At 70.2% G+C, this 41,974-nt stretch carries 39 protein-coding genes and 1 tRNA gene; 28 read left to right on the top strand and 12 right to left on the bottom strand.

Annotated elements, in window-relative coordinates; translation table 11 throughout:
• Positions 1-644: hypothetical protein (locus IE231_RS17340; RefSeq protein ID WP_201896885.1), on the bottom strand; the 644-nt coding region annotated here is incomplete at its 3' end.
• A gap of 57 nt (positions 645-701) precedes the next feature.
• Between IE231_RS17340 and IE231_RS17335 the strand changes: the two genes are divergently transcribed.
• The 10 genes from IE231_RS17335 to IE231_RS17290 all read left to right on the top strand — a co-directional run bounded on the left by IE231_RS17335 (position 702) and on the right by IE231_RS17290 (position 10,391).
• Positions 702-1,487 (top strand): hypothetical protein, encoded by a 786-nt coding sequence (locus IE231_RS17335; protein WP_194576512.1) that lies wholly within the window; start codon positions 702-704, stop codon positions 1,485-1,487.
• A 1-nt stretch (position 1,488) separates the two neighbouring features.
• Positions 1,489-2,469, top strand: coding sequence for an HAD-IIA family hydrolase (locus IE231_RS17330; RefSeq protein WP_189695244.1), 981 nt, complete (start codon positions 1,489-1,491; stop codon positions 2,467-2,469).
• 31 nt (positions 2,470-2,500) lie between these two features.
• Positions 2,501-2,656 (top strand): hypothetical protein, encoded by a 156-nt coding sequence (locus IE231_RS17325; RefSeq protein ID WP_189695243.1) that lies wholly within the window; start codon positions 2,501-2,503, stop codon positions 2,654-2,656.
• A gap of 1 nt (position 2,657) precedes the next feature.
• Positions 2,658-3,491 (top strand): TlyA family RNA methyltransferase, encoded by an 834-nt coding sequence (locus IE231_RS17320; protein WP_304944931.1) that lies wholly within the window; start codon positions 2,658-2,660, stop codon positions 3,489-3,491.
• Positions 3,488-4,519 (top strand): NAD kinase, encoded by a 1,032-nt coding sequence (locus IE231_RS17315; protein ID WP_189695242.1) that lies wholly within the window; start codon positions 3,488-3,490, stop codon positions 4,517-4,519. The genes IE231_RS17320 and IE231_RS17315 overlap by 4 nt, the downstream gene beginning before the upstream one ends.
• Positions 4,516-6,264 (top strand): DNA repair protein RecN, encoded by a 1,749-nt coding sequence (gene recN / locus IE231_RS17310; RefSeq protein WP_189695241.1) that lies wholly within the window; start codon positions 4,516-4,518, stop codon positions 6,262-6,264. The genes IE231_RS17315 and recN overlap by 4 nt, the downstream gene beginning before the upstream one ends.
• Before the next feature lie 124 nt (positions 6,265-6,388).
• Positions 6,389-8,179, top strand: a complete 1,791-nt coding sequence (gene pyrG / locus IE231_RS17305; protein WP_229867369.1) for a CTP synthase — start codon at positions 6,389-6,391, stop codon at positions 8,177-8,179.
• 50 nt (positions 8,180-8,229) lie between these two features.
• Positions 8,230-8,874 (top strand): NUDIX domain-containing protein, encoded by a 645-nt coding sequence (locus IE231_RS17300; protein ID WP_189695252.1) that lies wholly within the window; start codon positions 8,230-8,232, stop codon positions 8,872-8,874.
• Positions 8,847-9,881 (top strand): site-specific tyrosine recombinase XerD, encoded by a 1,035-nt coding sequence (gene xerD / locus IE231_RS17295; RefSeq protein ID WP_374189471.1) that lies wholly within the window; start codon positions 8,847-8,849, stop codon positions 9,879-9,881. Before IE231_RS17300 ends, xerD begins: the two co-directional genes overlap by 28 nt.
• Before the next feature lie 27 nt (positions 9,882-9,908).
• Positions 9,909-10,391 carry an 8-oxo-dGTP diphosphatase gene (locus tag IE231_RS17290; RefSeq protein WP_189695250.1) on the top strand — a complete coding sequence of 161 codons (483 nt, stop codon included), beginning with the start codon at positions 9,909-9,911 and terminating at the stop codon, positions 10,389-10,391.
• A 51-nt stretch (positions 10,392-10,442) separates the two neighbouring features.
• Here the strand turns inward: IE231_RS17290 and IE231_RS17285 are convergent, their stop codons facing one another.
• The 4 genes from IE231_RS17285 to IE231_RS17270 are packed head-to-tail and all read right to left on the bottom strand — an operon-like array spanning position 10,443 to position 14,754.
• On the bottom strand, positions 10,443-11,606 hold the full coding sequence (locus tag IE231_RS17285) for a bifunctional 2-methylcitrate synthase/citrate synthase (protein ID WP_189695240.1): 1,164 nt from the start codon (positions 11,604-11,606) through the stop codon (positions 10,443-10,445).
• Between the two features lie 33 nt (positions 11,607-11,639).
• Positions 11,640-12,557: a methylisocitrate lyase gene (gene prpB, locus IE231_RS17280; RefSeq protein ID WP_189695239.1), complete on the bottom strand. Its 918-nt coding sequence runs from the start codon at positions 12,555-12,557 to the stop codon at positions 11,640-11,642.
• Positions 12,557-14,077 carry an MmgE/PrpD family protein gene (locus IE231_RS17275; protein ID WP_189695238.1) on the bottom strand — a complete coding sequence of 507 codons (1,521 nt, stop codon included), beginning with the start codon at positions 14,075-14,077 and terminating at the stop codon, positions 12,557-12,559. The genes prpB and IE231_RS17275 overlap by 1 nt, the downstream gene beginning before the upstream one ends.
• A gap of 2 nt (positions 14,078-14,079) precedes the next feature.
• On the bottom strand, positions 14,080-14,754 hold the full coding sequence (locus tag IE231_RS17270; protein ID WP_189695237.1) for a GntR family transcriptional regulator: 675 nt from the start codon (positions 14,752-14,754) through the stop codon (positions 14,080-14,082).
• Between the two features lie 203 nt (positions 14,755-14,957).
• Between IE231_RS17270 and IE231_RS17265 the strand changes: the two genes are divergently transcribed.
• The 3 genes from IE231_RS17265 (at position 14,958) to IE231_RS17255 (ending at position 19,394) form a co-directional block, all read left to right on the top strand.
• On the top strand, positions 14,958-16,853 hold the full coding sequence (locus IE231_RS17265) for an AMP-binding protein (protein ID WP_189695249.1): 1,896 nt from the start codon (positions 14,958-14,960) through the stop codon (positions 16,851-16,853).
• Between the two features lie 56 nt (positions 16,854-16,909).
• On the top strand, positions 16,910-17,452 hold the full coding sequence (locus IE231_RS17260; RefSeq protein WP_189695236.1) for an acyl-CoA thioesterase: 543 nt from the start codon (positions 16,910-16,912) through the stop codon (positions 17,450-17,452).
• A 112-nt stretch (positions 17,453-17,564) separates the two neighbouring features.
• Positions 17,565-19,394 (top strand): gamma-glutamyltransferase family protein, encoded by a 1,830-nt coding sequence (locus tag IE231_RS17255; RefSeq protein ID WP_189695235.1) that lies wholly within the window; start codon positions 17,565-17,567, stop codon positions 19,392-19,394.
• A 39-nt stretch (positions 19,395-19,433) separates the two neighbouring features.
• Here the strand turns inward: IE231_RS17255 and IE231_RS17250 are convergent, their stop codons facing one another.
• Together IE231_RS17250 and IE231_RS17245 are read right to left on the bottom strand one after the other, a co-directional pair.
• Entirely contained in the window at positions 19,434-20,849 is a 1,416-nt protein-coding gene (locus IE231_RS17250; protein ID WP_189695234.1) for a DUF1731 domain-containing protein, read from the bottom strand.
• 51 nt (positions 20,850-20,900) lie between these two features.
• The gene (locus IE231_RS17245; protein WP_229867355.1) at positions 20,901-21,443 is read right to left on the bottom strand and encodes a MarR family winged helix-turn-helix transcriptional regulator; all 543 of its coding nucleotides are present in this window, start codon (positions 21,441-21,443) and stop codon (positions 20,901-20,903) included.
• A gap of 103 nt (positions 21,444-21,546) precedes the next feature.
• On the opposite strand from IE231_RS17245, the gene IE231_RS17240 reads away from it, so the two are divergent.
• Together IE231_RS17240 and IE231_RS17235 are read left to right on the top strand one after the other, a co-directional pair.
• Positions 21,547-22,122 carry an NADPH-dependent FMN reductase gene (locus IE231_RS17240; RefSeq protein ID WP_189695233.1) on the top strand — a complete coding sequence of 192 codons (576 nt, stop codon included), beginning with the start codon at positions 21,547-21,549 and terminating at the stop codon, positions 22,120-22,122.
• Between the two features lie 132 nt (positions 22,123-22,254).
• Complete coding sequence (locus IE231_RS17235; protein WP_189695232.1) at positions 22,255-23,100, top strand: NAD-dependent epimerase/dehydratase family protein; 846 nt, start codon at positions 22,255-22,257, stop codon at positions 23,098-23,100.
• Between the two features lie 61 nt (positions 23,101-23,161).
• On the opposite strand, the gene IE231_RS17230 is transcribed toward IE231_RS17235, so the two are convergent.
• From IE231_RS17230 to IE231_RS17210, 5 genes are all read right to left on the bottom strand, one after another.
• Positions 23,162-23,818, bottom strand: a complete 657-nt coding sequence (locus tag IE231_RS17230) for an SGNH/GDSL hydrolase family protein (protein ID WP_189695231.1) — start codon at positions 23,816-23,818, stop codon at positions 23,162-23,164.
• Between the two features lie 200 nt (positions 23,819-24,018).
• Complete coding sequence (locus IE231_RS17225; RefSeq protein WP_189695230.1) at positions 24,019-24,222, bottom strand: cold-shock protein; 204 nt, start codon at positions 24,220-24,222, stop codon at positions 24,019-24,021.
• A gap of 228 nt (positions 24,223-24,450) precedes the next feature.
• Positions 24,451-24,651, bottom strand: a complete 201-nt coding sequence (locus tag IE231_RS17220; protein ID WP_189695229.1) for a hypothetical protein — start codon at positions 24,649-24,651, stop codon at positions 24,451-24,453.
• 79 nt (positions 24,652-24,730) lie between these two features.
• A complete protein-coding gene (locus IE231_RS17215; protein ID WP_189695228.1) occupies positions 24,731-25,447 on the bottom strand; it encodes a response regulator in 717 nt (238 codons plus the stop codon).
• On the bottom strand, positions 25,444-27,090 hold the full coding sequence (locus IE231_RS17210; RefSeq protein WP_189695227.1) for a sensor histidine kinase: 1,647 nt from the start codon (positions 27,088-27,090) through the stop codon (positions 25,444-25,446). Before IE231_RS17210 ends, IE231_RS17215 begins: the two co-directional genes overlap by 4 nt.
• Positions 27,091-27,251: 161 nt before the next feature.
• Here IE231_RS17210 and IE231_RS17205 point away from each other — a divergent pair, with 161 nt between their 5' ends.
• The 13 genes from IE231_RS17205 to IE231_RS17145 all read left to right on the top strand — a co-directional run bounded on the left by IE231_RS17205 (position 27,252) and on the right by IE231_RS17145 (position 41,220).
• Complete coding sequence (locus tag IE231_RS17205) at positions 27,252-28,649, top strand: cation:dicarboxylate symporter family transporter (protein ID WP_189695247.1); 1,398 nt, start codon at positions 27,252-27,254, stop codon at positions 28,647-28,649.
• Between the two features lie 343 nt (positions 28,650-28,992).
• Complete coding sequence (locus IE231_RS17200; protein WP_189695226.1) at positions 28,993-29,889, top strand: ParA family protein; 897 nt, start codon at positions 28,993-28,995, stop codon at positions 29,887-29,889.
• The gene (locus IE231_RS17195; RefSeq protein ID WP_189695225.1) at positions 29,876-30,862 is read left to right on the top strand and encodes a segregation and condensation protein A; all 987 of its coding nucleotides are present in this window, start codon (positions 29,876-29,878) and stop codon (positions 30,860-30,862) included. The genes IE231_RS17200 and IE231_RS17195 overlap by 14 nt, the downstream gene beginning before the upstream one ends.
• Complete coding sequence (gene scpB, locus IE231_RS17190) at positions 30,852-31,493, top strand: SMC-Scp complex subunit ScpB (RefSeq protein ID WP_189695224.1); 642 nt, start codon at positions 30,852-30,854, stop codon at positions 31,491-31,493. The genes IE231_RS17195 and scpB overlap by 11 nt, the downstream gene beginning before the upstream one ends.
• A gap of 198 nt (positions 31,494-31,691) precedes the next feature.
• Positions 31,692-32,186, top strand: coding sequence for a VanZ family protein (locus IE231_RS17185; protein WP_189695223.1), 495 nt, complete (start codon positions 31,692-31,694; stop codon positions 32,184-32,186).
• 168 nt (positions 32,187-32,354) lie between these two features.
• Positions 32,355-33,389 carry a pseudouridine synthase gene (locus IE231_RS17180; RefSeq protein WP_189695222.1) on the top strand — a complete coding sequence of 345 codons (1,035 nt, stop codon included), beginning with the start codon at positions 32,355-32,357 and terminating at the stop codon, positions 33,387-33,389.
• Between the two features lie 13 nt (positions 33,390-33,402).
• Positions 33,403-34,503, top strand: a complete 1,101-nt coding sequence (locus IE231_RS17175; RefSeq protein WP_189695221.1) for a prephenate dehydrogenase — start codon at positions 33,403-33,405, stop codon at positions 34,501-34,503.
• Positions 34,485-35,276 (top strand): (d)CMP kinase, encoded by a 792-nt coding sequence (cmk, locus tag IE231_RS17170; RefSeq protein WP_229867352.1) that lies wholly within the window; start codon positions 34,485-34,487, stop codon positions 35,274-35,276. Before IE231_RS17175 ends, cmk begins: the two co-directional genes overlap by 19 nt.
• A gap of 31 nt (positions 35,277-35,307) precedes the next feature.
• Positions 35,308-36,867: a ribosome biogenesis GTPase Der gene (gene der / locus IE231_RS17165; RefSeq protein WP_189695220.1), complete on the top strand. Its 1,560-nt coding sequence runs from the start codon at positions 35,308-35,310 to the stop codon at positions 36,865-36,867.
• Between the two features lie 228 nt (positions 36,868-37,095).
• Positions 37,096-39,345, top strand: a complete 2,250-nt coding sequence (betT, locus tag IE231_RS17160) for a choline BCCT transporter BetT (RefSeq protein ID WP_189695219.1) — start codon at positions 37,096-37,098, stop codon at positions 39,343-39,345.
• 193 nt (positions 39,346-39,538) lie between these two features.
• A tRNA-Pro gene (locus IE231_RS17155) sits at positions 39,539-39,615 on the top strand.
• Between the two features lie 179 nt (positions 39,616-39,794).
• A complete protein-coding gene (locus IE231_RS17150; protein ID WP_189695218.1) occupies positions 39,795-40,034 on the top strand; it encodes a helix-turn-helix domain-containing protein in 240 nt (79 codons plus the stop codon).
• A 4-nt stretch (positions 40,035-40,038) separates the two neighbouring features.
• Positions 40,039-41,220 carry a tyrosine-type recombinase/integrase gene (locus IE231_RS17145; RefSeq protein ID WP_189695217.1) on the top strand — a complete coding sequence of 394 codons (1,182 nt, stop codon included), beginning with the start codon at positions 40,039-40,041 and terminating at the stop codon, positions 41,218-41,220.
• Positions 41,221-41,974: the final 754 nt, after the last annotated feature.

The following is a 41,974-nucleotide window of genomic DNA, read 5'->3' as shown; positions in this document are numbered from 1 at the left end:
ACCGTGATGACCGTGGTGAGCGGCGTCCGTACGGTGATCGTCCGCAGCGGGATGACCGTGGCCCCCGCCGCTTCGACCGTGATGACCGTGGTGAGCGTCGCCCGTACGGTGACCGTCCGCAGCGGGACGACCGCGGGCCGCGAGGCTTTGACCGGGACGCTCGCGGGCCCCGCCGCTTCGACCGTGATGACCGTGGCGAGCGTCGCCCGTACGGTGATCGTCCGCAGCGTGACGACCGTGGCCCCCGCGGGTTCCAGCGTGACGACCGTGGCGAGCGGCGCCCGTACGGCGACCGTCCGCAGCGTGACGACCGCGGCCCCCGCGGGTTCCAGCGCGATGACCGTGGTGAGCGTCGCCCGTACGGCGACCGTCCCCAGCGTGACGACCGCGGCCCCCGCCGCTTCGACCGCGACGACCAGGGCCACCGGCCCACGCAGCACAATGCGGCAGACCTCCGGGTCTCCAACAGGCCCGATCGTGAGCGGTCGCCGGAGATCGATCCCGATGTGACCGGTCGCGAACTCGATAGGGGTACGCTCGGCCAGCTGCGCACTCTGGAAGGCAACAACAGCGACTGGGTCGCCAAGCATCTCGTGATGGCCGGCCGCCTGATCGACCTTGACCCCGAGGCTGCGTATCAGCATGCCCTGGCGGCGAGCCGCCGGGGTGGGCGCATCGGGGCCGTGCGGGAGGCTGTAGGCATGACCGCGTACGCTGCTGGCCGCTACGACGACGCGCTCCGGGAGTTCCGGACCTTCCGGCGGATCACCGGCTCCAGCATCCACATTGCCCACATGGCCGACTGCGAGCGTGGCCTGGGGCGGCCTGAGAAGGCTCTGGAGCTCGCCCACTCGGAAGACCGGAGCATGCTGGACAACGCCGGCAAGGCGGAGCTCGCCATTGTCGCCTCCGGCGCCCGCGCCGACATGGGTGACTACGCGGGAGCCGTCGAGGAGCTCGAGATCCCGCAGCTGGACATCAACCGTGCCTTCTCCTTCAGCCCGCGGCTCTTCGAGGCCTACGCCGATGCGCTCTCTGCAGCCGGCCGGGCCCCGGAGGCCGCGAGATGGTACCGCCAGATCGGTGTGGCGGAGGAGGCTCTGGGTGTCGGGGAGTACGAGGATCCGGACATCGTCGATCTCGGCTGGGATGAGGAGGAAGAGCGCCGCGAGGAGGAAGAGCGCCGTGCTCGCGCCGCGGCTGCCGCACCCGCCGAGCCGGTCGGGGTCGGCTCCGAGCAGCCCCTGAGCGACGCGGAGGTCTCCGGGAACGGGGAACCCGTTGGCCTTGCCGAGGACGAGATCGGCATCCACGAGACCACCCCTGCCGCCGAGGACCATGCCTTCGAACCAGAGGTGTCAGCCGCCGAGGCAGACGAGGCCGCAGCACCGGATGACGATCTCACCCAGGACGGCAGCACTCATGAGCGCGGTCCCCGGGACCCCGGCGCTCTGAACCGTGCGGAGTCCCCGGAGGAGCAGGCGTAGCGTGGCCGACCTTATCGAGGCGTTCGATGCTGTCCTGTCCGATCTCGATGGGGTGGTCTATGCCGGTCCGAGTGCCATTCCCGGCGCGGTCGAGGCGCTCCGGCGCCTCGAGCCGCGGGGGGTCCGCCTCGGCTACGTGACCAACAACGCCTCGCGCACCCCTGCCGAGGTCGCGGCACACCTGCGTGACCTCGGTGCCCCGGCGGAGGACGACGACGTCGTGAGCTCAGCCCAGGCGGGTGCCGAGCTGCTGGCGAAGAAGGTCCCTGCCGGGGCGCGCGTGCTCGTCACGGGCAGCGTCGCGCTCGCCCGGGAAGTCGAGCACCGGGGCCTGCACGCGGTCCGCTCCGCCAAGGAGGTCCCCGACGCGGTGATCCAGGGCTTCAGCCCGGACTTGGGCTGGACGGATCTCGCCGAGGCCGCCTACGCCGTGGCCGGGGGTGCGCTCTGGATCGCGACCAACACCGACATGTCGATCCCCCAGGCGCGCGGGATCGCGCCCGGCAACGGCACCCTTGTGGCCGCGGTGCGTGCCGCGACCGGACGTGAACCCCTCGTGGCGGGCAAGCCGGAGGCGCCTCTCTTCCTCGCGGCTGCCGAGCGGCTGGGGTCGAGGAACCCGGTCGTCGTCGGAGACCGGCTGGACACGGACATCCTCGGCGGCAATCGTGCGGGGTTCGCCACCGCGGCCGTGCTCACCGGTGTGGACACCAAGGAGTCCGTCCTCGCCGCCCGCGCTGCCGAGCGGCCGAGGTACCTCCTGGCCACCCTCGACGACTTCTTCCGCCCGTACCCCGAGGCGGCGGCGGAGGACGGCGCGTGGCGGGTCGGCTCCTCGTCCGCGCGTGCGGCGGGGGACCGGCTCGACATCGCGGGAGACTCCGAGGACCTCGATTCATGGCGTGCCGCGTGTGCCGCGTGGTGGGACGCCAATCCGGAATCGGACCGCGCGGCAGCGCCCCGCATCACCTGGGTCCACTGACACGCGGCAGCGCCTCGATAAGCTGGAGCCCATGAGCGAGGACCCACAGCTGCTGCAGCCGGAGGCGGAGGCCGCACTCGCGCAGCTCGACGCCGCAGACGGGCTGCCGCTCGAGGACCGGGCAGCGGCCTTCGAGGCGTTCCACGATGCCCTCACCACGATCCTCGATGCGGAGCCGGCGGAGTAGCGTGGCACGCTTGGACACCGAACTCGTGCGCCGTGGCCTGGCCCGCTCCCGCACCCAGGCGGCGAAGCTCATCGCGGACGGTGCGGTGAGCGTGGACGGCGCCTCCGTGACGAGGCCGTCCCACGCCGTCGTGGACGAGGCGGCCATCGAGGTCGCGGCAACGGACCTCGGCCGCTACGCGAGCCGCGCCGGCCACAAGCTCGCGGGCGCCCTGCAGGCCTTCCCCGCCATCGACCCGCACGGCGCGCGCTGCCTGGATGCCGGCGCCTCCACCGGCGGATTCACCGACGTGCTCCTCCAAGCAGGCGCTGCTGAGGTCGTGGCGGTGGACGTCGGGCATGGCCAATTGGTGGAGCCGCTCCGGCGCGACGTGCGAGTCCAGGTCCACGAGGGGCTCAACGTGCGGGACATGACGCCCGCCGATATCGGCGGCCCTGCCGCGCTGACGGTCGCGGACCTGTCCTTCATCTCACTCACCCTCGTCCTCGCTCCGCTCGCGGCGTGCACCGAGCGCGGCGGAGACCTGCTGGTCATGGTGAAGCCGCAGTTCGAGGTGGGCAGGGAGCGGCTGGCGCGCACCGGCGTCGTAGGCTCAGACAGCGAACGACGCCGTGCGGTCACCTCGGTGGCCGAGGCCGCCGTCGCCGCGGGCCTCGCCCTGTGCGGGCTCGCCGCGAGCCCGCTGCCCGGGCAGGACGGGAATGTCGAGTACTTCCTGTGGCTGCGCCGCGCGGAGGAAGGCACGGATGCGGGGGGTCCAGAGCACGCGCCCGACCCCGCGGCATGGGTCGCGGCGGAATGGCCCACCACCCACACCGAGGAGGCACCAGCGTGACGCGTCGCATCCTGCTCCTGGCCCACATGGGCCGCGAGGACTCGATGCTCGCCGCAAGGGAGGCGGCGGCCCAGCTGTACGGCTCCGGGCTCTCACCGGTCATGCCGGCGGGCCAGCAGGCGCAGCTCGACGAGCGGTTCAACGGACTCGACCACCCCACGGAAGTGCTCGGGCGGGACGCCGAGCTCGAGGACGTCGAGCTCGTCATGGTCCTCGGCGGCGACGGCACGATCCTCCGCGCGGCCGAGCTCGTGCGCCACGTGGACGTCCCGCTCCTCGGGGTGAACCTCGGCCACGTGGGCTTCCTCGCCGAGAGTGAGCGGGCCGACCTCGCCCAGACCGTCCAGGGGATCGCATCGCGCAGCTACTCGGTCGAGGAGCGCATGACCATCGACGTCACCGTCTGGCACCGAGGTGCGATGGTCGCGCACACATGGGCGCTCAACGAGGCGGCGATCGAGAAGGCCAGCCGGGAACGCATGATCGAGGTGGTCACCGAGGTGGACGGCAAGCCCCTGACCTCCTTCGGGTGCGACGGGATCGTCCTGGCCACTCCGACCGGCAGCACCGCCTACGCCTTCTCGGCCGGCGGCCCCATTGTGTGGCCCGAGGTCGAGGCGCTGCTCATCGCCCCCATCAGCGCGCATGCGCTGTTCGCCAAGCCCCTCGTCGTCTCACCGCGCTCGACCCTCGCGGTCGAGATCCTGGGCCGCACCGACGCGCACGGGGTCCTGTGGTGCGACGGGCGGCGGTCTGTGGATCTCCCGCCCGGCGCGCGGGTCGAGGTCACCAAGTCGGAAGTGCCGGTGCGTCTCGCTCGGATCAGCACGACGCCGTTCTCGGCCCGGCTCGTGCGCAAGTTCGAGCTGCCCATCCACGGCTGGCGTGGGCCCGTGCCCGCGGGGCAGCTCGGGACACCGGGGCCCATGGTGCCCGAGGTGCCGCCGATCGCGTGGTCGCAGGGCACCGAGGACGGAGGCCATCACCGTGGCACGGAGTCCCACGAACCGAACCAGGAGCACACATGATCGAGGAACTGCGGATCCGCGATCTGGGCGTCATCACCGACGCCTCGCTGCCGCTGGGCCCGGGGCTCAGCGTCGTGACCGGCGAGACGGGCGCAGGCAAGACCATGGTGGTCACCGCCCTCGGGCTGCTGCTCGGCGGCCGCTCGGACGCCGGTGCAGTGCGGACGGGCGCGAAGTCCGCCGTCGCCGAGGCGACGGTGAGGCTCGAACCGGACCACCCCGCCGTCGTGCGCGCCCAGGAGGCGGGCGCGGACGTCGAGGAGCACGACGGCGGCGCGGAGCTCCTGCTGGCCCGCACCGTGGGCGCCGACGGGCGCAGCCGGGCTCATCTGGGCGGGCGCTCGGCGCCCGTCGGTGCGCTGGCCGAGGTCGGCGGTCACCTCGTGGTGATCCACGGCCAGTCGGAGCAGCTGCGCCTCAAGAGCCCGGCGGCCCAGCGGCACGCGCTCGACACCTTCGCGGGGGAGGAGTTCGCCCGGCTCCGCCGGGACTACGGGGACCTCTACGCGTCGTGGACCGATGCCCGCCGCGAGCTGGACGAGCTGACGTCCTCGTCGCGTGAGCGGATCCGCGAGGCCGAGTCGCTCGAGGCGGCCCTCGCTGAGATCGCCGAAGTAGACCCGCAGCCGGGGGAGGACGAGGCCCTCAAATCCGAGGCCGCGCGGCTCGCCCATGCGGAGGCCCTGCGGATGGCGGCGCAGCAGGCCCACGAGGCGCTCGTCGCGGAGGACTTCGGTGAGGCCGCCGACGCGACGACGCTCGTCGATGGGGCCCGCCGCACCCTCGAGCACGTGGCTGAGCATGACGTCGCACTGGGCGCGTCGGCGGAGCGGCTCGCCGAGGTCGGCTACATCCTCGCGGACGTGGCGCAGGAACTCGCCGGCTACGCCGCTTCGCTCGACACGGAGGCGGCCGGCCGGCTCGCGGAAGTCGAGGAACGACGCGCTGCCCTCGGTGGCCTCACGCGCAAGTACGCCCCGACGCTCGACGAGGTGATCGCGTGGGCGGATGAGAGCCAGCGGCGTCTGCTTGAGCTGCAGGACGACGACGGGAGGATCGAGTCGCTCAGCGAGCAGATCGGCCGCGACGAGGCGCGCCTCCATGAGCTCTCGGCCGAAATGACGGAACGCCGGCGGGAGGCCGCGGCCGAGCTCGCGGAGCGGGTGAGCGACGAGCTCACAGCCCTTGCGATGCCCGATGCCATGCTGCGGGTCGAGGTGGAGGAGACCGGCCACCTCGGACCCGACGGAGCCGACACGGTCGCGATCCTGCTTCAGCCGCATGCGGGCGCGGCAGCGAGGCCGCTCGGCAAGGGCGCATCCGGCGGCGAGCTCTCCCGCGTCATGCTCGCGATCGAGGTGGTCCTGGCCGCCGTCGACCCGGTGCCGACGTTCGTGTTCGACGAGGTCGATTCCGGCGTGGGGGGACGCGCGGCGGTGGAGATCGGCCGCCGCCTGGCCATGCTCGCCCGGCACGTGCAGGTCCTCGTGGTGACCCACTTGCCGCAGGTGGCCGCGTTCGCCGACCGCCACATCACCGTGATCAAGACCTCCGTCGCATCGTCGCGCGGCGCGGGGCGGGTCGACGGCGTCACGTCCAGCGATGTCCGCCTGCTTGACGACGACGAGCGCGTGGTCGAGCTCGCCCGCATGCTCGCAGGCCAGGAGGACTCGGCCAGTGCCCGCGCGCACGCCCTCGAGCTCCTCGAGGACGCCCAGTCCGCCCGCGCTGGCGCCGCCCGCTGATTCCGGCCGAGAGCCCGACCCAGCGCAACGCCAGCCGCCGGGTTCGGCACTGTCCGCTGCGGGGGACACACCCATCCGGGGTGCCGGGCCATTGCGATCTCCCGGGCTGTTATGCTGGTATTCCGTGGTGCAGCGAACTCATTCCCGTTTCTCAGACTCCGCCAAGACGACCAAGCAGATCTTCGTCACCGGCGGCGTGGCCTCTTCGCTCGGGAAGGGCTTGACGGCTTCCAGCCTCGGCCACCTGCTGCGTGGACGCGGCCTTTCCGTCACGATGCAGAAGCTCGATCCCTACCTCAACGTCGATCCCGGGACGATGAACCCGTTCCAGCACGGCGAGGTCTTCGTGACCGAGGACGGCGCCGAGACCGACCTCGACATCGGCCACTACGAGCGGTTCCTCGACGAATCCCTCGACGGCTCGGCGAACGTGACCACCGGGCAGGTCTACTCGACGGTGATCGCCAAGGAGCGCCGAGGCGAGTACCTCGGCGATACCGTCCAGGTCATCCCCCACATCACCGATGAGATCAAGCGCCGGATGCGCCTGCCCGCGGAGGGCGAGAACGCTCCGGATGTCATCATCACCGAGATCGGCGGAACGGTAGGCGACATCGAGTCGCAGCCCTTCCTCGAGGCGGCACGCCAGGTGCGCCAGGACGTGGGTCGCGGGAACGTGTTCTTCGTCCACGTCTCCCTCGTGCCGTATATCGGCCCGTCCCAGGAGCTCAAGACCAAGCCGACCCAGCACTCCGTCGCCGCGCTGCGTTCCATCGGCATCCAGCCGGACGCGATCGTCGTCCGGTCGGACCGCGAGATCCCGGATGCCATGCGGGACAAGATCGGCCGCATGTGCGACGTCGACACCGATGCAGTGATCAGCTGCCCGGATGCGCCGAGCATCTACGACATCCCCAAGGTGCTGCACGCCCAGGGTCTCGACTCCTACATCGTGCGGGCCCTCGACCTGCCCTTCAAGGACGTCGACTGGACCAAGTGGGACCGCCTCCTCGAGGCCGTGCACCACCCCAAGCACGAGGTCGAGATCGCCCTCGTCGGCAAGTACATCGACCTGCCGGATGCGTACCTCTCCGTCACCGAGGCACTGCGCGCAGGCGGGTTCGCGAACGACACGAAGGTCAAGATCCGCTGGGTCGCCTCCGACGAGTGCCAGACCCCGGCCGGAGCGAAGAAGGCCCTCGCCGGCGTGGACGCGATCCTCGTTCCCGGCGGCTTCGGCATCCGCGGGCTCGAGGGCAAGCTCGGTGCGCTCAAGCTCGCCCGCGAGGGCAAGCTCCCCACGTTGGGCCTGTGCCTCGGCCTGCAGTGCATGGTCATCGAGTACTCGCGGAACGTCGTGGGACTCGAGGATGCCTCCTCCAGCGAATTCGAGCCGGACTCGAAGCATCCTGTGATCGCCACCATGGCCGAGCAGCTCGACATCGTCGAGGGCAAGGGCGACATGGGCGGCACGATGCGGCTGGGTCTTTACGATGCGGTCCTCGCCGAGGGTTCTGTCGTTGCGGAGACCTATGGCGCCACGAAGGTCTCCGAGCGCCACCGCCACCGCTACGAGGTGAACAACGCCTACCGCGAGCAGATTGCGGCGAAGGGCCTGGTCTTCTCGGGGACCTCGCCGGACGGGAAGCTGGTCGAGTTCGCCGAGCTCCCGAAGGACGTGCACCCCTACTACGTCTCGACCCAGGCCCATCCCGAGCTCGGCTCCCGCCCCACGCGTCCGCACCCGCTGTTCGTGGGACTCGTGAAGGCCGCCCTCGAGCACCAGGACGCCGGCAAGGCTGCTGAGGGGGCCGCTGAGGCCACCGGTGCCGGGAGTGCCGGGAACGGGAAGCCCTCGGGCCAGGGAGAGGCTGCCGCCGCGCACGCACCTGCTGCCGCGGCCAAGGGCAAGTAGGCACTGTGGACACGCATGAGCCCGACACGGGCCTAGGCCGCGTGGGCCACGTGCCGGAGCGGGCGCAGGACGTCGCGGACGCCCCGAACCCGCGGCACGTCCTCTCCTCGGAGACGGTCTACAAGGGGCGGATCTGGGACGTCCGCAGCGACGCCTTCGAGCTGTCCGAGGGCTCGGGCGTCCTGCATCGCGACTACATCGAGCATCCGGGGGCCGTCGCGATCCTGCCGATGGACAGCGAGGGCCGCATCCTCATGCTTCGCCAGTACCGGCATCCGGTGGGCATGGACCTGTGGGAGATCCCGGCCGGGCTCCTCGACGTGGACGGGGAATCGAACCTCGACGCGGCGGCCCGGGAGCTCGCCGAGGAGGCCGACCTCACCGCCTCGGAGTGGCACGTCCTCGCGGACTTCTTCACCTCTCCCGGGTCCTCGAGCGAGGCGCTGCGGATCTACGTGGCCCGTGGCCTCAGCGAGATCCCGCACGGTGACCGGCACGAGCGCACGGACGAGGAAGCCGAGATCGAGTTCGCCTGGGTGGACCTCGACGAGGCCGTCCGCGGCGTGCTCGACGGGCGCCTCCACAATCCGAGCGCCATTGTGGCGATCCTCGCGGCGGACGCCGCGCGCCGAGAGGGATTCGCCACGCTCAGGCCTGGTGATGCTCCGTGGCCGGCCCACCCGGGCCAGCGCTGAGCGCTCCCGTGCCGGCCGCCGATCCCGTCCTCCCTGCCGCCCCGGCCGCAGCCCCGACGCAGTCCGAGCTCCCGCCAGCACTGCGCCGAGGCATCGAGGACTACCTCCGACACCTCGCAGTCGAGCGCGGGCTCGCAGCCAACACCCTCTCCGCCTACCGACGGGATCTGGTCAGGTACGGAGCGCATCTCGCGCGCGAGGGCGTCGACACGCCGTCGGCGGTCGAGCGCCGGCACGTCGGCGGCTTCGCCCAGGCGCTGAGGGACGGGGCGGACGGCGGCAGCCCCCTCACGGCCCGGTCTGCGGCCCGGACGGTGGTCGCCGTCCGCGGCCTGCACCGGTTCTGGGCACTCGAGGGCACGACGGCGGACGATCCGGCCGCGGACGTTCACCCGCCGCTCGCGGGGCAGCGGCTGCCCAAGGCCATCACGATCCACGAGGTGACCCGGATCCTCGAGACGGCCGGAGCGGACACGCCCGCCGGGCTGCGGGACCGGGCGCTCCTGGAGTTCCTCTACGCGACTGGCGCGCGCATCAGCGAGGCCGTGGGTCTCGACGTCGACGACCTCCGGTTGGAGGCGGCTGACGGGGGTCCGGCGGTCGTGCGGCTCTTCGGCAAGGGGTCGAAGGAGCGGCTCGTGCCGATCGGCTCCTATGCCGCACGCGCGCTGGATGCGTACATCGTCCGTGCCCGGCCGGCCCTCGTTTCCAAGGGCGCCGGGACGCCCGCCCTGTTCCTCAACGCGCGCGGCGGCCGGCTCAGCCGCCAGAGCGCGTGGACCATCCTGAAGGATGTTGCCGAGAAGGCGCAGATCAACCGCGACGTCTCCCCGCACACCCTGCGCCACTCGTTCGCCACCCACCTGCTCGAGGGCGGCGCCGACGTGCGCGTGGTCCAGGAGCTCCTCGGCCACGCGTCCGTCACGACCACTCAGGTATACACGCTCGTCACGGCGGACACCCTGCGCGAGGTCTACGCGGCAGCGCACCCGAGGGCCAGAGGGTGACGGGGCGAGAAGAGTGAGGGGGGCCCGCTGATGGGATCACCGGTGGCACTGTGCTTCCTCCTGCGAGAAGGACCGGGCGGGCGCGAGGTCCTGCTCGGGCAGAAGAAGCGCGGTTTCGGGCGGGGGAAGATCGTGGGCCTCGGCGGTCATGTCGAGGCAGGGGAGACCCCGGCGGAAGCCGCCGTCCGCGAACTTGCCGAGGAGGCCGGCGTCGTGCTCGACGCCGCGCTGCTCACCCCCGCCGGCACCGTGGACTTCCGCTTCCCCGTGCGTCCCGAGTGGGACATGGAGTGCACCATGTTCACGTCCTCCGTATGGACGGGGGAGATCGGGGAGAGCGAAGAGATCGCGCCAGCGTGGTACCCGGTGGACAGGCTGCCGGTGGACGGCATGTGGCAGGACGCGGACCACTGGCTGCCCGTCGTGCTCTCGGGCAGGGTCTCGGACTTCTATGTGGAAATGGCCGAGGACAACGAGACGGTTGCCCGTTTCGTCGTCCTCGGCCCCTGACCCCCCAGCGGCGGGTCAGTCCAGTCAGCCGGCGGTCCAGTCAGCCGGCGGTCAGTCCAGGTGCCGCTCGTCCGGCCCGTTGTAGGCCGAGAGCGGGCGGATGAGGGAGTTGCTCTCGAGCTGCTCCATGATGTGCGCGGTCCAGCCCACGATCCGGCTTGCGACGAACAGCGGGGTGAACGTCGGGATGTCGAAGCCCATGAGGTGGTAGGCGGGCCCGGTCGGGTAGTCCAGGTTCGGCTTGATGCCCTTGGCCTCGTCCATGGACTGCTCGAGTCCGTCATAGAGGCCGAGGACCTCGGGGCGGCCGTAGAAGGCGATGAGGTCGTCGAGCGCCGCCTTCATGGTCGGCACCCGGGAGTCGCCGTGCTTGTACACGCGGTGACCGAAACCCATGACCTTCTTCTTCGCCGCGAGCGCCTCATCCATCCACGCCTTGGCGCGGACCTTGGCCTGCTCGTGCGTCTCGTCGTCCCGGATCCCGATCTCCTCGAACGTCTCCATGACGGCTTCGTTCGCGCCGCCGTGGAGCGGTCCCTTCAGCGCGCCGATCGCGCCCGTCACGGCGGAGTGCAGGTCGGACAGCGTCGAGGTGATGACGCGGGCGGTGAACGTGGAGGCGTTGAACGAGTGCTCTGCGTACAGGATCATCGAGACCTCGAACGCCCGGACCACCTCGGGCGCGGGCTCCTCGCCGAAGGTCATCCAGAGGAAGTTCGCCGAATAGCCGAGGTCCTCGCGCGGCTCGATGGGGTCCTGGCCCCGGCGCCGGCGCTGGTCGTAGGCCACCACGGCGGGCATGGCTGCGAACAGTTCAAGCGCCTTGGCGAGGTTGGCCTCACGGGACGAATCCGCGGCCTTCGGGTTGCGCGCGCCGTGGACGCTCGCCGCGGTACGGCAGACGTCCATGGGGTGGCAGGTGTCAGGCAGCTGGTCGATCACCTGCTTCAGGACCGGATCGAGCGTCCGGCCCGCGCGCTCGCGCGCCTCGAACTCCGACAGCTGGTCGGGGGTGGGCAGCTCGCCGTACCAGAGCAGATAGGCCACCTCTTCGAAGCTGCAGCGTGCGGCCAGCTCCTGGACGGGGTAGCCGCGGTAGAGCAGCGAGTTGGTCTCGGGGTTGACCTTCGAGATGGCGGTGTAGTCCACCACCACGCCGGCAAGGCCCTTCTTGATTGCGCTGTCGCTCTGCGCGGTGCTTGGCGCCTGGGTCATCGCAGGACTCCTTAGTCAGTGGGCCACTGGCCTTCAGTATCGGCCCGGAACCTGAAAATTGAATACGCCGGTGTCGAAACGGTTGTACGCCTCGTAGTCAACCAGCTCGTAGAGGCGAGCGCGAGTGAGCATGTCCGGAACACGCGCCTCCTGGGTGCCCTCGGCCTTGATCGTCTCGAGCGTACGCTCGGCGGCGCCCATCGCCATCCGCAGGAGGGTCACCGGATAGATGATGAGGTTGACCCCGACGCCGGCGAGCTCGTCGGCGGTGAACAGCCGGCTCTTGCCGAACTCGGTCATGTTGGCCAGGACGGGGACGTCCACGGCGTCCCGGATGGCCTTGAACTCCTCGAGGGTGCCCATCGCCTCCGGGAAGATCGCGTCGGCGCCGGCGTCCACGAGTGCCTTGACGCGCTCGACGGAGGCGTCCAGTCCCGCGGCCCCTTCACCGGTGGCGCGGATGTCGGTCCTGGCCATGATGAGGAAGTTCGGATCGCGTCGCGCGTCCGCGGCGGCGCGGACGCGTTGGAGGGCCGTGTCGAGGTCGACCACCGACTTCCCGTCGAGGTGCCCGCACCGCTTGGGGTTGACCTGGTCCTCGATGTGCATGCCGGCCAGGCCTGCGTTCTCGAGCTCCTGGATGGTGCGGGCCACGTTCATCGCCTCGCCGAAGCCCGTGTCGGCGTCGACGATCGCAGGGAGGTCCGTCATGCGGGCGATCTGGCCCGCGCGCGTGGCGACCTCGGTCAGGGTCGTGAGGCCGATGTCCGGCAGGCCGAGGTCGTTGGCGAGGACCGCGCCGGAGATGTAGACACCGGGGAAGCCCTTCTCCTCGATGAGCCGTGCGGAGAGGGGATTGAACGCCCCGGGGAACTGCTGCACGGTGCCCGAGGCGAGGATGCGGCGGAGCGTGACGCGCTTCTGCTCGGGAGTGGTCTTCGAATACAGCATCAGAACAGTCCCTTCGGTGCCGAGGCGAGGTCGATCACGCCGTCCCTGGCCACGATGTTGAGCTGGTCGAGCTCGCCCGCACCCAGCTCCGGGAGGCGCTGGACGGCGGCGAGGAACCGGTCGATCTCCTCGGGCGCCACGGCATCGGCCGCGAGCGTCCGGAACTTCGCGATGTACTGCTCCCGGCCGAACGGCCGCGCGCCGAGCGGGTGCGCGTCCGCGACGGCGATCTCATCCTCGATCACCGTGCCGTCCGTGAGGGTGATGACCACGGAGCCGCCGAACGCCTTCTCGGAGATGTCGAGCGAGTGGTACCGCCGCGTCCACTCCGGGTCCTCTTCAGTGGTGACCTTGTGCCACAGCGCGACCGTGTCGGGTCGGCCGGCCCGCTCCGGCGAGTAGGAGTCGACGTGGTGCCATGCACCGTCCTGGAGGGCCACGGCGAAGATGTACGGGATCGAGTGGTCGAGGGTCTCGCGCGAGGCCTTCGGATCGTACTTCTGGGGATCGTTGGCACCCGAGCCGATCACGTAGTGGGTGTGGTGGCTCGTCTTGATGAGGATGCTCGCGACGTTGGCCGGGTCCGTGACCTCGGGGTGCTCGCGGTGCAGCTTGCGGGCCAGGTCGATCCACGCCTGGGCCTGGTACTCGGCGGAGTGCTCCTTCGTGTAGGTGTCGAGGATCGCACGCTTCGACTCGCCCTCCGCAGGCAGCGGGACCTCGTACGCGGCCTCTGGGCCGTCGAGCATCCAGGCGATGACGCCGTCCTCACCCTCGTAGATCGGCACGGGCGAGGTCTGGCCCCGCATGGCCCGGTCCACGGCCTCGACTGCCATCTTGCCCGCGAACGCCGGGGCATGTGCCTTCCACGTGGAGATCTCGCCCTTGCGGGACTGGCGGGTCGCGGTCGTCGTGTGGAGGGCCTGGCCCACCGCCTGGAAGACGGTCTCGACGTCGAGGCCGAGCAGCGCGCCGATGCCCGCGGCGGCCGAGGGACCGAGGTGCGCGACGTGGTCGATCTTGTGCTTGTGGAGGCTGATGGCCTTCACAAGGTCAACCTGGATCTCGTAGCCCGTGGCGATGCCGCGGATGAGGTCGCGCCCGGTCGAGCCGACGTGCTGGCCCACGGCGAGGATCGGGGGGATGTTGTCGCCCGGGTGGGAGTACTCTGCCGCCAGGAAGGTGTCGTGGTAGTCGAGCTCGCGCACCGCCACGCCATTGGCCCACGCGGCCCACTCGGGGGACACACGCTCGGTGACGCCGTAGACGAGCGCCCCCTTGCCTCCGGTCGACGGCGCGTGGGAGAGGGCCTGCGCCCGCGCGGCGATGATGGGGCCGCGGTTGAGCGACGCGATCGCGACCGAGGCGTTGTCGATGATGCGGTTGATGATCATCTCCGTCACCTCGTCGGTGACCTCGACGGGGTCGGTGGCGACCTTGGCGATCTTGTAGGCGAGCTGGTCCTCGCGGGGCAGGTTCTCCTCGCTCTTGTAGACGCGGACCTTGTGCATCTCGACCATTGTCAGACCTCTCGTTCGGGGCGGGTGCCGGGGTGGCCAGCAGGCGTGCCGGCCGATTTGATGTGGTTCAGGCTGTTGTTCAGGTGGACGGCGGTGGCGGCGGCAGCGAGGTGCGCGTTGCCGTCGGCGATGGCGCCGGCGATCGCGGCGTGCTCGGTCGCCGCGAGCCTCAGCCGCGCGGCGTCGTCCTTCGCGAGGCGCCGCACGCGGGTGAGGTGCACGCGCAGGCCCTCGAGCGACTGCGTGAGGTACGAGTTGCCGATGGCCTCGTCGATGGCGGCGTCCAGTTCGGCGGCGAGCGAATAGTACTCGTGCCGTTGGGGGTCGTCGTCGGTCAGCAGCTCCGGCGCAGCCGCGAAGCGGTCTCGGAGGTCCGCGAAGCGCTCCCGGTCGCCTCGCAGCGCAGCGAGCGCGGCGGCCTTGGACTCGAGGGCCTCGCGCAGTTCGAAGAGCTCGTCGATGTGGGCGAGGGAGATGTCGCTCACGACGACGCCGCGTCCCCGCTGGGCGGAGGCGAGGCCGTCCGCGGTGAGCCGCGCGAGCGCTTCGCGCAGTGGCGTCCGAGACACCCCGAGCCGCTCGGACTGCTCGACTTCGCCGAGCAGCGTGCCCGGGGGGAGGCGCCATTCGACGATGTCGTCGCGGAGCGCCGTGTAGGCGCGGTCACTGGCCTTCATGGAGCTCCTTTCCCTCATCCGCTCTTCATCTGCATTCACGGCTATGTATACATTGCCACTGCCGAGCTCGCGGCGCAAGCACTATTCAGGCCAATCCTTTGGACCAAATGTATACATGACCCCTTGTCTGCACGGCTTCGGCTGACCTACTCTGGGTGCACCACGACGAAGTGAGGAGCGCCACAGTGACACAGGGGACCGACGTGACCGAGGAGACGGGAAAATACGCCCAGGCCTATCGTGCGAGCCTGGCCGACAGGGAAGCGTTCTGGCTCGATGCGGCCAAGGCCGTCGACTGGACCGATGCTCCCTCGGCAGCTTTGGACGCCTCCGAGCCGCCGCTCTACCGGTGGTTTCCGGGGGGTACCCTCAACACCGCGTACAACGCGCTCGACCGCCATGTGGAGGCCGGCCGCGGCGAGGTCGCGGCACTCGTCTACGACTCGGCGGTCCTCGGCATCCAGCGCACCTACACCTATGCCGAGCTCACTGACCTTGTGGCGCGGTTTGCGGGCGCGCTGGCGGCGCGCGGTGTCGCCAAGGGCGACCGCGTCGTCATCTACATGCCGATGATCCCGGAGGCGGTCATTGCCATGCTCGCCTGCGCGCGGCTGGGAGCGGTCCACTCTGTGGTGTTCGGCGGGTTCGCCCCGCGCGAGCTCGCGGCGAGGATCCGGGACGCCGGGCCCAAGCTCATCGTGACGGCGAGCGGCGGCATCGAGCCGAACCGCCGCGTCGAATATCTCCCGGCGGTCGAGGAGGCCCTCGGGATCGCGGAGTTGCCTGAGCTGGGGGTCGTGGTCAAGGTCCGCGACGGATTTGCCCACGGGCTCGCCGACTACCCCGGCTGGGACGACTTCGACGCTGCCCTCGCGGCGGCCGACCCGGTGGTTCCCGTGCCCGTCGCGGCGTCCGACCCGCTGTACATCCTCTACACCTCCGGCACGACCGGGACGCCCAAGGGCGTTCAGCGCGACAACGGCGGACACGCCGTGGCGCTCGCGTGGACCCTGGAGAACCTCTATGGCGTGGGGCCGGGTGAGGTCATGTGGACCGCCTCGGATGTGGGCTGGGTGGTGGGCCACTCCTACATCGTCTACGGGCCGCTGCTGGCCGGTGCCACGACCGTGCTCTACGAGGGCAAGCCCGTGGGCACTCCAGACGCCGGGGCCTTCTGGCGCGTCGTGGCTGACCACCACGTGAAGGTGCTCTTCACCGCGCCGACCGCGCTGCGGGCGATCCGTCGGGCCGACCCCGAGGCCGCCCTCCTGGGGGACTACGACACGTCGAGCCTCGTGCGCCTGTATGCCGCGGGCGAGCGGCTCGACCCGGAGACCTACCGGTGGGCGGGGGAGAAGCTCGGCGTCCCGGTGGTGGACCACTGGTGGCAGACCGAGACGGGCTGGGCCATCTGCGGCAATCCCCGCGGCTTCGAGGAGCTTCCGCTCAAGCCCGGCTCGCCGTCGGTGCCCATGCCCGGCTACGACCTCGAGATCCTCGATGGGGCGGGAGAGCCCGTCGGACCGGGGGAGGAGGGCAATATCGTGCTGCGGCTGCCCCTGCCGCCAGGAACCCTGAGCACGCTCTGGCACAACGACGAGCGCTACATCGCCTCCTACCTCTCGGCCTTCCCCGGCTGCTACGCGACCGGCGACTCCGGGTACCGGGACGGCGATGGGTACGTGTTCGTGATGGGCCGCACCGACGACATCATCAACGTCGCCGGCCATCGCCTCTCCACCGGCGCGATCGAGGCCGTCCTGGCCGGGCACCCGGCGGTGGCGGAGTGCGCGGTGATCGGCCTGAAGGACTCCCTCAAGGGCCAGCGCGCGGTCGGGTACGTGGTGCTCAAGGCGGGCAGCTCGGTGTCCGAGGAGCAGCTCGTGCCCGAGCTGGTTGCACTCGTGAGGCAGCAGATCGGGCCCGTGGCGGACTTCAAGCAGGCCCTCGTCGTGGATGCGCTTCCCAAGACGCGCTCCGGCAAGATCCTGCGCAAAACCATGCGCCAGATCGCCGACGGTGACGAGTACACCGTGCCCTCGACCATCGAGGACCCGGGGGTCATCGAGCGGCTGATCCCGACGCTGACGGGGGAGTGACGGCCGTGCTCGAGTGGCGGGATCCGCGACCGGTTACTGATGGGTAACATAGGCCCATGCACCTGCTCCTGCGCACCCTCCTGCTCCTGATCACGTCGCGGCGGCGGCCCTCCCTGAGCATCTGGGAGGCCTCGTCCCTGAAGCTGAGAGTCCTGCCGACGGACATCGACGTCGCGATGCACGTCAACAACGGCATGTACTTCTCGCTCATGGACCTCGGACGGTTCGACCTCATGGCGCGGGCCGGCGTGTGGGACCGGATGCGGGCAAGGGGGTGGAGCCCCGTGGTGAACCTCGAGACGATCACGTTCCGCAAGTCGCTGCAGCTGTGGCAGGCCTACACGATCGAGTCCAAGATCATCGGCGTCGACGAGAAGGCCATCTTCTTCGAGCAGCGCATGGTGGCCGGCGGCGAGGTCTACGCCCGCGCGTATATTGCCACGCGCCTGGTGTCGAAGCGCGGTCCCGTGGCCAACGCGGAGATCTTCGAAGAGATCGGCCAGCCGCCTGCTGATCTCGTCCTGCCCGAGTTCCTCCACGCCTGGCGCGAGGAGAACGCCCTTCCGAGCACCCGCCGCCCGGCTCCCCACCTCTGGTAGGCATGCACCGCTCATTACTGGGCACCCCCGCCTCTGGCGGCGTTCAGCGCTCACCTCGGACACTGGACTCTGGTCAGGCGCACCGCGCCTGAGGGGGGACTAGCGTGGGGTGATGGAGTTCACGACGCGGCCCGAGCTCGCCGGCACCTTCGGCATGGTCTCGGCGACCCACTGGATCGGTGCACAGGCCGGCATGGCGATGCTCGAGCGGGGAGGCAACGCGTTCGACGCCGCTGCTGCCGCCGGCTTCGCGCTCCAGGCTGCGGAGCCGCAGCAGAACGGCCCGGGCGGCGACATGACCCTCCTCTTCGCGGTCCCGGGATCCGAGCCGCGCGTGCTCTGCGCCCAGGGGCCGGCTCCGGCCGGGGCGACCATCGGGGCCTTCCGGGCTCTGGGCCTGGACCATGTGCCGGGCACCGGCCTCCTTCCCGCCGCCATCCCCGGCTCGACGCTGGGCTGGCTGACCCTCCTTGCCGATCACGGAACCCTGCCCCTCGCCGAGGTCATGGGCCCGGCGCTCCGGGTCGTCGAGGACGGCCTTCCCGTGACGGCGGGATTGGCGGCGGTACTGGCCCGCATGGCACGGCACTTCCGCGAGCACTGGCCCACCTCAGCGGCTGTGTACGCGCCGGATGGGGAGCCCCTTCGGGAAGGCGCGCTCCTGCGCAACCCCGCGCTCGCGCGCACCTGGCGCAGACTGCTCGCCGCCGAGAGCCGGGCAGCGGAGGAAGGTGCGGCACGCGCGGAGGCGATCTCCGCCGTCGTGCGCGAGTGGACCGAGGGCTTTGTGGCCGAGGCGATCGCGGCCTTCTGCCGCCGTCCCCACCGGGACTCGAGCGGTGCGGCCCACGCGGGACTCCTCACAGTCCGGGACCTCGCGTCGTGGCGACCGCACTACGAGCCGACCGTCTCCCTCGACTTCCGCGGCTGGACGGTCCACAAGTGCGGCTTCTGGTCCCAGGGCCCGGTATTCCTGCAGCAGCTGGCACTGCTGGACGCCGTGCCAGGGTTCGGGGAGGGCGCGCTCGCGCCGGGCACGGAGGGCTACCTCCACACCGTGCTCGAGGCGGCCAAGCTCGCGCTCGCGGACCGGGACGCATGGTACGGAGACGGCCTTGATGTGCCCGCAGAGGAGCTCCTCTCGCGCGAGTACGCCGCCCAGCGGGCCCCGCTCATCGGCGGCGCCGCCTCCCACGAGCTGCGTCCCGGATCGCCCGGCGGCAGGGCGCCGCGCCTGCCGGACCTGGTGGTCCGGGGCAGCTTCGATGCGGCGGGCGTCAACGGACTGGGAGAGCCGAATGCCGTACGCGCCCTCGTGGAGGCCGGGACCATGCCCGAGCGGGACGGGAGGGCCCGGACGGACACCGTCCACATCGACGTCGTGGACCGGTGGGGCGCCATGGTCTCGGCAACCCCCAGCGGCGGCTGGCTCTCGAGCTCGCCGGTGATCCCCGAGCTCGGCTTCCCGCTCGGGACACGGCTCCAGATGGCGTGGCTCGAGGAGGGGCTCCCCAATTCCCTCGCCCCCGGCAGGCGCCCCCGGACCACCCTCTCACCGTCCCTCGCGACCCGTGGCGGAGAGGCGGTGCTCGCCTTCGGCTCGCCCGGCGGCGACCAGCAGGACCAATGGCAGCCGCACTTCTTCCTGGACGTCGCGCTCCGCGGGGCCAGCCTCCAGTCGGCCATCGATGCGCCCGGCTTCCACTCCGTCCACACTCCCTCGAGCTTCTACCCGCACGAGCACCAGCCCGGCGTTGCGCTGCTCGAGGGACGCTTCGCCCCCGAGACGGTCGAGGCACTGCGACGACGCGGGCATATCGTGGGCATCACGGGCGACTGGCAGATCGGCCGCCTCTGCGCCGTGGCGCGGGACCCGGCCACCGGCGTGCTGCGGGCCGGCGCCAACCCGCGGGGGATGGCGGGCTACGCGGTGGGGCGATGAGTCGATGAGCGCCGTGGGTGTGCGAGCCGACGAGGCGGGCTACTCAGCCATCTCCCGGAAAGCCGCGGCGAGCTGCGGGTAGAGGAACTCGAAGCCAGCGGCCTTGAGGACGCCGGGCAGGGCCCGGATGCTGTCCAGGGCCAGATCCGGATTGGTGCGGAGCGCGCCGGCGACGGCGCGCAGCAGGCCAGCCGGCGCGGGGATGCCCACCGGCACCCCGACGAACTCCCTGATATGCGCCATGAGCTCCCGGTTCTGGACCGGCTGCGGGGAGGTCGCGTTCACGACGCCGTCCGGCAGCTCGAGCGTTCCCTCTCCCGCCGAGAGCGGGAGCCCGAGCGCGGCTCTGGCGATCCGGACCCAGTCAGCGGCGTGGATCCAGCTGAACCACTGCGCTCCCGTTCCGAGGTGGCCGCCTGCGCCCAGGCGCGCCGGCGTGGTGAGGCGCGAGAGGATCGCGGCGTCCCGCTTGAGGATGACGCCGGTACGCAGCACCACGGAGCGGGTGGCGGCGGCGCCGTCGAACGCCGCCTCCCAGCTCCGGACCACGCTCGCCAATCCGGGCGCGTCGGCAGGGGGCGGAGTGGACTCGTCCATGGGTTCGGGAGAGTCTCCGTAGATGCCGACGGCGCTCTGCTGGACCCACCGCTCGACCGGCCTCGCCCAGCCCTGGCTCGCTGTCACGAGGGCCCGGGTCGGCTCGACCCGAGTCTCGCGCAGCAGTGCGAGATTCTCCTCGGTGCCCGGCCTGTCGAGGCTCAGCCCGGCGAGGTTCACGACGTTGAGCCGCTCCTGGGCGCCGAGTTCTTCGGACCAGTCGCCGTGGCTGCGGCCGTCCCAGATGATCTGCCGGAAGGGGGACGGGGTGAAGGAGCGCGTGAGGACGGCCACGTCGTAGCCCGAGCAGAGCAGGTCCGCAGCGAGCAGCGTGCCGAGGGTGCCGCTGCCCCCCGCGAGGACAGTGAGGGGCCGGTCCGACGCGGCGTCGTGCGCGGCCTCCGTACCCGCCGCCGAGTCCTGGGAGGCGAGCCGGTAGAGCCGGGCGCATTGGGACGCGAAGCCCCGCACGAGCGGCTCACCGGCGGTGAGCCCGAACTGCTGGCCGAGCGGGCCGTCGACGACGACGTGCTGGGTGAGCTGCGTCCCGCCGTCGCGTTCGTCGAGGGTCCACATGACGTCCTGGCCCCCGCCGGGCTGCGGCTGCCTCAGGGCGAGACGCCGGCCTGGCTCCACACGCGTCACGGTGAAATCCGGTGCGGTGCGCCGGTGGAGGGCGCCGACGATCCGGTTCGACGGCGCATAGCGGCCCGCGGCACCCTCGGCGAGCTCGCCGTCCAGCGATGCAGTGGCGATGGCGGGATTCCACTCGGGCCATCGGCTCAGGTCGGCGAGGACGTCCCAGAGGGCGCCTGCTGGGAGTCGGAACCATTGCGAAGAGGTGCGATGCCAGCTCACCTCAGCCAGTGTAGTGATGCGCAGGCCCGCGAGGCGGGAGCGCGCGCGCCGTCAGTGGGCGCGCGCCGACTTCGGCTCGGAGTCGGACTCGGCCTCCGCCTCCGCCGTGCAGATCGCGGCCACAATGGAGTCGCAGGCCTCGCCGAGGAGCCGCTGCTGCTCAGGAGTCAGGGGGTCGAAGACGGTGCGCCTCACGAACTCGACGTGGCCTGGTGCGGCCTCGACGATCGCGGCGCGGCCGCGTTCGGTGAGGTGGACGTCCTGCCCTCGTGCGTCGTCGGCCGAGCACGAGCGCGAGACGAGGCCCTTGGCCTCCATCCTCCGGAGGATGTGGGAGAGGCGGCTGCGTTCCCATCCCAGCTCCTGAGCCGCCGTGCCGGAGCGGAGCACGCCGTCCGGGCATTCGGAGAGCGTGGCGAGGACCGAGTATTCGGGGCCGGACAGCCCCGAGTCCCGCGTGAGCTGCCGATCGATGGCCGGGGTGAGGCCCCACATGAGGCGGCGCAGCGCAAGCCACATGTGCTTCTCATCCTCGTCGAGCCAACGCGGCTGGGCGCCGCTCTCTCCGGCCTTGCTCTCAGCGGGCGTGCTCACGGTTTCTCCTCGGGTCCCCCACGGTCTATTTGACACATCAATTATGCACGTGGTTCAGTTGATTCATCAAGTTTTGATTGATGCGTCAACGAGGAGATTCCAGATGAGCAAGATCGCCGTCATCACCGGCAGCACCCGGCCCGGCCGCAACAACGCCCAGGTCGCCGAGTGGGTCGTGGCCCGCGCCCAGAAGCGTCAGCCCGAGGTCGAGTTCGAGCTCGTGGACATCGCGGACTTCAACCTGCCGCTCCTGAACGAGGCCGTCCCCGCCGGCTACCAGCAGTACAGCAACGAGCACACGAAGGCGTTCTCGGCCCGCATCGACGAGTTCGACGGCTTCATCTTCGTGACCCCCGAGTACAACCACTCGGTGGCCCCCGCCCTGGCCAACGCGCTCTCCTACCTCAACGCCGAGTGGGCCAACAAGGCCGCCGGCATCGTCTCCTACGGCTCGGCGTTCGGCGTGCGCGCTGTGGAGCACCTGCGCGGCATCCTCTCCGAGCTCCAGATCGCGCACGTCCAGAAGACCGGCATGTTCTCGCTCTTCACGGACTTCAAGGACTTCTCCACCTTCGCCCCGACCGAGCTGCAGGCCGCCTCGGTGGATCCGATGATCGACCAGCTCGTGGTCTGGACCAAGGCGCTCGAGTCCGTCCGCGCGACCGCTGCCGTGGCCTGACCACCGCACGCGCCGGCAGCACTGCTGCACCGGTACTCACGACGGCGGCACCCAGGGAAGGCTTTCGAGCCCACCCCGGGTGCCGCCGTCGCCTGTTTACGCCGGCCGCTCCGTCCGGCAAGGATGGTGCCCATGGAGATTGCGCTCACAGGAGGAAGCGGAAAGCTCGGCCGCGTGGTGCTCGGGCACCTGCGCGAGGCCGGCCACACCGTGTGGAATCTGGACATCGTGGGGGAGCGGGACGAGGGATTCATCCGGACGGACCTCACCGACTACGGACAGATTGGCGACGCCCTCGCCGGCGTCGACGACAGGTATGAGGGGCTCGACGCCGTGGTGCACCTCGGAGCGGTCCCGGCGCCCGGGCTCCGTCCGGACTCCGAGACGTTCCGGAACAACATGCTCGCCACCTACAGCGTCTTCCAAGGGGCCCGCCGTGCCCGCATCAAGCGCATCGTCTACGCCTCGAGTGAGACGGTGCTCGGCCTGCCGTTCGATACGCCCCCGCCCTACATGCCGGTGGACGAGGAGTACCCCGCACGCCCCGAGAGCACATACTCGCTCGTGAAGCACCTCGAGGAGCAGATGGCCATCCAGCTGTGCCGGCGGGACCCAGAGCTGAGCATCAGCGCACTGCGCTTCTCGAACGTGATGGTGCCGGAAGACTATGCCGAGTTCCCCTCCTTCGACGCCGATGCCCGCCTGCGCAAGTGGAACCTCTGGGGCTACGTCGACGCCCGCGACGGCGCGCAGGCCGTCGAGAAGGCGCTCGAGACGGCCCGGCCCGGCTTCGAGGCCTACATCATTGCGGCCGCGGACACTGTCATGTCCCGCAGCTCGTCCTCGCTCGCAGTCGAGGTGTTCCCCGGGGTCGAGGTCAGAAGGACGCTCGGGGAGCACGAGACCCTTCTCGGGATCGACAAGGCCCGCAGGCTCCTCGGCTACGAGCCCCGGCATTCGTGGCGGGACCACACCTGAGACGAGCCTGCCTGGGGAAGGCCCGTCCGGGGGCCGTCGGGGCCGTCCGTGCGCGGGCGCTCTAGAGTCCGAGGGCGCGCGTCATCTCGTTGCGGAGCCGCTCCTGGCCTGCCACGGTCGGATGGTCGCCGTCCGGCCCCTCGTATTGGCCGCCGGCGAGCCATTCTCCGGCCAGCGGGTCGACGAACTCGGCACCGGCCTGTGCGGCGGCAGCCTGGAGGCTATCCCGCACGGTGAGCCGCTCGGGCTCCGGCTCGTCGGTGAAGGACGTAGGACCCACCACGACGATACGTGCGTCCGGCGCCGCCCTGCGGGCCGACTCGAGATCGTTCAGCGCCGCGGCCTGCAGTTCGCCGGGATCCTCTCCCATGTCGTTCTCCGAGCCGAAGAACACGACCATCGAGGTATCCGGGGTGATGGCCGCCGCCGCATGGGAGCCGAAGGTTCCGTCGTCGACGCCCACAGCGAGGTAGCCGTCGCCGTTCTCCGAGGCATTGACCACGTCGAGCCGGCCCTGTTCACGCTCGTCGAGCAGGCGCGGCCACGCCCACGCGGAGGAGGTGCCGTAGCCGGTGCTGAGCGAGTCGCCGATGACCACCATCCGCAGGCCACCAGAGGCATGTGCCTCGCTCTGGTCGGAGACGAGGACGGCGCCTGCGAGCGCGGCAGACAGGGCAAGCGCCGTGCCGCTCACCAGTGCCCTCCGCTGCCCTCGCATGCACACCATCTTCCCAGAGACCACTCAGGGGCTCGCCGTGCGCTTGCTATGCAGCCGCTGTGAGAAGCGGAGCCGCCGAGCGCCGGCCCCGGAGCCGGAACGCGACGGAGGGCCGGCAGCATGGAGCTGCCGGCCCTCCGGACGATCCGTTGAGTGCCTCCGGCGACGGAGGCCACCCTGACGATCAGACCAGGGTCAGATCAGAGCGGACGGACGTTCGCGGCCTGAAGGCCCTTCGGACCCTGCTGCGTCTCGAACTCCACCTTCTGGCCCTCGAGGAGCTCGCGGTAGCCCTTGGACTCGATCGCGGAGAAGTGGACGAAGACGTCCGCAGAGTTGTCGTCGGGTGCAATGAAGCCGAAGCCCTTTTCGCTGTTGAACCACTTGACGGTGCCAGTTGCCAAAATGTCCTCCTTGGACGGTGCGGTCCCCGACTTTCGGAGGCCACGTGCAGCGGTGTTCTTCAGACCGCCAGGCACGCACCGGACCTCCGGCGGAGGTTGGCGCCGTACAGGCACAACGTGAAACACAACGACTACAGGCTCAACGGTACATGAGAAGGCATGCAGGAGCGAGTGCCGCGCCGCATGTCCCTGGGGTGGGTCACGCCCGCTCTGGGCTGGACGAGGGGCTCAGTCCGCACCGAGCTCCACGTCAGGGTTGTCCTCTTCGACGTCCAGCTCGATCAGGCGCCGTGGATCGTGGAGCGGATCCTGCTCGTCCATGGTCTCTGGGTTGTCGCTCGAGCCCTCCGGCGCCTGGCTGTCGCGGCCGTCGAGCGGCTCGGTGAGGTCGTCGTCCTCGGTGTCGCCGAAGTCCAGGCTATGGGTCATGGCTGTCCTCTCATGGGGCCTGCGGTCTCCAGCCGCCGGCGGTTTCGACGGGTGCGCTGCTCTGCATCCAATCTAGCCCTCAAGGCCTCCAGCGGTACTCGTTCTCGGGCCGTCCCGGCGTGCCGTATCTGGCGGAGCGGGCGACCTCGCCGGCGTCGGCGAGGTGTTCGAGGTAGCGGCGCGCGGTGACCCGCGAGACGCCGAGGGCCGAGGTCACCTCAGACGCCGAGACGGCGGTGGTCTGGGCCCGCAGGAAGTCCCGCACTGACTCGAGTGTCCCGGGCGAGAGGCCCTTCGGAAGCGGCTTCGCCACGGGGGCACGCAGGGCCGCCAGCGCCTCGTCCACGGCGCTCTGGGACGCTGGGCCGCCCTCGTCACCGAGGGCCTCCCGGTACTCGCGGTAGTGCTCGAGGCGCTCGGCGAAGGCGGCGAACGTGAACGGCTTGATGAGGTACTGGACCACGCCCACCGAGATCGCACGGCGCACGACAGGCAGCTCGCGCACCGCGGTGATGGCGATGATGTCCACGGGGTGGCCTGCGGCGCGCATCCGGCGGCCCACGTCCAGGCCGTGAAGGTCGGGCAGGTTCATGTCGAGGAGGACGAGGTCCACGGGTGTCCCTGCGGCGGCGAGGTGAGCTGCCAGACGCAGGGCGGACGCGCCGTCGTGCGCCGTGCCCACGTGGAGGAAGCCCGGCACGCGCCCCACATAGGCGGCGTGCGCCTGCGCCGCGATCGGCTCGTCCTCGACCACGAGGACGCGGAAGGGCGTGGCACGGTGATCCTGCCTGCTCACGCTGGCTGCTCCTTCCTGGGCACGACGACGGTGAACACGGCACCCTCCCGCCGGGACACCGTGAGGGTGCCGCCGAGCCGCTCCACCGAGCGTTTCACGAGCGCGAGCCCGACCCCGCGCCCGTGCCCGGTCTGCGGTTTGGTGGAGTAGCCGTACCTCAGGACCAGCTCGGCGTCTCCGGCGGACACCCCGGGCCCGGAGTCGGCGACCTCGATCACCACATCGGCCCCGTGCTCGACGATCTCGAGCGACACCCACCGTGGAGAGTCTGCCGAGGCGGCCGCGTCGATCGCATTGTCGATGAGGTTCCCCACGATCGTGACGAGGTCCGCCGGGGCGAGCCCGGACCCCGCAATCGATGCGGTTGCCTCGGCGTCGAGCCTCACCCCGCGCTCGTTGGCCTGGGCGGCCTTGCCCATGATGAGGGCGGCGAGGACGGGCTCATCCACAGAGACGACCAGCTCGTCCGCGAGGGACTGGCTCAGCTGCAGGTCTTCCGTGGCGAAGGCGAGTGCCCGGTCCGTCTGGCCGAGCTCGAGGAGGGAGACGATCGTGTGGAGGCGGTTCGCGTGCTCGTGGGTCTGGCTCCGAAGTGCGTCGGAAAGGGTCCGCATCGTCTCGAGCTCCGTGCCGAGCGCTTCGATCTCGGTCCGGTCGCGCAGCGTGGCGACGGCCCCGAGGACCCTCTCCCGCCGGCCCTCGTGGGAGACGGCGGGCTCCTGGTTGACCACGAGCACCCGGTCGCCGGTGAGGTGGATCTCGTCGTGGGCCGTGCGCCCGCTCGTGAGCAGCTCCCGCAGGCTGCCCGGGATGCCGAGCTCGCGCAGGGTCGGAAGCGGGTTCCGCGCGAGGGGTGCCGGGCGGAGCACGTAGCCGCGCGCTTCCTCAAGGTCGTCCTCCGGCAGGCCCAGGAGCCGGGAGGCCTGGTCGTTGCGGATCACCACCTGTCCCTTCGCGTCCACCAGGATCACTCCTTCGCGCACGGAGTGGAGCACCGACTCGTAGTAGGCGAACAGCTGCCCGAGCTGCTCCGGCCCGTAGCCCCGTGTCACCCTGGACAGGTACCGCCCCACGGCGAGCGCGCCCAGGGAGCCGAGCGCGAGCACGACGGCGGCGATCGCCACGAGCGCCGGCAGCCGCCCGGCGATGGCCACCTCGATGGCGCTCACCGTGACGCCGGCCGAGACCATCCCGATGACCTTCCCGCCGTCCATGATGGGCACGATCGTGCGCACCGAGGGACCGAGGGTCCCTGAGGTCTCCTCGGTGTACGGGTGCCCCGCGAGCGCCTGGTCCACGCTGCCGATGTACTTCCCGCCGATCTGGCCCGGGTTGACGTGGGTCCAGCGTGTGCGGTCGGGCGCCATGATCGTGATGAAGTCGAGGCTCGCGTCCCTGGTCACCTGAAGGGCGTAGGGCTGGAGGGAGGCGGTCGGATCGACCGTGGCCGCCTGCCGTGCCGCATCCACGACGAACGGGCTGTCCGCAATCGCGGTGGCGGCGGCCAGTGTCCGCCTGGCGGCCTGCTGGTGCGACTGGTCGCGGGCGTCGACGTACATCGCCGTGCCGATGAACGCCGTGAGCATCACGACGGCGAGGACGAGGATCCACAGCATTCGCGTGGCGAGGCTGAGCGGCCGCATTCCGAGTCCCTCCTCGTTTCCTCCACGTCGCCGTGACCAATATGACCGCAACGGTGAGCGCTGTCACACCATCGGCCAGAGTGGAGCGTGGTGTGGCCCACAGGGGCCACTCGTCAAGGTATCAAGCCATCCGATCCCCATCGAAGGAGTACTCCGTGGCAATGTCGCCAACGGCACCCGAGCCGCCCACGGCCCATCAGGCGGTGCCGGCCAAGAAGAAGCCGGCAGACCGAACCCACTGGCTCTACATCGCCGTCATTGTCGCCGTGGTCCTCGGCGTCGTCGTCGGCCTCCTCTTCCCCGGCAAGGACGGATTCGCCGCGAGCCTCAAGCCGCTCGGCGACGGATTCGTCGCGCTGATCAAGATGATGATCGCGCCGGTGATCTTCTGCACGATCGTCCTCGGCATCGGCTCGATCGCCAAGGCCGCCACGGTCGGCAAGGTGGGCGGCCTGGCGCTCGTCTACTTCATGGTCATGAGCACGTTCGCGCTCGCGATCGGCCTCGTGGTCGGCAACCTCGTGCACCCCGGCGAGGGCCTCAATCTCAAGGACGCCACGTACAAGGCGAGCACCTCCGCTGACACCACGGACTTCCTCCTCGGCATCATCCCCAAGACCCTCATGTCCTCGCTGACCTCCGGCGAGATCCTCCAGACCCTGTTCGTGGCTCTCCTGGTGGGCTTCGCGCTGCAGCGGATGGGCAAGACCGGCAGGCTCCTGCTCGACTTCATCGCACAGGCGCAGGCCCTCGTGTTCCGGATCCTCATCATGGTCATGTGGCTCGCCCCGATCGGCGCGTTCGGCGCCATCGCCGCGGTGGTCGGCGCGACCGGCTGGAAGGCCGTCCTGAGCCTGCTCACCCTGATGGTCGCCTTCTACATCACGTGCATCCTGTTCATCGTGTTCGTCCTCGGGACGATCCTGAAGGTCGTCTCCGGCGTGAACATCTTCAAGCTCATGAAGTACCTGGGCCGCGAGTACCTCATCATCGTCTCCACCTCCTCCTCCGAGGCAGCGCTCCCGCGCCTCATCGCCAAGATGGAGCACCTCGGCGTCTCCAAGCCGGTGGTCGGCGTGACCGTCCCGACCGGCTACTCGTTCAACCTCGACGGCACCGCGATCTACCTGACGATGGCCTCCATCTTCATCGCGACCGCGATGGGCCAGCCGCTTGCCCTCGGGGAGCAGATCGCGCTCCTGGTGTTCATGATCATCGCGTCCAAGGGCGCGGCGGGCGTCTCGGGTGCCGGTCTTGCCACCCTCGCCGGCGGCCTCCAGGCCCACGCCCCGCAGCTCGTGGGCGGAGTGTCCTTCATCGTGGGCATCGACCGGTTCATGTCCGAGGCCCGAGCCCTGACGAACTTCACCGGCAATGCGGTGGCCACGGTCCTCATGGGAACGTGGACCAAGGAGATCGACGCCACGCAGGTCACCGAGGTGCTCTCCGGACGCCTCCCGTTCGACGAGACCACGATGATCGCCGAGCACGGCCACGGCAGCGCGCCCGAGGTCGGTGCGACGGGCGCCGGCGCCGACGAGGAACTCGCGCGCGCCTGACGGTCTGGTCCCGCCCACGACGGCGGGTGGGGCGCCTCGGCAAGGCGCCCCACCCGCCGTCGTCCGCTTCACTGCGGATGCCGCCGCGCCCGTGCCCACCCGTGCCAGCACCCCTCCGGAGGACGGCAGCCAGGCCCGCCAGGAGGACCGGCGGCCAGCGGCGGGAACGGGCATCGGGCGCGTGCGGCGACCCCCGAACCTTGAAGTTCAGGTTGAGGGTGAGGCGCGCCGCGGGGCTGTTGTCAAGGTTCGTCGAATGCGTGTTTGCCGTGTGTAGGCTGGGGTGTCAAGGAGGCCGCAGGCATGCGAAAACCGCTAACGAATCGAAAGTGTGGATGGATACGTGAGCACTGAGCACAGCGCAGCGACTCTGGACGGCGTCTCCCTCGAGGAGACCGGCGCGCTCGGCCCCACCGGCCGGCCGCTCCGCGAGTTCCCCGTGCCCGCACCCCTGAGCTCGCACGGGCCGGCCCGCATCGTCGCGATGGTCAACCAGAAGGGCGGCGTCGGCAAGACCACCTCCACGATCAACCTCGCCGCAGCCCTGGCCGAGTACGGCCGCAAGGTCCTGCTTGTGGACTTCGACCCGCAGGGCGCGCTCTCGGCAGGACTCGGCATCAACCCCCACGAGCTGGACACGACCGTGTACAACGTGATGATGGACCGCCACGTGGACGTTCGCCAGGCCATCCGCCACACTGACGAGCCCAACGTGGACCTGCTGCCGGCGAATATCGACCTCTCCGCGGCCGAGGTCCAGCTCGTGACGGAGGTGGCCCGCGAGCAGGTCCTCGCGAGCGCCCTGCGGAAGGTCGAGGACGACTACGACGTCATCCTCATCGACTGCCAGCCTTCGCTTGGCCTGCTGACAGTGAATGCGCTCACCGCGGCGCACGGCGTCATCATCCCGCTCATCTGCGAATTCTTCGCGCTGCGCGCCGTGGCCCTGCTCGTCGAGACGATCGAGAAGGTCCAGGACAGGCTCAACCCGCGGCTCGTCGTCGACGGTGTGCTCGCCACCATGTACGACGCCCGGACGCTTCACAGCCGCGAGGTGCTTGCCCGCCTTGTGGAGGCGTTCGGCGACAAGGTGTTCGAGACAGTCATCAAGCGCACGATCAAGTTCGCCGACGCTACTGTGGCCGCCGAGCCCATCACGCGCTACGCATCGAACCACCCGGGTGCCGAGGCCTACCGCAGCCTGGCCCGAGAGCTCGTGGCCCGCGGTGGGGCTCCCTGACGCGCAGACGGCACCGGCCACCGACGAGGGTTCCGGAACGCCGGATACGCCGGCGACGGCAGATCCCGGCGGCTTCGAAGTGCGCCTCGAGAACTTCACCGGCCCCTTTGACCTGCTTCTCGGCCTCATTGCGAAGCACCGCCTCGACATCACCGAGGTAGCGCTCGCCACTGTCACTGACGACTTCCTCGCGTACACCCGTGCCCTTCAAGCGAAGGGGGAGGACTGGGCCCTCGACGAGGCGAGCGAGTTCCTCGTCATCGCCGCGACGCTCCTGGACCTCAAGGCCGCCCGCCTCCTGCCCGCCGGTGAGGTTGAGGACGAGGAGGATGTGGCCCGGCTCGAGGCCCGGGATCTCCTGTTCGCCCGCCTCCTGCAGTACAAGGCCTTCAAGGAGATTGCCGGGATCTTTGCTGAGACCCTGGATGCCGAGGGGCGGCGCTTCCCGCGATCCGTCACACTCGAGCCGGCGTTCGCGGCGCTCCTGCCCGAGCTGGTCTGGCGCCACACTCCCGCCGACTTCGCGCAGCTGGCTGCGAAGGCGTTCGCTCCGAAGGAAGCGCCCTCCAGCGAAGTCGGCCTCGATCACCTCCATGCGCCGCCGGTGAGCGTCCGCGAGCAGGCCGGCCTCCTCGGCCTCCGGCTCCAGGGCTCGGGGCCCCTGACATTCCGGGCCCTGACGGCAGACGCCGAGTCGCGGCTCGTCATCGTGGTGCGATTCCTCGCGCTGCTCGAGCTGTTCCGCGATCGCGCCGTCGCGTTCGAGCAGGCGGCTCCGCTCGCCGAGCTGAGTGTCCGCTGGATGGCGGGGGAGGACTGGACTGCCGAGCGGGTGAGCGAGGAGTACGACGACGTGGGGGCGCCGCAGGCGGGCGAGGCCGGGGCTGTGGGGGTCGCCGCGGAGGCCGGGCCGACTGAGGGTGGACCGCTGGTGGACGGTGGACTGGACACGGAGGATCAGCATGCAGGGTGAGAGCCGGACTGAGGCGGACAGGAACGCGGAGGCAACGGCGGACGCGGAGGCGGCCGGAAGCTCCGAGGGGAGCGCAAGTCCTTGGGGAAGCGGGATCGCGGGTGCGCTCGAGGCTGTGCTCATGGTGGTGGACGAGCCGGTGTCCTCGGCCGAGCTTGCAGCAACGCTCGAGGTCCCGCAGGCCGAGGTCGAGGACGCGCTTGCGGGGCTCTCCGCGGAGTACACGGCGCAGGGGAGGGGCTTCGAGCTGCGGGCCGTCGCCGGCGGCTGGCGGTTCTACTCCCGCGCGGAGTTCGCCGAGATTGTCTCCCGCTACGTTCTCGAGGGACAGACTGCCCGGTTGACCCAGGCCGCGCTCGAGACCCTCGCGGTCATCGCGTACCGCCAGCCGGTGGGCCGCTCGCGCGTCGCCGCGATCCGGGGCGTCAATGTGGACTCTGTCGTCAAGACGCTCGTGACCCGAGGGCTCATCGAGGAGGCAGGCACCGACCCCGAGTCCGGGGCCATTCTGTACCAGACCACCTCGTACTTCCTCGAGCGTCTCGGCATCGGTTCCGTCGCCGAGCTCCCGAAGCTCTCCCCGCACCTGCCGGGCCTGGACGAGCTCAGCGCGATGGACGGCTTGTACTGACCGACGCGATGGCGGCAAGGCCCGACCAGTCTCAGAGGGGCGGGGGAGCTTCGACGCGGGGGGCGGTGAGGGCTCACAGGAGCACGACAGGTTCCCTCTGTAACGTCCCTCTGGATGGACCTGCAACCGCACCGCACGGCATCCCCCGATGACGTGCCGAACCGGCGATCCCCCACGAAACGCGCCAAGGCGGAGATCGTGGCCATCGTCGCCGTCTTCGCCCTCTACGCGGCGTTCCTCCTCAGGCTGCTTCTCTTCTCCCGCGCACCTGGTACGGAGAGATCGATCAACCTCGTACCGTTCGCGACTATCGCAGGGTATCTGGCCGCCCACTCTCCCGGGGAGGGGAAAGTGGCGTTCGGCAACATCGTCGGGAACATCCTGATCTTCGTCCCGCTCGGAGTCTACGCATCGTGGCTCCGACCTCGGGCGGCCGCATGGCTGACCCTGCTCGCGGTCGCCGCGGTCAGCGTCGCCGTCGAGATCGTCCAGAACGTGTTTGGGGTCGGAGCCTCGGACGTCGACGACGTGATCCTGAACTGCGTCGGGGGCGCTGTAGGAATCCTCGCCTTCAGGCTGCTTTCCGCGATCCTTCGCGAGCGATCCGTCGTGCGGACCGTGATGGCCGTGCTGTCGCTGCTTTCGCTGCCCGTCTGGTGCTACTTCCTCTTCGTCGTCCGACTCCACCTGTGAGCTCTACCTGCCGCCCGCCACGTCCGCAGCTGGCCCTCAGCGGGCAACGGCGGGTCCCCCCAAACCCGTGCGAGCGGGCGGTCCGGTATCCTTGACAGGGGCATTCGCCCTTTTCACCTTTAAACCGCAGCCCTCATGGGGCTGCTTCATACTGCAGAGGCATTGGTAATGGCACAGGCGGGACGCCAGGGTTCACCACGCAATGGGGGCAACCCTCGCAGGGACAGCAACGGCAGGAGCAGCACGAGCGGCTCGCGCGGCGGCGGCGCACGCGGGGGAGCGAAGGGGGCTCCGAAGTCGCCCCAGCGCAAGCGCGGCGAGCGCCCCCAGCCCAAGGGCACTGGAGCGGCGCCCTTCGCGAACGAACGCTTCGGCAAGAACCTCGGCCCAGTGCGCCCGGATCGGCCTGCCGGTGAGCGCAAGGCTCCCGCGCCCCTGCCGCAGCACAAGCCGCGCACCCGGGCCGAGATGTCAGAGGACGGCGTCCGCCTCCAGAAGGTCATGGCCAACGCCGGTGTCGCCTCGCGGCGCGTGTGCGAGGAACTCATCGCCGAGGGCCGGGTGGAGGTAAACGGCCAGGTCGTCACGGAGCTCGGCACACGCGTGAACCCCGAGGCCGACGTGATCCACGTTGACGGCGTCCGGGTCCAGACCAATGAGCACCTCGTCTACATGGCCTTCAACAAGCCGCGCGGCGTCGTCTCCACCATGGACGACCCCGAGGGCCGCCCCTGCATCTCCGACTACCTGCGCCCCGGAACGCCGGAGCGGCTCTTCCACGTGGGGCGGCTCGATACGAACACCGAAGGCCTCCTGCTCCTGACGAATGACGGCGAGCTGGCCAACCGCCTCACGCACCCCTCCTACGAGGTGCCCAAGACGTACGTGGTCCAGGTCCGGGGCCCGATGCCGCAGGGTGTCGGTGCCGAGCTCCGCCGCGGCGTCGAGCTCGAGGACGGCCTCGCGAAGGTCGACTCGTTCCGCCTCGTGGATTCGACCCCGGGATTCGTCCTGGTGGAGGTCGTGCTGCACTCCGGCAAGAACCGCATTGTGCGCCGCATGTTCGACGCGGTGGGGTTCCCCGTCCAGCGTCTTGTGCGGGCCAAGATCGGCCCGATCGGCCTCGGCGACCAGAAGCAGGGAACGGTCCGCCGGCTCGGCAAGCAGGAGATCGGCCACCTCATGGCCGCGGTCGGCCTGTAGGCCGGGGACACGCATGGCTGCAACGCATCTGCACGGGCCCGTGGTCGTGATCGGCACGGGACTCCTCGGAACGAGCATCGGCCTCGGACTCGAGCACCGGGGTGTGCCCGTCTACCTCGAGGACACCTCGCCGACCAATCAGGCGGTGGCGGTGGACATCGGCGCCGGTCGGCCCGTGGCTGAACTGGACGCGGATCCCGGCGCGCAGCCGGAACTCGTCGTCGTGGCCGCGCCGCCGGATGTCACGGCGGACGTCGTGGCGCGGTCGCTCGAGCGGTGGCCCCGCGCCGTCGTCGTCGACATCGCGAGCGTGAAGGGCCAGATCGCCGCCGAGCTGCGCGAGCGGGGTGCCGATCTGAGCAGATACGTGGGCACGCACCCCATGGCCGGCCGGGAGAAGTCCGGGCCGGTCGCGGCCCGCGGCGAGCTGTTCACGTCGATGCCGTGGGTCGTGTGCGCGGCACCGGAATCGGCGCCCGACGCCGTTCGCCTCGCCAAAGCACTCGGCGCGGACCTCGGCGGAAACGTCGTCGAGTTCGACGCCGACGAGCACGACGAGGCGGTGGCCCTCGTGAGCCACCTCCCGCAGGTCATGTCCTCGCTGCTGGCCTCCCGCCTGCAGGGGACCGACCTGAGGCTCCTCGCGCTCGCGGGCAACGGGCTGCGGGACACGACCCGCATCGCGGCGAGCGATCCGGGCCTGTGGGTCCAGATCCTCGGCGCGAACGCGGACAAGATCGTCGAGCACCTGTACGGTGTCCGGGAGGACGTGGCAAGGCTCATCCGCACGCTCGAGGCCCCCCGGGCACCGGGCGCGCGGCTGGACATGGCACAGCTCATGAGCGAGGGCAACGCCGGAGTGGCGCGGATCCCCGGCAAGCATGGCGGGCCCCCGCAGGCCTTCGCGTGGCTCACCGTCCTCGTGGACGACAGGCCGGGCCAGATCGCCAAGCTCCTCACCGAGATCGGCGAGATCGGGGTCAACCTCGAGGACCTCCGCCTCGACCACTCGTCGGGTCGGAACGTGGGCATGGTGGAGATCTCCGTGCTCCCGAGCAAGCATGATGCACTGGTGGCAGAACTGGAGGAGCGCGGATGGCGGGTACTGCAATGACGGAACTGAATTCTCAGAGCACGGCTCAGGGGACGTCCGTCCGGTACACACCGGTGCCCGGCACCGAACCTCTCCGGCTGGGGCGGCCGCTCGTCGTCGCGATCGATGGGCCCTCGGGCTCGGGGAAGTCGAGCGTGTCGAAGGAGGTTGCGAGGCGCCTTCGCCTCGCGTACCTCGACACGGGTGCGATGTACCGCGCGGTCGCGTGGGACTGCCTCGAGCAGGGCCTCGACCTTGCTGACGGAGCTGCGGTGGAAGCCGCAGCGCGAGGGCTCGACCTCGAGCTGAGCACGAGCCCCGACGTCGAGCGCGTCCTCGTGCGCGGCCCCCACGGCATGACCGATGTCACCGCCGCCATCCGCGAACCCCGGATCTCCGCGGCCGTCAGCGCCGTGGCCACCAACCTCGGCGTCCGGGACGAACTGATCCGCCGCCAGCGTGCGATCGTCGCCGCCCACGGCCGGCGCATGGTTGTCGAGGGCCGGGACATCACCACGGTCGTGGCACGCGACGCCGAGGTGCGGATCCTGCTCACGGCGTCCGAGGAGGCGCGTCTGCGCCGGAGGGGCGCACAGCTGGGTGGCACCCAGAGCGCCGAGCAGCTGCACGAGCAGGTCGTGGCGCGCGACGCCAAGGACTCGACCGTCGCGAGCTTCACCCAGGCCGCGGACGGCGTGTTCACCGTGGACTCGTCCGACCTCGACTTCGACCAGACGATCGACGCCGTGCTCGGCGTCGTGCACGCGGCCGTGAGCCGCCCGGCCGGCGCCTGAGCCCGGCCGAAAGACTTTCAAGGAGACAGCAATGACCGAATCCCTGGACACAGCGTCCTCGGGGGCCGCCGAGGAGAACGGGAACGACGAGTACGTCCCCGAGGGCTCCGACGAGGTCGCCGAGCATCTCGCGGCGATGGACGAGGCCGAGGCCGAACAGCGCGCCGCGACCCTGCGGGCGGGCCTCGCGGACTACGACCTCGATGAGGAGGACACCCGCCTCCTCGAGGGCGGCTCCGACGAGTGGGACGCTGACACGCCTACCCGCATGGACCCCGTCCTGGCGATCATCGGCCGCCCGAACGTGGGCAAGTCCACGCTCGTGAATCGCATTCTCGGGCGGCGCGAGGCCGTCGTCGAGGACGTCCCCGGCGTCACGCGTGACCGGGTCTCGTATCCGGGGGAGTGGACCGGCCGGAAGTTCACCCTCGTGGATACCGGCGGGTGGGAGCACGACGCCAAGGGCATTCACGCGATGGTCGCCGAGCAGGCGGAGATCGCCGTGAGCATGGCGGATGCCGTGCTCTTCGTGGTCGACGCGACCGTGGGTGCCACCGCGACCGACGAGCTCGTGATGCGCATGCTGCGCAAGTCCAAGAAGCCTGTGCTGCTCGTGGCCAACAAGGTCGACGACTTCGCCCAGGAGGCTGACGCCGCAGCGCTGTGGGGACTCGGGTTCGGGCAGCCGTATCCCGTCTCGGCCCTGCACGGCCGCGGTGTGGCGGACCTCCTCGACGCCGCGCTCGAGGTGCTGCCCGAGTTCTCGGCGATCGCCGGCGTCGAGCGCACCGGCGGTCCCCGGCGCGTGGCTCTGATCGGGCGCCCCAATGTGGGAAAGTCCTCGCTGCTGAACAAGCTCGCCGGCTCCGAGCGCGCCGTCGTGAACGAGATCGCAGGAACCACGCGGGACCCGGTCGACGAGTACATCGAGCTGGGCGGGAAGACCTGGCGCTTCGTGGACACGGCGGGCATCCGTCGCCGTCAGCACATGGCGCAGGGCGCCGAGTACTACGCGTCACTTCGGACGCAGGCCGCCCTCGAGAAGGCGGAGGTCGCCGTCGTGCTCCTCGGGGCGGACGAGGTGCTCTCCGAGCAGGACGTGCGCATCCTCGCCCTCGCGATCGAGTCGGGCCGCGCCCTCGTCATCGCGTTCAACAAGTGGGACCTCATGGACGACGAGCGGCGCCGCTGGCTCGAGCGCGAGATCGAGAAGGACCTCGCGCACGTCGAGTGGGCACCGCGCGTGAACATCTCCGCCAAGACCGGCTGGCACAAGGACCGCCTCGTGCCAGCCCTCGAGAAGGCGCTCGCCGGCTGGGACACCCGCATTCCCACCGGCCGGCTCAATGCCTTCCTCGGCGTGCTCGTAGCCGCGCACCCGCACCCCGTCCGCGGCGGCAAGCAGCCCCGCATCCTCTTCGGCACCCAGGCGCAGAGCCGGCCGCCGAAGTTCGTGCTGTTCACCACCGGCTTCCTCGATCCGGGCTACCGCCGCTTCATCACCCGCCGGCTGCGCGAGACGTTCGGCTTCGAGGGCACGCCGATCGAGATCAGCATGCGCGTGAGGGAGCGCCGCGCGAAGAAGAAGTAGGGCCCGAGTAGGAGCTGCGCAGTCCTTGCGGACGCGCGCACGACGGCGGTGACGTGCCCCTCGCGGGCTGCGTCACAGCCGTCGTGCGCAGGACCGGTCTACAATGGATAGGTTGGTAGGACGTCCCCTTTCTTATGGCGGACGGTCCGAGTGTCCCTTCTCGACAAGCGAGGCTGCTTCCGCGCGCTGGTTTCCGGTCTGGCGTCCTGCCACAGATCAGGAGGATGAGTGGCAGGAACAGCGGACATTCAGGGCATCGACAACGGCTCGCCCCAGAAGGCGATCGAGCGCAGCCGACTCGGGGGCACCGAACGTCGCCGCGGCGGCGGTGACGAGGGCAGACCTCCTGTCTCCAGCAGTGAGCTGAGCCGGGGACCGCAGGAGTTCGCGGAGAGTCGAGGACCCAGAGTCCGCTGGCGGGTGTTCATCATCGCCTCCGCCATCATCGTCGCCTTCTCTGTCTGGGCCATGGCCACGCCGGCGAACGCAGCCGGCACCATGCATGCCGTCGTGGAGTGGATCGCGACAAACCTCGGCTGGTTCTACGTGCTCACCGTGGCCCTCGTGATCGTGTTCGTGCTCTGGGTTGCCCTGTCCAAGGAGGGCGGCGTCCGGCTGGGTCCCGATCACTCGCGGCCGCAGTACGGCCTCTTCACGTGGGTGTCGATGCTGTTCGCCGCCGGAGTGGGCATCGACATGCTCTTCTACTCCGTGACCGGGCCCATCACCCAGTACATGGCCCCGCCGTCGGGGGCAGGGCAGACGCCCGAGGCCGCGCAGGACGCGGTGGTCTGGACGATGTTCCACTACGGGATCGCCGGGTGGGCCATGTACGCGCTGCTCGGCATGGCGATGGGGTACTTCGCGTACCGCTGGGGCATGCCGCTGTCGATCCGTGCTGCGCTGTACCCGCTGCTGGGCAAGCGCGTGCGCGGAGCGATCGGGGACACGATCGACGTGTTCGCGCTGGTCGGGACCGTCTTCGGTGTGGCGACGTCGATGGGCATCGGCGTGGTGCTCCTGAACGTGGGCTTCTCGCTCCTGTTCGGCCTCGAGCAGGGGCTGGGGCTGCAGATCGCCCTCGTGGTTGTGGCGGTGGCCATGACCATCGCCGCCTGCACATCCGGCGTGGACAAGGGCATCCGGCTGATCTCCGAGCTGAACCTGTGGAGCGCCGGAGCGCTCCTGCTCTACATCCTCGTGACCGGGCAGACCTCGTTCGTGCTCAACGCGACCGTGGAGAACATCGGCCGCTTCATGGCCACACTTCCCGAGCGCACCCTGCAGACGTTCGCGTACCAGGACGGCGGCTCCTCCTGGATGGCGGTGTGGACCCTGTTCTTCTGGGCGTTCTGGCTTGCGTGGGGCCCGTTCGTCGGCCTGTTCCTGGCACGGATCTCCCGCGGCCGCACGCTGCGCGAGTTCGTCATCGCGGCGATCACCGCGCCCGTGCTGTGCGATCTGCTCATTGTGGCGATCTTCGGCAACAGCGCCCTGTACGAGGTGATCCACGGCAACGTGGACTTCGCGAACCTCGCGATGGAGAGCCCCGAACAGGGCTGGTACGCCCTGCTTCAGATGTTCCCTGGGGCGCCGTTCCTGATCGGCCTCGCGACGCTGTCCGGGCTCCTGTTCTACCTCACGAGCGCCAACTCGGGCGCCATGGTGATGTCCAACTTCTCCTCGTCCATCCCGAATCCCGGCCAGGACGGGGCGAAGTGGCTGCGGATCTTCTGGGCTGTGCTCACCGCCGTCCTCACGGTGGCCATGCTCGTAGCCGGCGGCGTGACAACCATGGAATACGCCACGCTGATCTTCGCCCTGCCGGTCACGGTCATCGCCTACCTCGTGATGGCCTCGTTCTCGAAGGCGCTCCGGATGGAACGCGCCGAGCGCGAGGGCCACGTGCTGAGGCGGAAGAGCACCGCGGCCCATGGCGGTGCCGTGCCGGAGCGCAGCTGGCGCCAGCGCCTCGCTGGCCTCCGCGCCTACCCATCGAAGAAGGCCGTGGCACTGTTCATGCAGCGCACGGTCCAGCCCGCTCTGGAGGACGTGGCGACCGAGTTCACCAAGCAGGGCTACGAGGCCAGGCTCGTCACCACACCGGACGAGGACACGGGCATACCAAAGCATTCGCTCGTGGTGAGCATGGACGAGTACCGCAGTTTCCACTACGAGGTGGCGGCCGTGGCTGCGGCCGTGCCGATGTTCGGCGGCCGCGTGAATCCAGAGGAGGACGTCTACTATCGGCTCGAGGTGTTCACGCAGACCGGTTCAGAGGGCTACGACCTCATGGGCGTGACGAGGCAGCAGATCATCGACGACGTGATCGACCGCTACGAGGCGCATCTGGGCTTCCTCGCCTACTCGACCGAGCACTCCGCATCGTCGATGCTCACCCCGCCTGTGGACGTGACCACCGGGCAAGTGCCGAGCGTGACCGAGCGGGCTCCTGATCTGGAGGAGGCCAAGGCCTGACCTGCCGGTGATGGCATTGAGGCCTCCATGAGATCGCTGCTGTCGCGGGCACTGCTCGAGCCTCAGAAACTCCTCATCGGGGGCATGCCAGACGGGCTCGCCAGGACGTGCTCGATTCGCGCGATCGTCCCTGTTCCGATATGCTGAAGCGGTTGCTTGGCCGGCCGCGAGAGCGGGAACGCCGGGTGATGTTCGGGCTGTAGCGCAGCTTGGTAGCGCACTTGACTGGGGGTCAAGGGGTCGCAGGTTCAAATCCTGTCAGCCCGACCACGAGGCCGCGGAAACCCAAGGGTTCCCGCGGCCTTTCAGTTGGTGAGATTTGAACCGGCCATCTAATACCCATCTAAAACCCCTCCCAGAAGGGGCTCTCGCGGCCCCCTCGTCCGGCCCGGCGGCGTTCCTCCCGGACACCCACGGTCGGGCCGGGACGTCCGGCGCACCTGCCGGGCATGACCACTCCAGCACCCCTCCCGCACCCCCTGACCGGCCTGCCGCCGCTGCTCGACATCCGCGAGCTCTCGGCCTATCTCGGCGTCCCGGTCTCGACGATCTACGACTGGCGCGCCCGCGGCCTCGGGCCCCGCGCATACCGGTTCGGCAAACACCTCAAGTTCGCAGTGGCCGACGTGACCGTCTGGATCGAGGCGCAGCGCGATCCCGCGCCGTCGTCGTCGCCGGATCGGCGGTGACGGGATGAGCCGCCCGCGCCTGACGATCGGCACCTACGGCGAGATCACCACCCGGCGCCTTCCGAGCGGACGGGTCGAGGCCCGCACCCGCTACCGGGACTGGGACGGCGTCGCGCGGCTCGTGCAGGCCAGCGCCGAAAGCGCGGCGGCCGCGACACGGGCGCTGAAGGCGAAATGCGCCGACCGCAACCTGCTCGCCCCGACCACGGGAATACTCGCGCCCGACAGCCCCTTCCCCGACCTGGTCGAGTACTGGCTCGAGGACATCGACCTCGAGGGCCGGCTCGCGACCGCGACCAGGCAGCTCTACGAGCGCGACATGCGCACCCTCGTGCTCCCCGCCTTCGCCGGGCTCACGCTCCGGGAGATCGGCGTCGCCCGCTGCGACCAGTTCTTCAAGCAGCTCGCGAAGCAGTCCTACGCAAAGGCCAAGCACGCCCGCGTCGTCCTCCGGCTCGCCCTCGCCCTGGCCGTCCGCCACGAGGTGCTGCCGCGCAACCCGGTCGACCATGTCGCCCGCCTCCACCGCCCCGCCAGGACCCCGGACGCGCTCACCCCAGCGGAGGTCAACGCGATCCGCGCTGCGATCGCCTACTGGGAGGCCGGCCGATCGGCCTCCGGGCCGAGGCCGGACGGCCAGCTGGGAGCGATTGTGGAGGTCATGCTGGGCACCTCGGCCCGGATCGGGGAGGTCCTGGCCATCCGCCGCCGCGACGTCGACATCACCGGGGCACCGCCCTCGATCCGGATCGCCGGCACCATCGTCAGCCACCGGGGCGAGCCGACCGTGCGGCAGGACCATCCGAAGACGGCGAAGTCCCGCCGGGCTGTGGCGATCCCGTCGTTCACCGCCGAGGCCGTGCGGCGCCGGCTGGCGAAGCTGGAGGACCCGTCGGTCGACGCGCTGCTGTTCTGCAGCAGGGAGGGGACGCCGCTGACGACGAACAACGTCCGCCGCCAGCTGCGCCACGTGATGGACCTGGCCGGGATCACCGGCGTTACCCCGCACATGTTCCGCCGGACCGTCGCGACCGCGATCAGCGCCCAGGCCGGCGTCGACCTCGCCGCCGAGCTGCTCGGCCACACCGATCCGAAGATCACGATCCAGCACTACATCCGCCGCAACGAGATGGTGAACCCCGCCACCGCCCAGATGCTCGAGCGCGCCTTCGCCAAGGACGCCTGATCTTCCCTCGCAGCGTGTCTATGCGCGACACTGGGCTCAGCTGGGCGGAACGCAACGGGACAAGAGCGGTGCCGAACGGGAGCGTTCGGATCGTATCAGCGGCATGAGGGGGACTCGTGGGGACTGAAGACGCTGTGTACAGGAGCGCCACGGTCTCCCTCGTGATGGCGGCCGACGGTGCCGCCACGGTGGCGGCACCGCGCGACCCGGGCTTATGCTCGCCGACGGCCATCCAGGACGCCCGCCATGGCGGTGCCGGCAAACTCGTCCCAGGTCAGCACAGGTGCCTGGACAGTCATCGCGACCCCTGCGGGTCCGTGCATTGTGGAGGTGCCCGAGACGTTTTGTCCGATGCGGACGCGTGCGAGCGCCTTGGCGGCGAGATGTTCCAAACCGGTGGGGTCTGCGTCTCGGATGCCACCAGCCGGGCGGCGTCCTGCCCAGTACGCTCCGGCACCCCCATCGATCCCCCACCAGTTCCGCCGTCGCGCGGTCGTGGAGCACAGCACAGTGGGTTGGCCGGGATCCTCCGCGAGGCACCGCAGTTCCCTGATGCGTTCCAGGCATGTGCACGAGTTCGGGCGGAGCTGGGCGGCAGGTTCTCGTGCCTTCCAGTTCGCCCTTGACGGTGGGCCACGGTGGCCCCACCGTCTGACTGACCGGGGGCTGGGGGTAATCTCCGATGCCGGGTCTTCCACTTTGGGCGTGGTGGCGGTGTTCAGCATGCTGTCTGGGCTGCCGTGTACAAGAGTAG

Source organism: Sinomonas cellulolyticus (assembly GCF_014656475.1).
Taxonomy (GTDB): domain Bacteria; phylum Actinomycetota; class Actinomycetes; order Actinomycetales; family Micrococcaceae; genus Sinomonas; species Sinomonas cellulolyticus.
The sequence above is the reverse complement of the archived record's forward strand: the minus strand, read 5'-3'. Positions and strand labels throughout refer to the sequence as shown.

Coding starts and splice junctions, on each gene's coding strand:
- IE231_RS17335 (WP_194576512.1), top strand. CDS start 702: ATGACCGCGTACGCTGCTGGCCGCTACGACGACGCGCTCCGGGAGTTC.
- IE231_RS17325 (WP_189695243.1), top strand. CDS start 2,501: ATGAGCGAGGACCCACAGCTGCTGCAGCCGGAGGCGGAGGCCGCACTC.
- recN (WP_189695241.1), top strand. CDS start 4,516: ATGATCGAGGAACTGCGGATCCGCGATCTGGGCGTCATCACCGACGCC.
- IE231_RS17285 (WP_189695240.1), bottom strand. CDS start 11,606: ATGACCCAGGCGCCAAGCACCGCGCAGAGCGACAGCGCAATCAAGAAG.
- prpB (WP_189695239.1), bottom strand. CDS start 12,557: ATGCTGTATTCGAAGACCACTCCCGAGCAGAAGCGCGTCACGCTCCGC.
- IE231_RS17275 (WP_189695238.1), bottom strand. CDS start 14,077: ATGGTCGAGATGCACAAGGTCCGCGTCTACAAGAGCGAGGAGAACCTG.
- IE231_RS17270 (WP_189695237.1), bottom strand. CDS start 14,754: ATGAAGGCCAGTGACCGCGCCTACACGGCGCTCCGCGACGACATCGTC.
- IE231_RS17260 (WP_189695236.1), top strand. CDS start 16,910: ATGCACCTGCTCCTGCGCACCCTCCTGCTCCTGATCACGTCGCGGCGG.
- IE231_RS17255 (WP_189695235.1), top strand. CDS start 17,565: ATGGAGTTCACGACGCGGCCCGAGCTCGCCGGCACCTTCGGCATGGTC.
- IE231_RS17240 (WP_189695233.1), top strand. CDS start 21,547: ATGAGCAAGATCGCCGTCATCACCGGCAGCACCCGGCCCGGCCGCAAC.
- IE231_RS17235 (WP_189695232.1), top strand. CDS start 22,255: ATGGAGATTGCGCTCACAGGAGGAAGCGGAAAGCTCGGCCGCGTGGTG.
- IE231_RS17230 (WP_189695231.1), bottom strand. CDS start 23,818: ATGCGAGGGCAGCGGAGGGCACTGGTGAGCGGCACGGCGCTTGCCCTG.
- IE231_RS17220 (WP_189695229.1), bottom strand. CDS start 24,651: ATGACCCATAGCCTGGACTTCGGCGACACCGAGGACGACGACCTCACC.
- IE231_RS17210 (WP_189695227.1), bottom strand. CDS start 27,090: ATGCGGCCGCTCAGCCTCGCCACGCGAATGCTGTGGATCCTCGTCCTC.
- IE231_RS17205 (WP_189695247.1), top strand. CDS start 27,252: ATGTCGCCAACGGCACCCGAGCCGCCCACGGCCCATCAGGCGGTGCCG.
- scpB (WP_189695224.1), top strand. CDS start 30,852: ATGCAGGGTGAGAGCCGGACTGAGGCGGACAGGAACGCGGAGGCAACG.
- IE231_RS17180 (WP_189695222.1), top strand. CDS start 32,355: ATGGCACAGGCGGGACGCCAGGGTTCACCACGCAATGGGGGCAACCCT.
- IE231_RS17175 (WP_189695221.1), top strand. CDS start 33,403: ATGGCTGCAACGCATCTGCACGGGCCCGTGGTCGTGATCGGCACGGGA.
- cmk (WP_229867352.1), top strand. CDS start 34,485: ATGGCGGGTACTGCAATGACGGAACTGAATTCTCAGAGCACGGCTCAG.
- der (WP_189695220.1), top strand. CDS start 35,308: ATGACCGAATCCCTGGACACAGCGTCCTCGGGGGCCGCCGAGGAGAAC.
- IE231_RS17150 (WP_189695218.1), top strand. CDS start 39,795: ATGACCACTCCAGCACCCCTCCCGCACCCCCTGACCGGCCTGCCGCCG.
- IE231_RS17145 (WP_189695217.1), top strand. CDS start 40,039: ATGAGCCGCCCGCGCCTGACGATCGGCACCTACGGCGAGATCACCACC.